This is a genomic window from Streptomyces sp. NPDC005820 (assembly GCF_040630255.1).
Classification (GTDB): Bacteria; Actinomycetota; Actinomycetes; order Streptomycetales; family Streptomycetaceae; genus Streptomyces.
On sequence record NZ_JBEXXE010000065.1, the window covers coordinates 1 to 47815 of the forward strand.

The window sequence follows — 47815 nt, forward strand, 5'->3', positions numbered from 1 at the left end:
CCTCCGCCTTGCAGCTGGACGCACCGGGCCCCGCTCACCTGCGCTTACAAGGCGCCGCTGCTTTCCTGCGACTTGATCCGCCGGACAGGCCCTAGCTTCCGCGCTCGTGCGGGCCGCCCGGACCCGGCAGGCCCGCCTCGACCCGGGAGAGCTGGGCCCGCAGGCTCATCAGCCAGGCCTCCAGGTCGACGAGGGTCGGCAGGGGCGGTGTCGACGCGGGCGCGGCCGCGGGTCGCGACGCCTTCGGCGGCGGCCGCTCCCCGTCGCACAGCGCCGCGAGCCGGTCGACCGTCCCGGCCGCCGCCCGGGCATCGGCCCACGCCCGTGCCACGGCGTCCGGGGGCAGACCGGTCGCGGGCAGGTCGAAGCGGGGCAGCCAGTGGGCGCCGAGCAGGATCTGATGCGTCGCGATGAGGACGCCGTGCCAGTCGGCGCCTGCGGCCGCCCGGGCGGCCGGTTCGCTGCGGAACTGCGCGTACGCGGACTCGGCCAGCCGCATCCGGTGCAGGGCGTGCAGCGTCGACGGGGGCGGCGCCGAGCCCGGCGGCACCGCCGCCAGCGCCGCGACGGTGGCCCTGATCAACGACGCGCAGTCACGCAGCAGCTCCGCCATGGTCCGCCGCACCTCGCGGTGGGCACCGGACGGCCAGGCCAGCAGCGCGCAAAGCAGACCGATGAGGCTGCCCGTCACCACGTCCACGATCCGCGCCTCCGCGAGCCGCCAGGTGGCCGGGGTGATCTGGGCGAACGCGGTGGCCACGACCAGGGTGAACAGCGCCTGCGCCCAGGCGATGCCGAGCAGCGGCCCGACCGAGAAGGCGACCAGCATGCCCGGCGCCAGGATCGCCGCGTAGGCGTCGGTGTGCTCGCCCAGACCGATGAGCAGGGCGCCCGCCGCCACCGCCCCCGCCAGATTGCCCGCCACCGCCTGCCGCATGGCCGCCCAGGTCTCCCCGACGGTGGTCCTGCTCAGCGTCAGCACCGCCAGCAGCACCCAGAACCCGTGGGTCAGATCGAGCGACCCGGCCACCAGCCGTGCCGCGCCGAGGGCGAGGGCGATCCGCAGCGCGTTGTGGAACTGCACCGAGCGGACCGTCAGATTGCCGGCGAACCGGCGCAGCCACAGCCGGACCGTCGGCGCGTCGGTGTACCAGAACAGCTCCCGGGGCTCGATCGGCGCGGTGCGCCGCCCGTCGAGGCCGACCCGTACGGAGATCTCCAGCGCGCGCACCGACTCGGCCACGCCCAGCAGCGCGGCCTGCCGGCGCAGCACCGCCACCACCCCCGGCCCCTCGGCGCCGGTCTTCGCCCCCTGCCGCATCCGCATCCGCTGGAAGGCGCCGATCGCCTCGTCCAGCCGCTGCGGGGCCGGCGCCGCCCGTCCCGCGCGCAGCGCCGCGGCACTGTCCGCACACCGGGCCGCCACCTGCGGCAACAGCCACCGCGACGCACGGTCGCTGTGCCGGCCGCCGCCGAGAAGGTTGTGCAGTTGCCCGGTCTCCGTCAGATGGGCCAGCTGTTCGAGCAGCCGGCGGGCCGCCGAACCGGCCTGGGCGAGGCCCCGCACCGCACGGCCCGGGCCCGCGGGGCGTTCGGCGGGCGGGAACACCGACAGCCGCAGCCGCTCGCCCTCGGCGCGCAGCGCCCCCGGCGGCAGACGGGTCCGGCCGGCGAGGGTGTCGCCCGCGACCACCACGGCCCGCGCGACGGCCGAGCGGTACGTGGCGCCCCCGGGCTGCGGCAACAGGACCACCTCGCACAGCGCCAGCAGCACCACGCCGGTGCTGAGCCCGGCCAGCCGCAGCCCCAGCGTCTGCGGTGCGTACGGCGGGAAGCAGGCCAGGATGTAGAAGAGCTGGAGCCCCGGCGCCGCCCCGGCCGGCCGCGGTCCGGCGACGGCCGCGAAGGCCAGGAGGAAGCCGACGACGAGCATCCCGAGCACCGCCGCCCAGGTCCGTACCGCCAGCGCGGTCCCCAGCGCCACCAGCGCCAGGCCCACCGGCAGCGCCTTCAGCATCACCTCGGCGCGCTGCCGCCCGGAGCCGGGGACGGCGGACAGCAGCCCGAGGGCGATGGGCGCGAACAGCGCGTACAGGGCCAGGACCGGCTCGTCGAGGCCGTACAGGAAGACGTAGAAGCCCGTGGCCGAGGCCACCGTCACCCGCACCGACCGGTGCAGGATCCCCGTCCACCCCGCTCCGGCGAGGAAGGCCCCGATCCGTGCGGTCGGCGAAGACTCGGCGCGCATGAGCACGTTCCTCTCGGGCCGACGCCCCCGAGGCATCGCGGGCGGGCCGGACACGCGCCCCGCCACCCCATTGTCGGCCGCCCCCGTGCGGGCCGCAGCCCAGCCGTGCGGGACCATGGGCCCCCGAGCGGGCATGCGGGACCATGGGCCCGAGCAGCCGTCCGGTGACGGGCCGCCCCGGCGGTCCACTCACCCGCTGCCTTACGCGGACGCACAGCAGCAGGAGTGTCTCGGGGAAGACGATCGAGGGGGACCCATGATCTGGTCACGGCTGCTTCACGGGCGGGGGGCGCCCAAGCACAGGCTTCCCCTGCCCGGCACGTGCGGGCACCGCCGGCACACCCTGCGCACCGAACACCTCCTGCTCTACACCCCGGAGAACCATCTGGACCTCGTGGTCTGCCGGGCCGCCGGCGCCGACCCCGAGGCCCAGCGCTGGCTCGGCTGGGACGACCTCGGCGTGTTGTCCGACGCGGGCGTCCGCGAGGCCCTGGTCGGGCTGCGCCCCGCCGACGCCGGCGGGCGGCCCGTGCTCCCGGGCATCCCGGCCCTGCTGGCCCGGCCCTTCGAGCCCCGCCCGGAACAGGCCGACGTCCTGGTCGGCGTCCGCCTCGACGACGGCAGATACGCCGGGTACACGGAACTGGACCCCCGTACCGGCGAGATCGGCGGCTGGCTGGCCCCGCACTCCCGTGGCCTCGGGCTCGGCGCGGAGCTGTTCCGGGCCGCCGCCCTGCTCGGGCACGACCACCTGGGACTCGACTCGGTGCGGGCCGGGTACGAACCGGCGAACACCGCGAGCGCCGAAGCCCTCGGCAGGGCCGGATTCGTCCCGGCCGAGGGGCCGCCCCGGCACCGGCTGGGCAACGGCCGCGTGATCGACGCCCGCTGGCTGCGGCACACCTGCGCGACCCCGCCCCGCCGCTGCTTCGGCGCCCCGCCCGCGGCTACAGCGCCCTAGCCACGAGCAGCGCCACGTCGTCGTGGTCGTCGGGATGGCGCAGGCCGTACAGCAGCAGGTCGCAGATCTCCTCCAGCGGCCGGTCGGGTTCGTCCAGGAAGGTGAGCAGCACGTCCAGACGGTCGTCGATGGAGTGGTGCCGGGTCTCGACCAGGCCGTCCGTGTACAGGACGAGTACGTCGCCGGGCGCGAGGTCGGTCGTGGTGGTCTCGAAGGGGATTCCGCCGACGCCGAGGGGGGCGCCGGCCGGCAGGTCGAGCAGCACGGGGGCATGGCCGGGGGCGGCCAGCGCGGGCGGCATGTGTCCCGCGTTGGCGATCCGGCACCGCCGGGTGCGGGGGTCGTACACCGCGTACAGGCAGGTCACGATGTAGTGCTCCAGATCGCAGGTGATCTTGTCCAGGTGCTGGAGCACTTCGCCGGGATCGAGATCGAGGTCCGCGTAGGCGCAGGTGGCGGTGCGCAGCCGGCCCATCGTGGCGGCCGCGTCGATGCCGTTGCCCATGACGTCCCCGACGACCAGCGCGGTCTTGTCGTCGGTCAGCGGGATGACGTCGTACCAGTCGCCGCCGACCTCGCTGGTGGCCTGGGCGGGCTGGTAGCGGGAGGCCAGGTCGAGCCCCGCGTGGTGCGGCGGATGGTCGGGGAGCAGGCTGCGCTGGAGGGTGAGCGCGGTGTTGCGCACGCTCTCGAACCAGCGGGCGTTGTCGATGGCCACGGCGGCCCGGCCGGCCAGCTCACCGGCCAGGACGACGTCGTCCTCGTCGAAGGGGAGCGGATTGCGGGTGCGCTTGAGGTCGAGGGCGCCCAGCACCTCGCCGTGGGCGATCAGCGGCACCGCGAGATACGAGTGGACACCGGCCCGCGCCAGCAGGGAACCGGCCTCGGCGTCCCGGGCGATGCGGGGGATGTCGGCCGCGCCGACATGGCGCACCAGGACCGGCCGGCCGGTGTGGACGCACAGGGTGACCAGACGGTCGCCGTCGTACGCCGTCACGTCCCCGGGGGCGTCGGCGGCGCGCAGGGCCACGGTCGGATGGGCCGCCTTGAGGGCGAGGGCGCGGAAGAGTTCCGGCCCGTCGTCCGGTCGGCGGGAGCGGCGGCAGGCGAGCGCGGAGTCGAGGACGTCCACGGCGACCACGTCGGCGAGCTGCGGGACGGCGATCTCGGCCAGCTCACGGGCGGTCTGTCCCACCTCCAGCGTGGTGCCGACCCGGGTGGAGGCCTCGGCGATCAGGGCGAGCCGCCGCCGGGCCCGGTCGGCCTCGGCCGCCGCCCGGTGCCGTTCGGTGACGTCGACGACCGAGGCCGCCGCGCCCAGGACCCGCCCGCCGGGGTCCTCCAGCCGGTAGAAGGAGAGCGACCAGGCGTGCTCACGCTCGGGATCGGTCGGCGGGCGGCCCACGTGGTACTGGTCGAGCAGCGGAGTCCCGGTCGTGAGCACCTGCCGCAGCGCGGACTCGATGGTCTCGACGTCGGGCAGCGGCAGGGTCTCCCGCAGCCGGCGGCCGATGTGCTCCTCGGCCGGGATGCCGTCGATGCGCTCCAGCGCCGGATTGACCAGCAGGTACCGCAGATCGGGGTCGAGGAGCGCCAGTCCGATCGGGGACTGGCTGATCAGCCGCTCGCACAGCGCGAGATCGGTCTCCACACGCTGCAGCAGTGTGTGGTCGGCGGCGATCCCGAGGGCGTACACGTCGCCGAGGTCGTCCTGGAGCCGCATGTTGCGGAACTCCATGATCCGGCTGCTGCCGTCCTTGTGCCGGATGGGGAAGGTGCCGGCCCAGCTCCGGCCGGTCTGCAGCACCTCCGTGAACAGCCTGACCACGGCCTTCAGGTGCCGGGAGTGGATGAACAGCCGCGCCGCGTACTTGCCGAGGGCCTCCTCGGCGGTGTAACCGAACAGCTCCTCCGCCTGCGGGGTCCAGAACACGATCCGCCCGTCGGCGTCCAGCACCATCGCGGACACGCTCAGGACATCCAGCAGACCGGTGGGCGGGGGCGCCTGCGCCCACTCGGTGCCGTACACGTCCTCCGCGGACGGGAAGGGTTCGGCTGTCATCGCCAACCTCCTCCCCTCCATGCTGCCCCCGCCGGGGGCGTCCGGAAAGCGCCCGGGGGTTCGCGGCACGCGCCCGTGCGCATCCGTCGGACAAGCAGGACGATGGGTCGTGTAAAGGAAGGCCCGATGGACTCTGCGCGAGAAGCCATGGACGCTGCGCGAGAAGCGTCCGGCGCCGCTCCGGCGCAGCCGTACGACGCCCTCGACGCGTCGACCGACGCGGCGGCGGTCGTGCGGGCGGACGGCGTCGTGGTCGGCTGGACGCGGGGCGCCGCGGCGCTGCTCGGCCGTCCGGCGGCGGATGTGGTGGGCCGCTCCGCCGGGCATCTCGTGGCGACACCGGGGGACCCGGCCCGGGTGGCCGGCGTCGCCGCGCACTGCCGCGCGGGCATGGGGTGGGGCGGTCGGCTGTCGGTACGGCACCACGACGGCCGCGCCCTCGAGGTGGACCTGCGGGTCTCCGCGTCCTTCCGGATCGGCGAGGACGAGTGCTTCCTGATCTCGGCGCGCTCCCGCGGCCCGCTCGGGACGGTCGGCCAGTCCGTCCTCGACGGGTTCCTCACCCGCTCCCCGGTCGGGATGGCGGTGATGGATCTCCAGCTGCGCTATGTGTGGCTGAACGACACGCTGGAACGCTGGGGCGGGGTGCCCCGGGAACAGCGGCTCGGACACCGGCTCAGCGAGCTGCTGCCCGGTCTGCAGGCCACCACCCTCGAAGGGCTGATGCGCAAGGTGCTGGAGTCCGGGGCCCCGGTCACCGACCACGAGTACCTGGGGTGGAGCCGGGCCGATCCGCACCGCCGGCACGCCTACTCCACGTCCTTCTTCCCCCTGGTCGACTCCGAGGGCGCCGTCACCGGCGTCTGCTACATGGTCCAGGACGTCACCGAGCGGTGGACGGCCCGTCGGCTGCTGTCGCTGGTCAACGAGGCCGGCACGCTCGTCGGGACCAGTCTCGACGTGCTGCGCACGGCCCAGGAGCTCGCCGACTTCGCCGTGCCCCGCTTCGCGGACTTCGTCGTCGTGGACCTCCTGGAGCCGGTGCTCAGCTCCGAGGGGCACGGCGCGTGGCTGACGGACGCCGGCCCGGCGCCCGCGAGGCCGGCGATGCGCCGCGCCGGGATGAGTTCGGTCCGTGAAGGCTGCCCGGAGGCCGTGGCACAGGTCGGCGACCCGGTGGACTTCCTGCCCCCGCCGCACGACGCGCGCCTCCTCATCGAGGGCGAGCCGATCCTCATCCCCGTCCTCGACCCCTCCGACGAGCTGTGGACCACCCAGCAGCCCGCGCGGGCGGCGACCATCCGCGAGTTCGGACTGCACTCGCTCATCTCCGTGCCGATGCGGGCCCGGTACACCGCGCTCGGCCTCACCACGTTCATCCGCTCGGTCAACCCCGTGTCGTTCGGGCCCGACGACGTCCTGCTCGCCCGGGAACTGGTCGCGCGAGCGGCGCTGTGCGTCGACAACGCCCGCCGCTACACCCGGGAGCACACCGCGGCCGTCACCCTGCAGCGCAGTCTGCTGCCCGACGCCCTCTCCGGCGGCACCGCGCTGGAGGTGGCCTCCTCCTATCTGCCCGCGGACCCCAGCGACGGGGTGGGCGGCGACTGGTTCGACGTGATCCCGCTGTCCGGGGCCCGGGTGGGCCTCGTCGTCGGCGACGTGGTCGGGCACGGCATCGCCGCCGCCGCGACCATGGGCCGGCTGCGCACGGCGGTACAGACCCTCGCCGACATGGACATGCCCCCCGAGGAGCTGCTGGCCCACCTGGACGACCTGGTGCTGCGGCTGAGCGCGGACGGGACCGACGACACGGCGGTGGCGCAGGGCACGACCGCGTTCCTCGGCGCCACCTGCCTCTACGCCGTCTACGACCCGGTCACCCGGCGCTGCCGGATGGCCCGCGCCGGGCATCCGCCCCCCGTCGTCGTCACCCCCGACGGTCAGGTGTCCTTCCCGGAGCCCCCGGCCGGGCCCCCGCTCGGTCTCGGCGGAATGGCGTTCGAGGCGACCGAGATCGAACTCGCCGAGAACAGCCTGATCGGCCTGTACACCGACGGCCTCGTGGAAGGCTCCGACCAGGACATGGAGCGCGGGATGGACCGGCTCGGCGCCCTGCTCGCCCGGTCCGGCAGCGACCTCGCGACCCTGTGCACCTCGGCGGTACGGCGCCTGGTGCCCGTGCCGCAGCCCGACGACATCGCGCTGCTCCTCGCCCGCACCCACGCCCTGGGCCCCGACCGGGTCGTCTCCTTCGACGTGCCCGCGGACCCGGCCGCCGTCGCCGACATCCGGGCCGGCGCGACCCGCCAGGTCGAGGCCTGGGGGCTGGCGGAGCTGGCGATGACCTCGGAACTGATCGTCAGCGAGCTGGTCACCAACGCCGTGCGCCACGCGACGCCGCCCATCCGGCTGCGGCTGCTCCGCGACACCCGGCTGACCTGCGAGGTCTCCGACGCCAGCAGCACGGCCCCCAGGCTCCGGCACGCCCGGAGCCTGGACGAGGGGGGCCGCGGTCTGTTCCTGGTGGCCCAGCTGGCCCATCGGTGGGGAGCCCGCTACACCCCCGAGGGGAAGATCATCTGGGCCGAGCAGGAGATCAGCCGCTGAGCAGCCCGTCCATCTGGCCGACGGCCGCCCGCAGGCCCTCCTCCATGCCCATCTCCACCAGCTGGTCCAGCTGCTCGCGGGTCTCGAACGCGGACCGGATCTCCATACGCGTGCCGTCCCCGTGCGGGGTCAGCCGCACCCGCACGCTCATGGTCGGCAGGGCGGGGTTCGGCTTCCCCTCCTCGTCGGCGAAGCCGTCGGTGAAGTCCAGGGACGTGGGCGGGGCGACCGAGGCGACACGCCACCAGCCGCGGTGCTTGTCTCCCTCGGGGCCCGTCATGAAGTAGGCGACCTCGCCGCCGGGGGTCAGCTCGTGGTGCTCGACGGTCGCCGGGTAGGTCGGGGGTCCCCACCAGCGCTCCAGCCGGCGGGGGTCGGCCCACAGCTCCCACACCTGCTCGACGGGGGCGGCGAAGTCGGCGACGAGGGTGAGGGTGAGGCGGTCGAAGTCCTTGTCCATGCTGGTCACGGTCATCGGTCCGGTCCTTCCTTCGGACGGTGTGCCTGCCGTTCTCCGGTCTCTTCCGTACGGGGGGCGCGCGCCAGCAGGCCGGACATCCGCTCCACCCTGCCGCGCCACAGCGCCTCCAGGTCGTCGAGGGCCTGCCGGGCCCGGGCCAGGGCGTCGGGCTCGGTGCGCACGAGCTGCTCCCGCCCGCGCCGCCGCTTGCCGACCAGCCCGGCCCGCTCCAGCACCGCCACGTGCTTCTGCACCGCGGCGAAGCTCATCGGGTAACCGGCGGCCAGCCGCGACACCGACAGACCCTCGTCGGCGCAGCGGCGGAGTATGTCCCTGCGGGTCGGGTCCGCCAGGGCGTGGAAGAGCCGGTCCAGGTTTTCGGCAGCACCTTCATCTACAACCATTTGGTTGTACGTTAACCCCTCCCACGGAGCCCCGCAAGCGCAACGGCACCGCTCCGACCTGCTGTGACATCCCCCACCTGCTCTTGCCCGAGCGAGGAACGCTTCCCTACGTTCGAAGACATGTCCCACCACGGCCCCACCCCTTCCGGCGAACCGTTCGACTGGTCCGTCGACCTGGGCGCGCACGAAATGCTCCGGCGGGCCCACGTCATGGACGCGCTCGGCGCCGACTGGGACCCCGTCGAGGCGCTGCGCGGTGAGGAGGCGGCGTACGGACTGCTCTACTCCGGCCTCAGCCCCGAGCAGCAGCGCATCCACGACGAACTCGTCGCGGCGGGGGTGCTCCCGCCCAGGGGAGACGGGCATGCTGCCGCTTGACCCGCAGGCCGACCCCGGCCGCCGCGCCTGGGTGGCCTGCCCGCGCTGCAACGACCACCAGGGCTGCGCCACCTGCGCGGAGCGCCGCACCTGCTCCTCGCACTGGCGCTATCTGCTCTCCAACGTGGGCAGCCTGCTCCATCTCCAGTGCCCGTCGTGCACCCACGTCTGGGACCACGAGACCCACTTCGGCGCCACCCGCACCCCCTGGCAGCGCATCACCAGCGGCCTGCGCCGCGAGTGAAGCCGGGCGGCCGCCGCCCCGCGCGCTGCCCCGCGCCCCGCATGCCGCCCCGCGCCCCGCACGCCGGCCGTGTGTCGCGTACGGCACCGCGCGCCGCCGCGATGCCGGCCGCCGCACCGCCTGCGGCCGTGGACCACGTACGCCGTCCCTGCCCTGCCCTGCCCTGCCCTGCCTTGCCCCGCCCGGACCGTGAGCCCGGACGGCCGAGCCGCGCCCGCTTTCGGATGACCCGGCCGTCTGTCGCCGGGGGCGGCGGACGGACCTGACGGAGGATCGCCCTCGGCGGTCCTCCCCGCCTGCCGCCCGTCCGCCCGGAGGCAGCCGTGCACATCCTGCTCGTAGCCAGCGCGTTCAACAGCCTCACCCAGCGCGTCCACGCCGAGCTGCGCGACCGCGGCCACTCGGTGGCGGTCGAACTCGCCCTGCCGGACGGCTCGTTGCCGGACGCCGTACGACGCCACGCACCGCACCTCGTCCTGGCCCCGATGCTGCGGACGGCGATCCCCGAGGAGGTGTGGACGGCCCGCCCCTGTCTTGTGGTCCACCCCGGCCCCGTCGGGGACCGGGGACCGTCCTCCCTGGACTGGGCGATTCACGAGGGGTACGACCGGTGGGGCGTCACCGTGCTCCAGGCCGACGCGGAGATGGACGCCGGCGACGTGTGGGCCTGCGTGCCCTGCCCCGTCCCCGAGGTGGCCAAGAGCGACCTGTACCGGGGCGAGATCGCCGACGCCGCGCTGCGCGCCGTCCTGCTCGCCGTGGACCGCTTCGCCGACGGAACGTACGTACCGCTCCGGCAGGACCCGGCGGGCGCGGCCGACCCCCGGCTGCGGACGCGACCGTACCTGGACCAGGGCGTCCGGCACATCGACTGGGCCGGGGACTCCACCCGGACCGTGCTGCGCAAGCTGCGGGCGGCCGATTCCCAGCCCGGCGTGCTGGACGTGCTGTTCGGCGAGGAGTGGTACCTGCATGGCGGGCACCCCGAGGACGCGCTGCGCGGCCGCCCCGGCGAACTGCTGGCCACCCGGGCCGGGGCGATCTGCCGGGCCACCGCCGACGGCGCCGTGTGGATCCCCGAGCTGAGGCTCCGGCGGCTGCGTGGGGCGCCGCCCACGTTCAAACTGCCCGCGGTGCGTGCCCTGGGCGACCGGCTGCCGCCGCTGCCCGACCACACCCCGCCCCGGCTGCCCGACGCCCGGGAGCGCCGTTGGACGGACATCCGCTACCGGGAGGACGGAACCGTCGGCTTCCTGTCCTTCTCCTTCCCCGGCGGCGCCATGAGCACCGAGCAGTGCCGGCGCCTGCTCGACGCCTACCGGGGGGCCTGCGAGCGGCCCACCTCGGTGCTGGTGCTGGGCGGCGCGCGCGACTTCTTCTCCAACGGCATCCACCTCAACGTGATCGAGGCCGCCGCCGATCCGGCCGCCGAGTCCTGGGCCAACATCAACGCCATTGACGACCTGGTCGAAGCGGTCCTGACGACCACCGACCGGCTGACCGTCGCGGCCGTCGCGGGCAACGCGGCGGCGGGCGGCGTGATGCTCGCCCTCGCCGCGGACGAGATCTGGTGCCGCTCCGGGGCCGTGCTGAACCCCCACTACCGGCTGATGGGTCTGTACGGCTCGGAGTACTGGACCCACACCCTCCCGCGCCGGGTCGGCCCCGCAGTCGCCGAACGGCTCATGGCCGAGGCCCTCCCCGTGAGCGCGACCGGCGCCCACCGCCTCGGGCTCGTCGACCGGGTCGTCGACCGCGCCCCGGACGCCTTCGCCCAGGAGGTGGGCGAGCTCGCCGCGCGCCTGGCCGCCCTGCCCGCGACAGCGGCCCGGATCACGGCGAAGAAGGCGGAACTGGACCGGCTGCAGAGCCTGACCCCGCTGTCCGTCTTCCGGGAACGCGAGCTCGCCCGGATGCGGGAGACCTTCGACGACCCCGATGCCCCGTACCACGCCCTGCGCCGGGCGTTCGTCCACAAGAAGCGCCCCGCCCGCACCCCGCCCCACCTCGCCCCGGTTGCGCACAGCGGGCCGACCCCCTCTGCCGCCGATGTCACCGGAATGGCCCCCGATGGTGTCTCACTCGGGCCGAACCGCTGATACGAAGAATCCTGATGGCCGAAATGCAGGCCTTCATCCCTTACCTCCCCAGGAGGCGGTCCCCATGAGCCAGGCGACGCCGAACACGGCCGGCGCTGCGGACGCCACAGGCGCGCCCGCCGACGAGACACCCACGATCCACGTCCTGTGGATCAACGCCGGGCTGAGCTGCGACGGCGACTCGGTCGCGCTGACCGCGGCCATGCAGCCGAGCATCGAGGAGATCGTCCTCGGTGTGCTGCCCGGCCTGCCGAAGATCCAGGTGCACTGGCCGCTGATCGACTTCGACTGCGGTCCGGTCGGCGGCGCCGACACGTTCATCGAGTGGTTCTTCAAGGGGGAGCGGGGCGAGCTCGACCCGTTCGTGCTGGTCGTCGAGGGCTCCGTCCCCAACGAGGCGATCAAGCCCGAGGGCTACTGGTGCGGCTTCGGCGACAACCCGGAGACCGGCCAGCCCATCACCACCAGCGAGTGGATCGACCGCCTCGCGCCCAAGGCCCTCGCCGTCGTCGCCATCGGCACCTGCGCCACGTACGGCGGCATCCACGCGATGGCCGGCAACCCGACCGGCGCGATGGGCGTCCCGGACTACCTGGGCTGGAACTGGAAGTCCCACGCCGGCATCCCGATCGTGTGCGTCCCGGGCTGCCCGATCCAGCCCGACAACTTCGCAGAGACCCTCACCTACCTGCTCTACCAGGCGGCCGGCTCCGCCCCGATGATCCCGCTGGACGACAAGCTGCGTCCGACCTGGCTGTTCGGGGCCACCGTCCACGAGGGCTGCGACCGGGCCGGCTACTACGAGCAGGGCGAGTTCGCGGAGTCGTACGACTCGCCGAAGTGCCTGGTGAAGATCGGCTGCTGGGGCCCCGTCGTCAAGTGCAACGTGCCCAAGCGCGGCTGGATGAACGGCGTCGGCGGCTGCCCCAACGTCGGCGGCATCTGCATCGCCTGCACCATGCCCGGCTTCCCCGACAAGTTCATGCCGTTCATGGACGAACCCCCCGGCGCCAAGGTCTCCAGCACGGCCAGCGGCGCGTACGGCGCCGTGATCCGCAAGCTGCGGGACATCACCGCGAAGACGGTGGACAAGGAGCCCAAGTGGCGCCGGAGCGGCGAGAAGATCACCACCGGCTACCGGCCGCCCTGGTGACGCCCTCCCGCACCTGACCCCCGCGTGACCCGCTTCTGCTTCGTGCACCCCCCCCACACCCCGAACCTCCCGCGCAACGAAGGGCACGGCAACGACCATGGCAAGGACGAAGGCGGCCGGAGACGGCACCGGTCTGGTGGAGATGTCCTGGGACCCGATCACCCGGATCGTGGGCAGCCTCGGCATCCACACGAAGATCGACTTCAAGCAGAAGCGGGTCGCGGAGTGCTACAGCACCTCGTCGGTCTTCCGCGGCTACAGCGTCTTCATGCGGGGCAAGGACCCCCGCGACGCCCACTTCATCACCAGCCGCATCTGCGGCATCTGCGGCGACAACCACGCCACCTGCTCGGTGTACACGCAGAACATGGCGTACGGCGTGAAGCCCCCGCACCTCGGTGAGTGGATCATCAACCTCGGCGAGTCCGCGGAGTACATGTTCGACCACAACATCTTCCAGGAGAACCTGGTCGGGGTCGACTACTGCGAGAAGATGGTCAAGGAGACCAACCCCGGGGTCCTCGAACTCGCCGAGCGCACCGAGGCCCCGCACGCCGCCGAGCACGGCTACCGCACCATCGCCGACATCATGCGCTCGCTCAACCCGCTGGAGGGCGAGTTCTACCGCGAGGCCCTCCAGGTCAGCCGGTACACCCGCGAGATGTTCTGCCTGATGGAGGGCCGCCATGTGCACCCCTCCACGCTCTACCCGGGCGGAGTCGGCACGGTCGCCTCCGTGCAGCTCTTCACCGACTACCTGAGCCGCCTCATGCGGTACGTCGAGTTCATGAAGCGGGTCGTCCCGCTCCACGACGACCTCTTCGACTTCTTCTACGAGGCCCTGCCCGGCTACGAGGAGGTCGGCCGCCGGCGTGTCCTGCTCGGCTGCTGGGGCGCCCTCAACGACCCCGAGCACTGCGACTTCACCTACGCCAACATGACGGACTGGGGCCGGCGCATGTTCGTCACCCCCGGCATCGTCGTCGACGGCAAGCTCGTCACCAACGACCTCACCGCGATCAACCTCGGCATCCGCATCCTGCTGGGCAGCTCCTACTACGAGGACTGGCAGGGCCAGGAGCAGTTCGTCACCCACGACCCGCTCGGCAACCCCGTCGACCCGCGCCACCCGTGGAACCAGCACACCATCCCGGCCCCGCAGAAGCGGAACTTCGACGACAAGTACAGCTGGGTGATGTCCCCGCGCTGGTTCGACGGCAAGGACCACCTCGCCCTGGACACCGGCGGCGGCCCCATCGCCCGCCTGTGGTCCACCGCCCTGTCCGGGCTCGTCGACATCGGGTACGTCAAGGCCACCGGCCAGAGCGTGGTCATCAACCTGCCGCGCACCCTGACCAAGCCGGAGACCACCTTCGAGTGGAAGATCCCGAAGTGGTCCAACGCCCTGGAACGCAACCGCGCCCGCACCTACTTCCAGGCCTACGCCGCCGCCGTCGCCCTGCACTGCGCGGAGAAGGGCCTCGAGGAGGTCCGCGCCGGACGCACCCAGACCTGGGAGAAGTTCGAGGTCCCTGACGAGAGCATCGGCTGCGGCTTCACCGAGGCCGTCCGCGGCGTCCTCTCCCACCACATGGTGATCCGCGACGGCAAGATCGCCAACTACCACCCGTACCCGCCCACCCCCTGGAACGCCAGCGTCCGCGACTCCTACGGCACCCCCGGCCCGTACGAGGACGCCGTGCAGAACACCCCGATCTTCGAGGAGAACCCCCCGGAGAACTTCAAGGGCATCGACATCATGCGCGCCGTCCGCAGCTTCGACCCCTGTCTGCCCTGCGGCGTCCACATGTACGTCGGCGGCGGAAAGACCGTGAAGTCGATGCACGTGCCCACCGGCCTGAGCGGACTCGGCGGATGAGCGCGCCGACCACCGCACGCCCGGTGACGGCCGAGCAGACCGGACGCCGGATCGAGGAGGTCCTCGACCGGCTGGCCACGAGCGGCGACGGCGCCGCCGCGGCCGAGGACCTCGTCCGCTCCCTCATGGACCTCTACGGCACCGCCCTCGCCCACGTCGTCGAACTGCTGGGGTCCACCCCCGGCAAAGCCCTGGCGCGGCTGCTCGACGACGACCTCGTGGCGAGCCTGCTCGTCCTGCACGACCTGCACCCCGAGGACCGCGACACCCGGATCGCCCGCGCCCTCGACGGGGTCCGCGACCACCGGCTGGAGGTGGTGGGCTTCGAGGAGCACAGCGGCACCCTGCGGCTGCGCGCCCGGGCGGGCGGCGGCTGCGGCTGCGGCTCCGGCACGGATGCCGCGCGGGCCGCCGAGACTGCGCTCGCCGCCCTCGCCCCCGAGGTCAGGGCCGTGGACGTGGAGACCGCACCCGCCGGACCCACGCTCCTGCAGATCGGCACCGCACCGACGGGGGCGCGATGAGCACGACCACCCCCGGCCTGCGGCGGTTCCTCACCGACCGTCCGCCGCGGCCGGAGCGGTGCGAACTGTGCGCCGCCGTGGTGCCCGAGGACCACCGCCACCTCGTCGACACGGAGCAGCGGTCCCTCGCCTGCGCGTGCACGGCCTGCGCGGTGCTGATGGAACAGCCCGGCGCCGCCGCGGGCCGCTTCCGCGCGGTCCCGGCCCGCTACCTCGCCGACCCCGGCCACCGCCTCGACGAACGGGCCTGGGAAACGCTGCAGATCCCCGTCGGCGTCGCCTTCTTCTTCCGCAACGCCGCCCTCGACCGGCTGGTCGCCCTCTACCCGAGCCCGGCCGGAGCCACCGAGAGCGAACTCGATCCCGACACCTGGACCGCCGTCCTCGGCGGCAGCCGGCTCGCCGACCTCCTCGAACCCGACGTCGAGGCACTGCTGCTGCGCCGCACCGACGACCGCGTCGACTGCCACCTCGTCCCCATCGACGTCTGCTACGAACTCGTCGGCCGGATGCGCCTGTTGTGGCAGGGCTTCGACGGCGGACGGGAGGCGCGCGCCGCACTGGACGCCTTCTTCACGGACGTGGCGCGCCGCGCCCGGCCCCTGGAGGAGGCGGGGCGCCCATGACGGAGTTCTCCTTCTCCTGCACCGGCGTCCGCGCCGACCGGTTCGCCGCCGGGCCCACGCTCGTCTTCCGGCTGCACGTCACCGCGTCCGGCGACACCCCCGTGCACGCCCTCGCGCTCCGCTGCCAGATCCGCATCGAACCCGCCCGGCGCGGCTACGACGACGGCGAAGCCGACGCGCTCAAGGACCTGTTCGGCGAGCGCTCCCGCTGGGGCGGCACGCTCAACCCGGTGCAGTTCGCCCAGGTCCCGCTGATGGTGTCCGGGTTCACCGGGGAGACCGAGGCCGACCTCGTCGTCCCCTGCACCTACGACCTGGACATCGCCGCCACCCGCTATCTCGCCGCCCTCACCGACGGCGAGGTCCCGCTGCTGATGCTGTTCTCCGGCACGGCCTTCACCGGCGCGGGCGGCTTCCGCGTCGAACCCGTCCCCTGGGACCGCGAGGCGGCCTTCAGGATGCCGGTCGCCACCTGGCGGGAGATGGTCGAGCAGCACTTCCCCGGCTGCGGCTGGATCCGGCTGCCCCGCGACACCATGGACGCCCTCCTCGCCTACCGCTCCCGGCACGCCCTGCCGTCCTGGGAGGCGACCGTCGAGGCCCTGCTCGACGGGGGCGCCGCCGACCGGCCCGAGAGCCGCGACCCGCTGCGCGCGCTCACCGCCCTGACCGTGAGGACCGACCCGTGACCGCGACCGCGTTCGCCCCCGGGACCGAGGAGCGGTTCGCCCTAGCCCGGCAGGTGGCCGACGCCGTCCTCTTCGAGGGCTATGTGCTCTACCCGTACCGCGCCTCGGCCGCCAAGAACCGGCTGCGCTGGCAGTTCGGGGTGCTCGTGCCGCCCGCCTGGGGCGCCGGGTGCGAGGAGCACGACTTCCAGCACACCGAATGCCTGATGGAACCGAGGAAGGGCGCCACCCTCTCCGTCGAGGTGCGCTTCCTGCACGCCCGCCGGCGCACCGTGCAGCGGGCGCGCCCGGACGGCGGCCACGACACCGTCCCCGAACTCCGCCTCGACGACCGGATCCTGGTGCCCTGGGACGAGGGCGGCGAGGAACGCGTCGAACTGGTCGTCCCCGTCGAGGAGTTGCTCGGCGACGGCGTCACGCATCCCTTCCGGATCCCGGCCCGCGAGGACACCGAACCGGTCCTGGACGCGGCGGGCCGCACCGTCGGCCGGCTGGTCCGGCGGTGCGAGGAGGTCGTCGGGACCGTCCGGCTCTCCGCGTGCGAACTCGACGGCCCCTACCGGACGTCGCGGCTCACCGCCGTCGTGGAGAACACCAGCGACTGGGTGCCCCCGGAGGGCCGGGCGGCCGACCGGGACGCGGCGCTGCCGCACTCCCTGGTGGCCACCCACCTCCTCATGGCCCTCAGCGCCGGATCGTTCCTGTCGATGACCGATCCCCCGGAATGGGCCAAGGGCGCGGTCGCCGCCTGCCGCAATCTGCACACCTGGCCCGTCCTCGCCGGCGAACCCGGCCGCGCCGACCTCGTGCTGTCCTCCCCGATCATCCTGGAGGACCACCCGGCCATCGCGCCGGAGAGCCCCGGCGCGCTCTACGACGCCACCGAGATCGACGAGATCCTCGCCCTGCGCACCGCCGCCCTCACCGACGAGGAGAAGCGCGAGGCCCGGGGTACCGACCCGCGGGCCGCGGCCGTGATCGACCTGGCGGACTCGATGCCGGCCGAGGTGCTGGAACGCCTGCACGGCGCGGTGCGCGGACTGCGCGAGGTCACCGGGGAGACCGGCGCGCCCGGCTTCCCCGGCTTTCCCGACGAGCACGGGGTGCGGCGCCCCGACACCCCCTGGTGGGACCCGGCGAGCGACGCCGGCTTCGACCCGGACCACGACACCGTCGTGGTCGGCGACCGGTCCGTCGGCAAGGGCAGCCGTGTCGAACTACGGCCCGGTCTACGGCACACCGACGCCCAGGACCTGTTCCTGCGCGGCAGCACCGCCACCGTCGAGGCCGTGCTGCACGACGTCGACGGCGCCGTGCACCTCGCCGTCACCGTGGACGGCGACCCCGGCGCGGACATCCGCCGCGAACAGGGCCGCTATCTCTACTTCCAGCCGGACGAGGTCGTACCGCTGGAGGCCGGACCGTGAACCGCACCCTCGTGGCCGGCATCGGCAACATCTTCCTCGGCGACGACGGCTTCGGCGTCGAGACCGCGCGCCGGCTGGCCGGGTGCCGGCTGCCGGAGCACGTCGAGGTCGCGGACATCGGAGTCCGCGGGGTGCACCTCGCCTACCAGCTCCTCGACGGCTACGACACCCTCGTCCTCGTCGACGCCACGGCACGCGGCGAGACGCCGGGGACGCTCTACGTCATCGAGTACGACGGCCCCGGCGCCGACCCCGGCGCGGTGCCCCCGATCGACGGCCACCGGATGACCCCCGACACCGTCCTGGCCCTGCTGGACACCCTCTGCGCCGGCACCGGCGGACGAGCACCCCGGCGCACCGTGATCGTCGGCTGTGAACCGGCCTCGGTGGAGGAGGGCATCGGACTCAGCCCTCCGGTGTCCGACGCCGTACCCGAGGCCGTACGGCTGATCGAAGAGCTGCTGCGGGACGGCGAGCCGTCCACGGCACCCACCGGGGCCGCCGAGGCTCCGCGAGCGAGATGAGGAGAGACGGATGAAGAAGATCGTCATCGGTGGAGCGGCCTTCGCCGCCATGGCCGCCACCGCCGCCGTCGCGGTCGAGCTGTTTCCCGACTTCCGGCGCTACCTGCGGATCCGCCGTATGTGACCCGGGTGCCCGGACGCCCCGCGCGGCCGTGCGGTTGCGTCGAACGGGCGTAGCCGCCGACCCGTGACGGCGTGCCGGGCCGTGCCACCCGGGTGCCCCCGCCTCTAATGAAGGCCGGCGGGGGGCACGCCCACGCCCGGGAGGTCCGAGACCGATGCACGAGATGTCCGTCGCGCTGGCCGTCGTCGACCAGGTGACCGAGGCCGCCGAGCGCGCCGGGGACGTCACGGCGGTCCGCTCGGTCCGGCTCCAGGTCGGTGAACTGGCCGGGGTCGTCCCCGACGCGCTCTCCTTCTGCTTCGAACTGGCCTGCGCCGGGACCCTGCTGGAGGGCGCCGAACTCGTCACCGAGCCCGTACCGGGCCGGGCCCGCTGCGCCTCCTGCGCACACGAGTGGGCCGTCGGCATGCCGCCCCGGCTGACCTGCCCCGGCTGCGGCGGCACGCGTACCGACCTGTGCGCCGGGCGGGAACTGCAGATCGCCTCCGTCCAGTGGGAGGACGGCGTCCCCGCGCCCACCGGCGAACCGATCCACGAGGAGTGCTGAACCATGTGCCGTGTCGTCGACCTGCGGCAGGCCGTACTCGCGAAGAACGACGCGAGTGCCCACACCCTGCGCGACCGTCTCACCGCCGGCGGCACCACCGTCGTCAACCTGCTCTCCAGCCCCGGCAGCGGCAAGACCGCGCTGCTGGAGCAGGAACTGCTGCGGGCCCGCGAGCGGTCCGTGTCCGTCGCCGCGCTGACCGCCGACCTCGCCACCGAGAACGACGCGGCCCGCCTGGCCCGCTCGGGCGTGCCCGTCAAGCAGGTGCTCACCGACGGACTGTGCCACCTGGAGGCGGGCATGCTCGCCGGACACCTGGACGGCTGGCTGCCCGAGGGCACCCGGCTGCTGTTCGTGGAGAACGTCGGCAACCTGGTCTGCCCGGCCTCCTACGACCTGGGGGAGACCCTCCGGGTCGTCCTCGCCTCCGTGACCGAGGGCGAGGACAAGCCGCTCAAGTACCCCACCGCCTTCGGGCTCGCCCAGCTGGTCGTGGTCACCAAGACCGACCTCGCCGAAGCCGTCGAGTTCGACGAGCTCGCGTTCCGCGCGAACGTGGAGCAGGTCAACCCCGGCGTCGAGATCGTCCTGACCTCGGCCCGCCGGGGCAGGGGCGTCGGCGCGCTGCTCGACCGGGCGCTGGCCGCGGCGGAGGGCGCACCCGTCCATACGCCGGTCATGGCCCGCCAGACGCACACCCACGGCCACCCGCATTCCCACTCCCACTCCCATGCGCACGCGGACGCGGACGCGGCCGACGCTCTGGCGCACACCCACCCGTGAGCGCTCCCCCGTCCCCGGCCGTCGTCACCGGCGACCGGCCGCTGCGCCGCCGGATCGTCGTCCGGGGGGTGGTGCAGGGCGTGGGCTTCCGGCCGTACGTCTACGCTCTCGCCACCGAACTGGCCCTGGTCGGACACGTCACCAACACCCCGGAGGGCGTCGTCGCCGAGGTCGAGGGCAGCGGCGCGGCCGTGGCCCGGTTCTGCGAACGCCTCGCGGTCCAGGCGCCCCCGCTGGCCGTGGTGGAGTCCGTCCACCACCAGGAGGTGCCCCTCACGGGGGGCGAGGCGTTCACCATCCTCGCCTCCCGCACCGACGGCCCGGCCCGCACCCTCGTCTCCCCGGACACGGCCACCTGCGCCGACTGTCTCGCCGAGCTGGCCGACCCCGCAGACCGGCGCCACCGCCACCCCTTCGTCAACTGCACCCACTGCGGCCCCCGGTTCACCATCGTCACCGGCGTCCCCTACGACCGGGCCCACACCACCATGGCCGGCTTCCCGATGTGCGCCGACTGCGCCCGGGAGTACGGCGATCCGGCCGACCGGCGCTTCCACGCCCAGCCCGTCGCCTGCCCGGCCTGCGGACCGAGGCTGCGGCTGATCGCCCCGGGAGCCGTCGACGATCCGGTCGCCGGGGCCCGCGCCCTGCTCACGCGCGGCGCGATCCTCGCCGTGAAGGGCCTCGGCGGCTACCACCTGGCCTGCGACGCCACGAACGAGAACGCGGTCGCCCTGCTGCGCCGGCGCAAGGCGCGCGGCGACAAGCCCTTCGCCGTCATGGCCCGCTCCACGGCCGACGCCGAGCACCTCGTGCACCTCGGCCCGGAGGAACGGCGCCTGCTCGAAGGGGGCGCCCGGCCCGTCGTCCTGCTGCGGCGACGCCCGGACCCGTCGTACACGGCCGGGGGCCCGCGGCCCGCCGATTCGGTCGCGCCCGGCAGTCCCGACCTCGGAGTGATGCTGCCGTACACCCCCGTGCACCATCTGCTGCTGGGCCTGCCCGGTGATCCGGACGGTCCCCGGCTGCTCGTCATGACCAGCGGCAATGTGTCCGGGGAGCCGATCGTCACCGATGACACCGAGGCCCTGGAGCGGCTCGCGCACCTGGCCGACGCCTGGCTCGTCCACGACCGGCCGATCCAGGGGCCCTGCGACGACTCCGTGGTCCGGGTCTGCGACGGCGAGCCCCTGATGATCCGTCGCTCGCGCGGCTACGCGCCCCTGCCGGTCGCGCTGCCCCTGCCCGTCCGCCCCGCCCTCGCCGTCGGCGGGGACCTGAAGAACGCCTTCTGTCTCGGGTCGGGCCGCAAGGCCTGGCTGTCGGCGCACATCGGCGACATGGACGACCTCGGCACCCAGGGCGTGTTCGAGCGCGCGGTGGGGCAGCTGGAGTCGATCACGGGCGTACGGCCCGAGAGCCTGGCCGCCGACCGGCACCCCGGCTACCGCTCCACCGGCTGGGCCGACCGCACCGCCGGCGGGCGGCCCGTGACCCGGGTGCAGCACCATCACGCCCATGTCGCCTCCGTGATGGCCGAGCACGGCCTCGACGGCAGCCGCCCGGTGATCGGCGTGGCTTTCGACGGCACCGGCCACGGCGACGACGGGGCGGTGTGGGGCGGGGAGTTCCTGCTCGCGGACTACGACGGCTTCACCCGGTTCGGACACCTCGCCTACGTCCCGCTGCCCGGCGGCGACGCCGCGGTGCGCCGGCCGTACCGCATGGCGCTGTCCCATCTGCGGGCCGCCGGCCTCGGGAGGTCGGCCGACCTGCCCTGTACGGCGGCCTGCCCGCCGGAGGAACTCGTCGTCCTGGAACGGCAGCTGGAGCGCGGACTGGCCTGCGTCCCCACCTCCAGCATGGGCCGCCTCTTCGACGCCGTCTCCTCCCTGGCCGGGGTGTGCCACCTGGCCGGATACGAGGCACAGGCCGCCGTGGAGCTGGAGGCGGCCGCTCTGCACGCGCCCGCCGGGGACACCACCGCGTACGACTTCGCCCTGCGCGTACCGGAGGAGGGCGAGCGCGCTGCCGTACGGGCCGATCCCGCCCCCGTCCTGGCGGCCGTCGTCCGCGACCTGCGCGACGGGCTCCCGGCGGCCCCGGTCGCGGCCCGCTTCCATCGGGGCGTGACCGCGATGGTGCGCCGGATGTGCGCGCTGGCCCGGGAGCGGCACGGGCTGGGCACGGTCGCCCTCACGGGCGGCGTGTTCGCCAACACGCTGCTCTCGACGGCCTGTTGCGCCGCACTGCGCGAGGACGGCTTCACGGTCCTGCGGCACCGCTCGGTACCGCCGGGCGACGGCGGGCTGGCGCTGGGCCAGCTGATGGTGGCCGCGCGGACGACCGACACCGACTGACCACATCCACAGCGAGGAGAGGCCCATGTGCCTGGCGGTACCCGGCAGAGTGCTCGACATCGAGGAACGCGACGGCACCCGGATGGCCACCGTCGACTTCGGCGGCGTGGTCAAGGAGGTGTGCCTGGAGTACCTGCCCGATCTCCGGGTTGGCGAGTACGCCATCGTCCACGTCGGGTTCGCCCTGCAGCGGCTGGACGAGGAGTCGGCGAAACAGACGCTCGAACTCTTCGCCGAACTCGGCATGCTGCAGGAGGAGTTCGGCGACGCCTGGGAGATGGCTGCGGCCGAGGCGGGCCAGGACGTCGTACGGGAGGCGGGGCAGTGAAGTACATCGACGAGTTCCAGGACCCCGACCTGGCCCGCCGGCTCCTCGACGACATCCACGCCACCGTCACCCGGCCCTGGGCGCTGATGGAGGTCTGCGGCGGCCAGACGCACAGCATCATCCGGCATGGCATCGACCAACTCCTCCCCGACGAGGTCGAGTTGATCCACGGGCCGGGCTGTCCCGTCTGTGTGACCCCGCTGGAGGTCATCGACAAGGCGCTGGAGATCGCCTCCCGGCCGGGGGTGATCTTCTGCTCCTTCGGCGACATGCTGCGGGTGCCGGGCACCGGCCGGGACCTGTTCCAGGTGCGCGGCGAGGGCGGGGACGTACGCGTCGTCTACTCGCCGCTCGACGCCCTGCGGATCGCCCGGCAGAACCCGGACCGCGAGGTGGTGTTCTTCGGCATCGGCTTCGAGACGACCGCACCGCCCAACGCCATGACGGTCCATCAGGCCCGCGAGCAGGGCATCCGCAACTTCAGCATGCTGGTCTCGCACGTCCGGGTGCCCCCCGCCATCGAGGCGATCATGTCCTCGCCGACCTGCCGGGTGCAGGGCTTCCTCGCGGCCGGGCACGTGTGCAGTGTGATGGGCATGGGGGAGTACCCGGAGCTGGCGGAGCGCTTCCGGGTGCCGATCGTCGTGACGGGCTTCGAACCGCTCGACATCCTCGAGGGCGTACGCCGGACCGTACGGCAGCTGGAGCGCGGCGAGCACACCGTCGACAACGCCTACGCCCGGGCCGTCCGCCCGGACGGCAACCCGGCCGCACGGGCCATGCTGGAGGACGTCTTCGAGGTCACCGACCGGGCCTGGCGGGGCATCGGGGTGATCCCCGGCAGCGGCTGGCGGCTGTCCCCGAAGTACCGGGACCACGACGCCGAGCACCGCTTCTCCGTCGAGGACATCCGCACGGAGGAACCGGCCGAGTGCCGCAGCGGAGAGGTCCTGCAAGGCCTGCTCAAACCGCACGAGTGCGCCGCCTTCGGCACCCTGTGCACCCCGCGGACCCCGCTGGGCGCCACGATGGTCTCCAGCGAGGGCGCCTGCGCCGCGTACTACCTCTACCGACGGCTGGACCTGCCGGCCGGCCCGACGGCCCGGGAGGCGACCCCCGTTGTCTGACACGACCGGTCTCCCCACCCTCGACGTCGAGGCGTGGACCTGCCCGGCGCCCCTGCGCGAGAGGCCCCGGGTCGTCATGGGCCACGGCGGCGGCGGGGTCCTCTCCGCCGAGCTGGTCCAGCAGATCTTCGCCCCGGCCTTCGGCGGCGAGGCCCTCGCCCAGCTCGGCGACTCCGCCGTCCTCTCCCTCGGCGGCGCCCGGCTGGCGTTCTCCACCGACTCCTACGTGGTGCGCCCGCTGTTCTTCCCGGGCGGCAGCATCGGCGACCTGGCGGTCAACGGCACCGTCAACGACCTCGCCATGAGCGGCGCCCGCGCCGCCTATCTCTCCTGCGGGTTCATCCTGGAGGAGGGCGTCGAACTCGACACCGTCACCCGGGTCGCCCGGGCGATGGGCGCCGCCGCGCGCACCGCCGGCGTGGAGGTGGCCACCGGGGACACCAAGGTGGTGGAGGCCGGCCACGGCGACGGGATCTTCGTCAACACGGCCGGCATCGGGGTCGTCCCGCCGGGCGTCGACCTGCGTCCGCAGCGGGTCGTCCCCGGGGACGTCGTGATCGTCAGCGGCGCCATCGGCGTCCACGGGGTGGCGATCATGAGCGTCCGCGAGGGCCTGGAGTTCGGGGTGGAGATCGCCAGCGACTGCGCTCCGCTCGGCGGCCTGGTCGAGGCCATGCTCGCCGTCACCCCGGATCTGCACGTGCTGCGCGACCCCACCCGGGGCGGTCTGGCCGCCGCGCTCAACGAGATCGCGAGCGCCTCCGGCACGGGCGTCGTCCTCCAGGAGCGCGCCGTCCCCGTCCCGCCGTCCGTGGCCAACGCCTGCGCCATCCTCGGACTGGACCCCATGTACATCGCCAACGAGGGCAAGCTGGTGGCCTTCGTCCCGCGCGAGCACGCCGACGCGGTCCTCGGGGCGATGCGGGCCCACCCGCTCGGCGCGGACGCCGTGATCATCGGCGAGGCCGTCGAGGCCCACCCCGGCATGGTCGTGGCGCGCACCGGGCTGGGCGGCACCCGCGTGGTGGACCTGCCGATCGGGGAGCAACTGCCGCGCATCTGCTGAGCCGGCACGACGTGGATCGGACGAGGGACATACGAGCCCTCGCCCGATCCACCGTGTTAAAAACAGATATGACCGGATGACTGTCCTATGGTGATTCCGTGCGCGGAATCCTGTTGGCCGGAGGAACCGGCTCGCGACTGTGGCCGTTGACCCGCTCGGTGTCGAAACAACTCCTGCCGGTCTTCGACAAACCCATGGTCTATTACCCGCTGTCCACCCTGGTGATGGCCGGTGTCCGGGAGGTTCTCGTCGTCACCACGCCCGAACACCAGGACCAGTTCCGGCGGTTGCTCGGCGACGGAAGCCAACTGGGGCTGCGGCTGGAATACCTGGCGCAGAAACGCCCGGAGGGAATCGCCCAGGCATTCGTGCTGGGCGCCGAATTCATCGGCGGGGAATCCGTCGCCCTGATTCTGGGCGACAACATCTTCCACGGCAGCGGGCTCGGCACCCGGCTGGCCCGGCACGAGGACCCGGCGGGCGGCCGGGTGTTCGCCTATCAGGTCGCGAACCCCTCGGCGTACGGCGTGGTGGAGTTCGACGCACACGGCCGGGCGGTCTCCATCGAGGAGAAACCGGCCCGCCCCCGATCCCGCTACGCCGTCCCCGGGCTGTACTTCTACGACCACCGCGCCGTCGACATCGCCCGGGCCCTGCGGCCCAGCGCCCGGGGCGAGCTGGAGATCACGGACCTCAACCGCGTCTATCTGGAGGCGGGGGAACTCCAGGTCACCCGGCTCGACCGGGGCACCGCCTGGCTGGACACCGGGACCTTCACCTCCATGGTCCAGGCCTCGGAGTTCGTCCGGGTCATCGAGGAGCGCCAGGGCTTCAAGGTCGGCTGCGTCGAGGAGGCGGTCTGGCGGGCCGGCCTGATCGACGACGACCGGCTGCGTGAACTGGCCCGGCCGCTGCTGAAGAGCGGATACGGCCACTACCTGCTGGGGCTGCTGGAGGACGCGCGGCAGGGCGTCCTGTCCCCGGGTCTCTCCGGCGCGAGAAAGGTGAGCACGTGAAACCGCTCGGGATCGAAGGGGCGTGGGTGGACACGCCCCGGGTGTTCATGGACGACCGGGGCCGCTTCCACGAGTGGTTCAGGAGCGAGACCTTCCGCACGGCCGTCGGACACGGGTTCGACTTCGAGCAGGCGAATTGCTCCCGCTCGGTGCGCGGCACGCTCCGCGGCATCCACGCCGCGGCCGTCCCGCCCGGACAGGCGAAGTACGTCACCTGCGTCAGCGGGGCCGTCCTCGACGTCGTCGTCGACATCCGGCTCGGCTCCCCGGGCTTCGGCACCTGGGAGGCGGTGCGTCTCGACGACACGACCCATCGCTGCGTCTATCTCTCGGAGGGACTCGGCCACGCCTTCATGGCGCTGGAGGACAATTCCACCGTCGTCTACCTCTGTTCGCGGGGCTACGCGCCGGAGCGCGAATTCGGGATCAACCCGCTCGACCCGGCCCTCGCCATCGCCTGGCCCGACGGTCTCACGCCCGTCCTCTCCGACAAGGACGCCGCGGCGCCCACGCTGGCGGAGGCCGAGCGGCGGGGTCTGCTGCCGTCCTTCGAGGAATGCCTGGCCTATCGCGAAAGCCTCGGCGGTGAAGCCTGACGGTGACGCCGCTCGGGTGATCCTCATGGTCGAGACGGGTCGTCTGATAATCATTTTTTCATTGTGGTGGAAGGGATGAGGTCGTTCATGGCCGAAGGAGTCATGACGGCCCAGCGGACCGATGTATGCGGAGTGCGCGCCGCCGTCTGATCCCTGCCCGATCTGAGGAAGGTTCTCTTGAACCGTAGAACGATCCGAATTGCGCGCCTGAAATCCGTCACGATGGTCACGACGGGCGCGGCGACGGTGGCGCTGAGCGTGCTTCCGAGCACGGTGGCGATCGCCGACGCGATGCAGCGGCCGGACGCCGGTCGCCTGGTCCTGCAGAAAGTCCCGGAGGGTGTCTCCGAGGCGGCCGTGGCCGACGCGATCCGACGCGCCGGTTCCGACGGCCGGGCGACGGTGCAGTCGTACGGCGAGACCTCCGCCGACAAGGACCGCGACACCCATCACCACGCTCAGGGCCCCCGAGGCCCCCGCGGCCCGCAGGGCCCCAGGGGCCCCAAGGGCCACGACGGCAGGCCCGGCAAGCCGGGCCCGCAGGGTGCTCAGGGTGCTCAGGGTGCCCAGGGTGCCCAGGGAGCTCAGGGAGCTCAGGGAGCCCAAGGAGCTCAGGGAGCCCAAGGAGCTCAGGGAGCTCAGGGAGCCCAGGGAGCCCAAGGAGCTCAGGGAGCTCAGGGAGCTCAGGGAGCTCAGGGAGCCCAGGGAGCCCAAGGAGCTCAGGGTGCCCAGGGAGCTCAGGGAGCTCAGGGTGAGACCGGCGGCACCGGTGTGCAAGGTGCTCAGGGAGCTCAGGGAGCTCAGGGAGCTCAGGGTGCCCAGGGAGCTCAGGGTGCTCAGGGTGCCCAGGGAGCTCAGGGAGCTCAGGGAGCTCAGGGAGCTCAGGGAGCTCAGGGTGCCCAGGGAGCTCAGGGAGCTCAGGGAGCCCAGGGAGCTCAGGGAGCTCAGGGTGCCCAGGGTGCCCAGGGTGCCCAGGGTGCTCAGGGAGCGCAGGGTGCTCAAGGCGCTCAGGGTGCCACCGGTGCGGGTCTCAGCACCTACGTCGTGACCGTGTTCTCGGGAGCACCCGGTACCACGGCGAACGCCAACTGCGATCCGGGCGACATTGTCACCGGTGGTGGATTCATCGCGGGCAACGGTTCCCAACTGTCGAGCCGCCCGGTCATCGGGGTCGGCGTGCAGGGGTGGCAGGCCACCCAGAACGGCGCCGGCAACGGCATCACGGCCTTCGCGGTCTGCGCTGACGTGACGCCGTGACCTATGTGTGACCCGACGGTGTCCCGCGGACTTGTTCACGGGGCACCGTCGACGTAGAGCCACTGGAGGATCCGTGAGACCAACGGTCTGCCTGAACATGATCGTCAAGGATGAAGCCCCGGTGATCCGGCGATGCCTCGAATCCGTACGGCCCCTGATCGACACCTGGGTCATCGTGGACACCGGCTCGACCGACGGCACGCAGGACGTCATCCGAGAGGTCTACGGTGACCTGCCCGGGGAACTGTACGAGCGGCCCTGGAAGGGATACGACGGGAGTCGCACCGAGGCGATCGAGCTCGCCCGCGCCCGCGCGGACTACCTGTTCTTCATCGACGCCGACGACGTGATGGAGCTGGAGCCTGGCTTCCGCATGCCGGAGCTGAACCGGGACGCCTACCGGATCGACATCCATTCCGGCGGCTTCCACTACTGGCGCCCCGCCCTGGTGTCCACGCGACTGCCCTGGCGGTACGTCGGCGTTCTGCACGAGCACATCCACTGCGGCTCGCCGTTCAGCCTCGGCAGGCTCGAGGGCGTCCGGATGGTCATCGTGGGCGGTGGGGCACGCCTCAGGAAAGAAGGCATGCGGGCCAAATACCTGCGCGACGCCGAAATCCTCCAGAAGGGCCTGACCACAGAGCCCGACAACACCCGCTACGCCTTCTACCTCGCCCAGAGCTGGCGCGACGCCGGCGAGACGGAGAAGGCGCTCGAGGCCTACGACCGCCGGGCGGACATGGGCGGTTGGGAGGAGGAGGTCTACTGCGCCCGCCTGTGGGCCGCTCGGCTCGCGGAGAGCCTCGAACGGCCGTCTGCCGAGGTGATGGACCGCTACCTGCGCGCGTACGAGACCCGGCCCTCGCGTGCCGAGGCCATCGGCGATCTCGCGCGCCTGTGCCGTACGAGCGGACCCCGATGGCCCCTCGCCCACATGTTCGCCCGCCAGGCGGCCCGCATCCCGTTCCCGCAGGACGACCTCCTCGTCGAGGCCGGCTGGTACGAGTGGCAGGCGCTCGACGAACTCGCCGTGGCCGCCTACTGGATGGGCGAGTACGAGGAGTGCAAGGACTGCTGTGAACGCCTGCTGGAGAGTGGCAGGCTGCCCGCCGAACACCGGGAGCGGGTGACGCAGAACCTGGAGCTGGCCCGGGAGCACCTCGGCCTGACACGGCTCGTGGGGGTCTGAGCACCGCGCTCACGGGCCCGGGAGATCTACACCAGCAGCTTTCCGCCGCAGCGGGCCGCGCCCTCCTTCATCGCGATGAGGTTGGCGACCACGTACGAGATGTCCTTCTCGGTGTGCCACTCGCTGGGGAAGTAGGTGACCAGGCGGGAGGACTGGAAGCGGGCCTCGATGTCCGGGACGAAGGTGCGGTACTGGTCGTCCGTGTAGTACCAGAACGAGTTCTCGTTGTAGTACGCGACGTGCGTCGGGTCCTGGTACGCGCCGCGGCCGTCGGAGCTGGCCGTCATGGTGAGGAGCATGCCGCCGGGCGCCAGCAGCCGGTACAGCTCGTTGATCAGCGGCACCTTCGCGGGGACGTACTCGAGGAAGTTCACCGCCCGCACCAGGCCGACGGAGTCGTCCGGCAGGTCGAGTCCGCCGGGCAGGGTCGCGACGATGTCCACGCCCTCGCCCTCCCGCCGGTCGACGCCCGTGTACCCCGGCGGTTTGGCGTGTGCCGAGCCGAGGTCCAGGGCGAGCAGTCCGCGCCGATGCGTCCAGGCGAGTGCGTTGGCCTCGATGTACTTGTCGTACAGGGTGACGGTCTCGCGCTGGATGTGCGCGTTGATCTCCGGCTCGCACTGGGTGTTCGCGGAGTGCACCCGCTGGAGATACAGACACCGGCTGACATGGTGGAAGTCGCCCAGGTGGAAGAGCCGGCACATCAGGTCCTGGTCGTCCAGCACCGTCCGCGAGGCGTCGTACCCGCCGGCCTTCTCGTAGCTCTCCTTGCGGAAGGCCCGTACGTGGTTCGGCGCGTACCAGATGTACGCGACGTTGTGCGGCGTCGGCGCCAGGGAGACGACCTGGAGGAGCCTGCGGCCGTCGACGTCCACGTCCTCGTACTGCCAGCCGAAGGTCTCGTCGAAGCGGGTCTCGTCCCGCCCGCCGTCCTCGGTGATCTGCGCGGTGTTGCTGTAGACGAAGACGGCCTCGGGATGCGCGTCGAAGGCCTTGCCGACCTCCGCCAGGCACGCCTTCGCCAGCAGGTCGTCGTGGTCGAGTTCCACGAGGATCTCGCCACGGGCCAGCTCGCAGGCCCGGCGTTTGGCGGCGCCGACGCCGACCGCGTCGTCCGCGATCACTACCCGGATCCGCTCGTCGGGGTACTCCGGCCGCCAACGGGCGCCGTTGTTGAGCAGGACGATCCACTCCCAGTCCGGACACGTCTGCGCCTGGAGCGTGGCCAGGCACTCGTCGAGGAAACGGGGCCGGTGGCTGGGGGTGAAGACGGAGAACCTCGGGGTGGCGGTCGACGCCGTCATCTGCTGCTCCCTGCGTGGCTCGGGGCGGATGGGGGCGAGGTTACGAGTCGGCCCGGACGACAGCGCCGTACGGCAGGCGCCGGGAGGTGCGGACCACCCGAATGCACGCACGAAGGCACCTACGAGGGCGCGCCCGCCGTCCCGTCCCCGAGTGCCGTCGTCAGCGCGTGCGCGCCGAAGCGGACGGGTCAGGCCGGGGCCGTGATCTCGCGCTTGAGGATCTTGCCGCTCGGGCCGGTGGGAAGCCTGTCCATCAGCCAGATCTCGCGCGGGTACTTGTACGCCGCCACCCGGTCCTTGACGAACTCGCGCAGTTCGTCCGGGGTGGCCGCCGCGCCCGGTCGCAGGACGACCGCCGCCGCGATCTCCTCGCCCAGATGAGGGTGGCCGACACCGACCACGGCGGCCAGGGCGACGGCCGGGTGCTCGTGCAGGACCTCCTCGATCTCCCGCGGGTAGACGTTGTAGCCACCCCGGATGATCATGTCCTTCTTGCGGTCGACGATGTAGAAGTAGCCGTCCTCGTCCCTCCGGGCCAGGTCGCCGCTGCGCAGCCAGCCGTCGGGGACGGCCGCCGCCGTCTCCTCGGGACGGTTCCAGTAGCCCTTCATCACGTTCGGCCCCCGGACGGCCAGCTCGCCGACCTCGCCCGCCGGGACGTCCTGCCCCTTCTCGTCCAGCAGCCGCACCTCCACGTCCTGGATCGGGGTGCCGATGGATCCCGCCTTGCGCGGCCGGTCGGGGTGGTTGAACGTCACCACCGGGCTCGTCTCCGACATGCCGAAGCCCTCCAGGACCGCGCAGCCGAACCGCCGCTCGAAGCCGTGCAGGACCTCCACGGGCAGCGAGGCGCCGCCCGAGACGCACATCCGCAGCGTCGACACGTCCGCCTCCGAGGGGTGCTGGAGCAGCGCGGCGTACATGGTGGGCACCCCCTCGAAGACCGTGGCCCGGTCACGTGCGATCGCGTCCAGCACGGCCTGCGGCTCGAAACGGGGGACCAGTGTGAGCGAGGCCCCGGCGCGGACGGCGACGCTCATGGTGCAGATCTGCCCGAAGATGTGGAACAGCGGCAGACAGCCCACCACCACGTCGTCCGGGGTCATCCGCTGCACCTGGACCGTGTTGACCTCGGTGTTGTGCCGCAGCCCGCCATGGGTGAGCGCGGCCCCCTTGGGGCGGCCCGTGGTGCCGGACGTGTACAGCAGTACGGCCACGTCCGCGTCGTCCGTCTCCGCCACACCGGGCAGCGGCTCGTACCCGCTCAGCAGCCCGGCGAAGGCGGCGGGCTCCACGGCCAGCTGCCGCACCCCGGCGGCCGCCGCGCCCTGCGCGCCCTCGCCCGGCGCCTGGTGCCACTCGAACAGCAGGCTCGCCCCGGAGTCCGTGAGGTGGTACTCGGTCTCCCGCGCCTTCAGCAGCGGGTTCATCGGGACGACGACGGCCCCGGCGCGCAGCACGCCGTAGTACAGGACGACGAACTCCGGGACGTTGGGCAGCATCAGCGCCACCCGGTCGCCCGGCCGCACCCCCTCGGCCCGCAGCAGGGCGGCGACGCGGGCGCTGCGCTCCTCCAGCTCCGCGTAGGCGATGACCCGCTCGCCCAGACGCAGTGCCGGACGGGCCGGCTGCCGCGCCGCCGTGTCCACCAGAAACCCCGCCAGATTGGCCATGCCCGCCTCCACGCATCTCACCGCTGAAATCCGCCGTTCACGTGCACGACATGGTGCTGGCGCTTCCGGCGACGACCTATGGCCGGCGGGACAGCGTCTGCGCACCCCGTTTGTTCCCGCGACCAAGAAGGTGTGTCTAAGCTGCGGCAATGGACCTCTCGGGTGTGACGTCGGCGCTCCACGCGCGGCTGCCGGAACTCGGCGAGCGGATGGCACAGCGCATCCGCTCCGCCGTCCCCGCCTACCAGGACGAGTCACTGATCCCCTTCGACTCGCTGCGCCGCTCCTGCACCGCCAACGCCGACCTCGTGCTCAGCCACTTCCACCGCACCGACACCCCCGACCCCCGCCCGGCCCGGGACACCGGCCGGGTCCGGGCCGAGCAGGGCATGCCGCTGGCCGACACCCTGCACGCCTACCGGATCGGCTTCGAACTCCTGTGGTCGGAGATCATCGAGGAGTCCCGCACCCACCCCGAGGTCTCCGACGCCCAGCTGGTCACCCGGTCGGCGGAGATCTGGGCGCTGTTCGGCCGTTACGCGGAGGCCGTCGCGGCGGCCCACCGGGAGACCGCCGCCGAGCTGACCCTGCAGCGCGAGGCCCGCCGCTCGGCGCTGGTGGAAGCCCTGTTCACCGGCGTCCTCGCCGACCGCACCACGCTGTGGGAGGCCGCCCGTGAGCTGGGCCTGCCCGAACAGGGCCCCTTCGCGGTCGTGGCGGCCGCCGCGGGCGCCCCCGGCGAGGAGCCCCTCGCCGGCATCGAGGCCGCACTGCGCCAGGCGCATCTGCCCTCCGCCTGGCGGCTGCTGCCCCACCAGCAGATCGGCGTGGTCGCCCTGTCCGCCCCAGGGGCCGAGCACAGTTGTCTGCGCGCCCTGCGCCGCGCCCGCGCCCGGGTCGGCGTCAGCCCCGGCTTCCCCTCGCTGCGCGACACCCCGCAGGCCCTGCGCTTCGCCCGGCTCGCCCTCGCCGGACTGCCCGGGACCGGACCCGGCGTCGCACGCTTCGACGACAACCCGCTGGCCATGCTCGTCGCCGCCGCGCCGGCCGAGGCGGCACACCTGACGGAGGTGGTCCTCGAGCCGGTGCTCGCGCTGCCCGCCGCGGAACGGGCCCGGCTGCTGACCACCCTGGAGCACTGGTTCGCCGCCGCCGGCTCCGCCGCGGACACGGCCCGCACCCTCTTCGTCCACCCCAACACCGTCCGCTACCGGCTGCGCCGCGTCGAGGAACTGACCGGCCGCTCCCTCTCCGACCCCCGTACGACGGCGGACCTCGGCGCCGCGCTGCTCGCCGTACGCAGAACGCAGGACTGATCAGGACTGAGACCTCAGATGTGCCGGACGCCCGTGAAGTCGATCCGGCGGGCCCAGTCGGGGTGGTCTATGAGCGGGTTGCGGTTGCCCTGGATCTCCGCGACGGCCGCGTTGCGGTGCTGCTCGTACTCGCTCACCGGCTCGCTGTCGTGCCAGGTCAGCAGGGTGGGCACACGTTCCGCGGGGAACTCGCGCGGCGCGTCGCCGACCAGCCCCGGATAGCGCAGCAGGAAGTACAGGGTGGCCCGGGCCACCGTCCCCTTGCCCTGCTGCGGCTCGAACCCCTCCTGCTCGCGCATCCCGCAGGCGTCCCGGACCGCCTCCTGGAAACCGGGGAAGTCGATGTAGGGGAAGTTGCCGCGGAAGCTGTTGCAGCCGGACTCGCACGCGAACAGATGGTGCAGATCGCCCCGCATGGGCTCCAGTTTGGCGAACCACGACTGCGGCACCACGTGTTCGCAGTTGAACGGCATCGAGTCCTCCAGGGCGTCGAACTCGGCCTCGAACTCGGCCGGGCCCGCCGTGCTCTCGTGCAGCAGCAGCTCCCGGACGCGGGTCAGCCGGCTCTCCGCGACGGCGGCGTCGGCCCGTATGAACTCCTCCGGCGAGAAGTCCCGGCCGGAGTAGATGCTGTGCAGCCGGCCGTCCTGGTGCAGGTCGACCCACGGATACACCAGGCGGATCGGCTTGTACCTCGGCCGGGGCGCGTGGGTCCGCTCCAGCAGGTCGGTGAGCGCGCGGCGCAGCGCGTCGCCGCTCAGGTCACCGACGCCCGCGTAGTAGGCCTCGCGGGCGGCCTGGTCGGCGGTCCGGTCGTAGTAGGGCCGGTCCTGGGCGAGCCGGAGGTTGACCAGGGCCGCGGTCACGTCCTTCTCGACCGCCGAGGCCGCTTCCGCCGGGGCGGTGGTGGGGGCACCGGCGGCCGCTGCCGGCCCGGGAGGCGGCGGCCCGGCCGGGGGCGCGAGCGGCGGGGGAGGGGGCGGGGGGACGGGCTGCGCGCCGGTGACGCCGGCGGCCACCGCCGGGGGCCCCGACGGGCCGAGGCCGACGGTGACCCAGAGGGGGACGGTCAGCCGCGCGGTGCCGTCGGCGACGTACGCCGCGCGGGAACCGTTGGTCCCGGCCGCGACCCCGTTGGCGGAGGCCGGGGGCGTGGGCGCGCTCTCGGGCGGCGCCGGAGTCGTGGGTGGGGATGCTGCGGCGGGCCCCGCGGTGAACACATCGTCCCGCAGCCGGGCCGCCTCGCCGCCCGGGGTCATCGCGTGCAGGGCGCCCAGCACCCGGCTGATCCGCACCCCCTCGTTGGCCTTCCACGCCAGCCGCGCCTCGCCCATGTCCGGCTCCCAGACCGTGCCGTCCACGCTGAGCGGCCGGCCCTGCTCGTCGGTCTTCGGCACAGCCGAGTGGTGCAGCGCCACGACCTCCCACTGGTCGTTGAAGACCGGAGAACCCGACGATCCGGGCTGGGTGTCGCACTCGTAGTGCAGGAAGTCGTCCAGCACGTCCACGACTTGGTTGTCGCGCAGCGCCAACTGCTTGGGCTCGCCCCGTGGATGCTGGACGATGTTGACGAACTCCCCGATGACGACCTTGCCCTGCGCCTCGCTGAGCGTCAGCCGCCCGAACGACGACAACGCCTCGCCCCGGGTGCCGCGCGGGGCCACCGCGACCAGGCTGAAGTCGAGCGTCCCGTCGGTGACGAAGAACCGCTGCGGCTCCAGCGGGAACACCGCCGGCACGAGCGGGCCGCCGCCGACCCCGTCCTGGAAGGCGAACGCGACCTCGCTGCGGGCCGCCTCCTCCGGGTCGCCCAGGACATGGTGGTTGGTCATCAGCAGCGCGGGGGAGACCAGGAAGCCGGTGCCGTGGCCACCGCCCGGCCCGCTGACGGTGATCCGGCCGACCGGGCGCGCGGCGAGCACACCCTCCTCCAGGAACGCCACGGGAGTGAGGTTGTTGCGCCCGATGAGACGCTCCAGGCCCAGCACATCGCGGCCGAAGCTGTCCGGCGGCAGCAGCAGGGTGCTCCCCGCCGTGGCCGCCGGATCCGACGGCGTGCGCTCGATCGCCCGGGCCAGCGACCAGTCGGCGCCGAGCCGGGCCAGCCGCTTCTCGACCCGCTCGGGATCGTCGGCGTACAGCACTCCGTTCGTGGCGAGCACCGCCTTGTTGCGGTCGCGCCGCTCGGTCCGGTCCGCGTAGCGCCGGGCGGCCTTCGTCAGCTGGGACAGATAGTCCGAGGCGCGCTCGGTGCGGAATTCCGTCGTCGTCATGGTCGGCCTCCTCGGCCTTCCCGGGCCGAAAGTCCGCTACGGCGGGAGCTGAGGCGTGCGCAGGGCGTGCCGGTCGCGCCGCGGGCGCGAACTACGACGGGTGTGTGGGGGGTGGTGGTGACTTCCTTGTAATCATCGCCTTTTGGGGTGGTTTACGCCAATCGGGGGCCTCAGTCGCTGCCGCGCAGCGCGACCCAGGTGTCGTGGGCCACGACACCGTCGGCCGACAGGCCCTTGGCGTTCTGGAAGGCCTGCACCGCGCTCGTCGTCTCGGGGCCGAACTCGCCGTTCACACCGGCGCTTCCGACGCCGTACCCGCGTTTCGTCAGCATGCACTGCACCTGGAACACCTTCTTGCCGCTGTCCCCTTCGCCGGTGCGGCCGTTGCCGTTGTAGTACGTGCAGTCGGTGTTCCACGGCTGGGAGGCGGGCGGCTCGGCCGACGGGGTCGTGGGGGCCGCACTCGGAGTGGCGGAGCCGCCGGTGCCCGCGCCGGTGTCCGTGCCCGTACCGGCGGTGGTGGAGGTGGAGCCGCCGGGCGTGCCGCCGACGGTCGTTGAACCGGATACGTCCGGCTGCGCCGGGTCGCGGCTGCCGTCGACGTCGGCCCGCCCGTCGGAGGAGCCCGCCGCCGAGGCCCGGTCGGGCCCGCCGGCCGTGCCCGGCAGAGCGACGTTGTCGGGCAGTCCGCCGGGCACCGCGCCGGTCGCCGTCTCCACGTCCCCGGGAGGGGCCGCGGTCGCCCCACCGTCCGGCCGCATGAGAACGAGCCCACCGGCGGCGACCGCACACAGCGCGATCCCCGCCGCCACGACCATCCCCCGCTGACGACGACTCCACCGCCGGGATCCCGTGGGCAGTAAGCCTTCTGACACGGGCTCACTGGACGGGGACGGGGATTTGGACAGGGATGGGGACGGTTGCTCGGCCGCAGCCGCGTGAGCGGCGGACACGGGGCCGAAACCGGTCCACGCGGCGGCGATGCCGGATGCCGGGGCCTGCCCGTACGCGGCGAACGGGGTCGGCTGAGCGGGCGGCTGCGCCGGGCCGACCGGGCCGACTGCTTCGGATGGTGCCGATGGAGGCAGAGAGGCGGCGTCGACTTCGGACGGGGACGGTGAGTTGGGCGGCACGGCGGCCGGCGGTGCCGTGGTGACGGCGGGGGGAGCCGGGCGGCTCATCGGGGGCGGGGCGGGGGTGCGGGGGGTCGAGGCGGGGCGGCCCGTGGGGCGCAGGTGGACCGCTCGCTCGACGGGGATCCGGTGCAGCGTCTCGTACGCCCCCTGCCGGGCCAGCACCTCGCCGTGGAGCGGCTCGGGCCAGTCGGCCGCCCAGGCGGTGTGCGCCGCGGCGAGCCCGACCAGTTGCCCGGCGGTCGGGCGCGGACCCGGCTCCTTGGCCAGACAGCGCACCAGCAGCGCGGCGAGCTCGGGGTCGGCCGCGGCGACGGCGGAGGTCACCTGCGGATCGGGCTCCTCGAACGCCACCCGGTGCATCACGTCGACCCCGGTGCCGTCCCCGAACGGGGCACGCCCGGTCACCGCGTACACCAGCGTCCCGGCCAGCGAGAACACGTCCGAGGAGGCGTCGCACTGGCCCGTCCTGAGGTACTCCGGCGACATGTAGGCCGGGGTGCCCACCCGGTTTCCCGTGCCGGTGAGCGCACTGGCGTCCGCGGCCTTGGAGATCCCGAAGTCGATCAGATGCGCGCCCTGGACGGACAGCAGCACGTTGGACGGCTTCAGATCCCGGTGGACGACCCCGGCGGCGGACAGGGCGGCCAGTGCCCGCCCCAGATCCGCGACCAGCCGCCACACGGTGGCCGCGGGCAGGGCCCCGCCCCCGCGCACGGCCTCCGTCAGATCGAGCCCCGGGATGTACTCGGTGGCCATCCACAGCAGCTCGTCCTCGAACCCCGTACCGCACAGACCGGGCGCGTACGGCGGACCCAGCCGGGCGTGCACCGCAGCCTCGCGCTCGAAACGGCGCTGGAAACGGACGTCCTCGGCATACTCCGGCCGGATCACCTTCACCGCGAACAGCCCCGGGCCGTCGTCGGCGGCCCGGGCCAGATAGACCCGCCCCATCCCGCCGCTGCCCAGCAGCGCCAGCGGAACATAGGGGCCGACACGGTCCGGATCCCCGACCCGCAGGGGGGATGCGCCGGTCTGCCGCAGTGCGGCGGCCTCGGCCGCCGTGGCCGTCGGTGGGGTCGGCCGCTGGTGAGTCACGGAACTCCCGAAGTGATGTTCGCCGTACGTCAGTTCGTTCTATGGCGGGAGCAACGAGGCTAGCCCAGTCGCAGCGTGTGCTCAGGCTTTCAATCACTTCCGTAGTCGCCCGGTCACCCGAGCCCGGCGCCGGTCGACGTTCAAGTCGCGGCAGCCGGGGCACCCGGGGCGTGGCGGATCCGACCGGAGCCGCCGGATCCGGCTGGAGGTGGACGACATGGGTCATGGCGGAAACGTCATCGACGAGCTGGTGACCGATCACCGCGAGGTGGAGGAGTTCTTCGGGAAGATCGAGGCGCTGCCCTCGGGACACAAGGACCGCAAGAAGTACGCGGACCAGGCGACCATCGAGCTGGTCCGGCACTCGGTGGCCGAGGAGGCCTACCTCTACCCGGCGGTGCGCAAGCACATCCCCGGCGGGGACGCGCTGGCCGACAGGGAACTGAAGGACCACGCCGAGGCGGAGCGGATCATGAAGGATCTGGAGGGCTGCGCCGCCGAGGACGCGGACTTCGACCGCCTCGTCGGGAAGCTGATGCGGGAGATCCGCGAACACGTCGCCGACGAGGAGGAGAACCTCTTCCCGAGGCTGCGCGCCTCGTGTCCGCCGGACGCGCTGGACAAGCTGGGCGAGAAGGTCCGTATGGCCAAGAAGACCGCGCCGACCCGCCCGCACCCGGCCGCCCCGGACAAGCCCCCGGCGAACAAGATGCTGGCCCCGGGCGTCGGCACGATCGACCGCCTCCGCGACGCCCTGTCGGGCCGCGGGAAGGGCTGATCCGGCCCGGGGGGAGCGAGGCGCGCAGTCCGGGGGAGTGAGGCGCGCAGTTCGGTGGAGCGAGGCGAGCAGTTCGGTGGAGCGAGGCGAGCAGTAGGGGGAGGTGAGCAGTAGGCGGGGAGCAGCGGGGGAGCAGTAGAGGGTGGGGGTGGCGGCGGTGTCCAGGCCTCACGGCCTGCCCCACCCCCGGCCCCCGCTCCTTGCCCTGCCACGTGCCTTCCGCTCGCGCCGCCGGCTGCGCTTCCGCCCGCCCCTCCGCCCTCCGCCCAACGCTCAGCCCACCGCCGAGCCCGCTCCTCCGCTGAGCCCGCCGTTGGCCCCGCTCCTCCGCCCAACGCTCAGCCCACCGCCGAGCCCGCTCCTCCGCTCAGCCCGCCGTTGGCCCCGCTCCTCCGCCCAACGCTCAGCCCGCCGCCGAGCCGGCTCGTCCGCTGAGCCCGCCGTTGGCCCCGCTCCTCCGCCCAACGCTCAGCCCGCCGCCGAGCCGGCTCGTCCGCTCAGCCCGCCGTTGGCCCCGCTCCTCCGCCCAACGCCGAGCCCCCTCCTCCGCTCAGCCCACCGCTGACCCCGCCCCTCCGCTCAGCCCCACCCTCCGCGCGGCCTGTCCCTCAGGCCACCAACCCCTGCCCCAACCCCAGCCGTTCCAGCAGCCGCTCGCGGTGGAGGACGGCCACGGGGCCGATCAGGTCGGGGTGGCGCAGCAGGGCCGCCGCTCGGCGGTCGTGGTCGTCCGGGGCGAGCAGGCGCCGGAACTCCACCGGCGTACCGTTCGTATGCGTACCGCCGGTGAGGCCGGCCACCGCACGCGCGGCCAGTTCCGGATCGGTGAGGAGACCGGCCGCCCAACTCGCCACGACCTCGTCGACCCAGCTGCGCCAGGCCGCGTCGTCCGGGTCCTCCCCGGCCCCGCTCAGCCGGTCGAGCCCGGCAGAGCCGCCCGGCCCCGCGATCCCGACCAGCGCCGAGTCCGTCGCCGTCGGATAGCGCAGCCAGGCCGCGACGGTGACCGCCTGACGTGCCTGCGCCTCGCAGAGGGCGACGGCGAGCGCGCCACCGGAGGCGGGATACGCGCGCGTCAGCCATTGCGTGGTAGCGGCGATGAGAGGGGCGAGATCTGCGAGCACTGGGGACCGTCCGTGCGGGTGCGGGGCGCCGGGAGGAAAGCGGTGCGGGGAACAAGGGTCCTTCGAAACGGTAGCGGAGCCCTGCGCGGTCCCTTGACGTGTACTTGGCACAGTGGCTTTATGGGAGCGCTCCCACACTCCGAACCGCCCCCGCCTTCTTGGCCTCACTCCTGGAGTCGCAGTGAGAACGACAAGGAGCACGACGAGAAACACGACAGGAATCACGGCAAGAAACACGACAAGAAGCACCCCCGGCAGCCCGTCGCGGAAGGGCCGGAAAAGCCCCCTCGCCACCCTGCTGACCAGGCTGGCCGTCCTCCTCGGCATGGTCGCCCTCGGAGTCCTCGCGCCCGCCCCGGCCCAGGCCCGCCCCGACGACCTCGCCGCCACCGGCCTGCACATCGCCAACGGCCGGCTGCTCGAGGCCAACGGGAACGATTTCGTCATGCGTGGCGTCAATCACGCCCACACCTGGTACCCCGGCGAGCTCCAGTCCCTGGCCGACATCAAGGCGCTGGGCGCCAACACCGTCCGCGTGGTCCTCGCCGACGGCCACCGCTGGAGCGCGAACAGCGCCTCGGACGTGGCGAACGTGATCGCCCAGTGCAAGGCCAACCGTCTCATCTGCGTCCTGGAGGTGCACGACACCACCGGCTACGGCGAGGACTCCGCGGCCGGCACCCTCGACCAGGCCGCCGACTACTGGATCGGCCTCAAGGACGTGCTGGCCGGCCAGGAGAACCACGTCGTCATCAACATCGGCAACGAGCCCTGGGGCAACACCGACCCCGAAGGCTGGACCGCCCCCACGATCGCCGCGGTCAAGAAGCTGCGCGCCGCCGGATTCCAGCACACGATCATGGTGGACGCGCCCAACTGGGGCCAGGACTGGCAGGGCGTCATGCGCGCCAACGCCCAGTCCGTGTACGCCGCCGACACCACCGGCAACCTGATCTTCTCGATCCACATGTACAGCGTCTTCGACACGGCGGCGGAGATCACCGACTACCTCAACGCCTTCGTCAGCGCCAAACTGCCTCTCCTGATCGGGGAGTTCGGCGGCCCGGCCGACCAGTGGGGCGACCCGGACGAGGACACCATGATGGCCACCGCCCAGCAGCTGAACCTGGGCTATCTGGCCTGGTCGTGGAGCGGCAACACCGATCCGATCCTCGACCTGGCGACCGCCTTCGACCCCACGCGGCTCAGCTCCTGGGGCCGGCGCGTCTTCAACGGCGTCAACGGCATCGCCCAGACCGCGAAGGAGGCCACGGTGTACGGCGGCGGCACCCCGGCCGACACCCAGGCGCCGACCACCCCCGGCACCCCGGCCGCCTCCGCCGTGACGGCCACGTCCGCGACGCTCACCTGGACCGCCGCGACCGACAACGTCGGCGTCACCGGCTACGACGTCGTCCGGGTCGGCGGCGGCACCGAGTCGGCCGTCGCCGCCTCCACCACCAACGCGGTGACGGTGACCGGCCTCAGCGCCAGTACGGCGTACACCTTCGCGGTCTACGCCCGGGACGCGGCCGGCAACCGCTCGGCCCGCTCGGGCACGGTCGCCGTCACGACGAGCAGTGCACCCGCCACCCCCTGCTCCGTGCGCTACCGCGTGGTGGGCGAATGGCCGGGCGGCTTCCAGGGCGAGATCGTGCTGGGCAACCCCGGCACCGCCGCGATCAACGGCTGGAAGCTCGCCTTCGCCTTCGCCGACGGGCAGACGGTGACCAACATGTGGGGCGGGACCCCCACCCAGAGCGGCGGCACGGTGACCGTCCTCCCCGCCTCGTACACCACCACCATCCCCGTCGGCGGCTCGGTCACCGTCGGCTTCATCGGCGCCAAGGGCACCACCAACACCGCTCCGACCGCCTTCACCCTGAACGGCAGCGCCTGCACGACCACATGACACGCCGCTCCGCCGGTCGGCCGACCGCTCCCGTCGGCCGGCCGACGGGGCCTCCGCGGCCCGCCCGCCGGACAGGCCGAACACCTGTATTTGATATTTCAAACAAAAGATGATCCGGGTAAAGTGTGACCATGTCCACGACGCCGCGCTGGCTCAACGCCGAAGAACGACGGGCCTGGCTCGCCTACGTCCGCTTCTCCACCCTGCTCGCCGACTACCTCAACCGGCAGCTGCGGCGCGACGCCGGCATGACGCACTCCGACTACAGCCTGCTCGCCTACCTCTCCATGACCCCCGACGGCGTCCTCGGGATGTCCGAACTCGCCCAGGAGCTGAAGATCACGCGCAGCCGGCTCACCCACGCGGTGAACCGGCTGCGCGAGGTCGGCCTCGTCGACCGCCGGGAGGACCCCGCCGACGGCCGCGGCCAGCTCGCCTTCCTCACCGAGGAGGGCAAGGCGCTGCTCGTCGAGGTCGCCCCCGGCCATGTCGAGGCCGTCCGCCGCGCGGTGTTCGACGTCCTCACCCCCGAACAGGTGCGCCAGCTCGCGGAGATCGGCGAGGCCATCAGCGACGCCCTGCACCGGGCCGAGAGCACCGAGGCCGACCCGGCGGTGCTGCCCTGGCGACGCCGCTGAACCAGGACCTCACCCCACCCGCGACACCCGTCCCGGCAGTTCGTTCGGCCCGGTATCGAGAAGAACCGGCCCGGCGCGCGTACCTGGAGGTACGGGGCTGCCCGCCCCCCTTCGAAACACGCCAACGATCCAAGGGACGTACCTCGTGAACGCAACCGCCGCCATCGGCGTCACCGGCCTCGGCGTGATGGGACGCAACCTCGCGCGCAACTTCGCCCGCAACGGTTACACCGTCGCCGTCCACAACCGCACCGCCGGCCGCACCCGCGCGCTCGTCGAGGAGTTCGGCCACGAGGGCGCCTTCGTCCCCGCCGAGTCGGCCGAGGAGTTCGTGGCCGCGCTCGAACGTCCCCGCCGACTGATGATCATGGTGCAGGCGGGCGCTGTCACCGACGCCGTCATCGACGAGTTCGCCCCGCTCCTGGAGCCCGGCGACATGATCATCGACGGGGGCAACGCCCACTTCGCCGACACCCGCCGCCGCGAGGCCGCCCTGCGCGAGAAGGGCCTCCACTTCGTCGGCACCGGAGTCTCCGGCGGCGAGGAGGGCGCCCTGCACGGGCCGTCGATCATGGTCGGCGGGTCCGGTGAGTCGTACGACGTCCTCGGCCCGATGTTCGAGTCCATCAGCGCGAAGATCGACGGCGAGCCCTGCGCCGCCCATGTCGGCACCGACGGCGCCGGACACTTCGTCAAGATGGTCCACAACGGCATCGAGTACGCCGACATGCAGCTCATCGCCGAGGCGTACGACCTGCTGCGCCAGGTCGCCGGCTACACCCCCGCCGAGATCGCCGACGTCTTCCGCACCTGGAACGAGGGCCGCCTCGGCTCCTACCTGATCGAGATCACCGCCGAGGTCCTCGCCCACACCGACGCCACCACCGGCCTCGCGTTCGTCGACATCGTCACCGACGCGGCCGGCCAGAAGGGCACCGGCCGCTGGACCGTGCAGACCGCCCTGGACCTGGGCTCCCCGGTCACCGCCATCGCCCAGGCCACCTTCGCCCGCGCCGCCTCCGGCCAGCGCGAGCTGCGCGCCGCCTACGCCGGGCTGCCCGGCGGCACCACCCCCGCGCTCAGCCGCACCGAGGCCGCCCGCTTCACCTCCCAGGTCGAACACGCCCTGTACGCCAGCAAGGTCATCGCCTACGACCAGGGCTGGAAGATGATCCAGGACGCGGCCGCCGAGTACGGCTGGAAGATCGACCTGGGCGCGGTCGCCAAGATCTGGCGCGGCGGCTGCATCATCCGCGCCTCCTTCCTCGACCGCATCCGCGCCGCGTACGCCGCCGACTCCGAACTGGTCAGCCTCCTCGGCGAGATGGAGTTCGCCATGGAGATCACCGACGCGCAGGTGCCGTGGCGCGAGACGGTCGCCTCCGCCGCCCGCCGGGGCATCCCCGTCCCCGCCTTCTCCGCGGCGCTCGCCCACTACGACACCCTGCGCGCCGGCCGGCTCCCCGCCGCCCTGCTCCAGGGCCAGCGCGACTACTTCGGCGCCCACACCTACGGCCGTACCGACCGCCCCGGCGCCTTCCACACCCACTGGGCGCAGCCCGGCCGCCCGGAGACCTCGGCCTGAGGGGCCCTATCCGGCCGCGGTGACCGGCATCCAGACCCGCATGCCGCCCGCACCCCGGTTCGCCCAGGCGTAGTACGGCACCGCCGTCAGCTCGACGGCCGCCCCCACCGGGGCCGGTGCCGCGTCCGCCGGTCCGTACGGCCACCAGCCGTCCGGGCCGGCCGGGTCGGCCGAATGCCGGTGGCCCGCCGCCGTCAGGGTGACCACCCCGCCCAGCAGGTCGGGCCGCTCCCGCTCGGTCACCGGTCCGGACGGATCCAGGGTGAGCCCGTCGAGGTCGGCACGGTCCGGCTGGTCGGTCTGCTCCAGGCAGTACACCAGCGGCCCCCGCTCCAGGGCGACACAGCCGCGCACCGCGTCGACCCGCGGATGCGGCCGGGTCAGCCGGGGCACGAGGGGGAGGTCCAGCCGTACGGTGTCACCCGGTTCGAAGGCCCTCGTGACCTCGAGCCATCCCTGCCGTGCGGGGGTCTCGGCGGAGGTGCCGTTCACCGTCAGGGCGTGGTCCGCGCACCAGGCCGGCAGCCGCAGCGACAGCGTGCGCTCGGCCTTGGGCGCCGCCACGACCGTCACCGTCACCGCGCCCTGCCACGGATAGGCGCTCTCCACCCGGACGACGAGGCCCTCACCGCCGTACTCCCCGGTGGCGTACTGGTGGAGCTGGAGCCCGCCGCCCCCGTCGGTGGAGGCGACGTAGTGCGGCAGCGACGCCAGCAGCCGCATCGCGTTCGGCGGGCAGCAGGCGCAGCGGAACCACCGGGTGCGCTCCGCCGCCTGGTCGCCCGGCCGCTCGTGCGCACGGGAGCGCCGGTGCAGCGGATTGACGTACAGCCAGGTCAGTCCGTCCAGGCCGACTCCGCCGAGGAAACCGTTGAACAGGGTCCGCTCCACGAGGTCCGAGTAGCGCGCCTCGCCCGTCAGCAGCGCCATCCGCCAGGAGAAGTGGATCGAGGCGATGGCGGCACAGGTCTCGGTGTAGGCGCGGTCGGCGGGCAGTTCGTGTCCGTCGCCGAAGGCCTCCCAGTCGTGCCGGGAACCCACGCCCCCCGTGAGGTACGTCTTGCCCGCCACCATGTCCGCCCAGAGCCGCTCCAGGGCCGCGCGCAGTCCCGCGTCGCCCGTCTCGGCCGCGAGGTCGGCGGCCCCGGCCAGCAGATAGAGCTGCCGTACGGCATGACCGGTCACCTCGTCCGCCTCGCGCACCGGTGTGTGGTCCTGCCAGTACTCCGGCCCGGGGTCGCGGTCGTGGCCCCGGTCGGCGCCCGCCGACAGGGTGCCGTGCCCGCGCCGGTCCAGGAAGTGGCCGGCCAGCTCCAGATGGCGCCGCTCGCCGGTCGTCCGGTACAGCTCGACCAGCGCGGTCTCCACCTCCGGGTGGCCGCACACCCCGTCCAGCCGCCGGCCCGGCCCGAACACCGAGCCGATGTGGTCGGCGAGCCGGCGGGCCACGTCGAGGAGCCGCCGCGAACCGGTCACCCGATGGTGGGCCACCGCCGCCTGCATCAGATGGCCCGCGCAGTACAGCTCGTGGCCCCAGCCCAGCTCGGTCCACGGCTCACCGCCGCCGAGCTGGTAGTACGTCTGCAGATAGCCGTCCTCGCGCTGGGCGGCGGCGACCAGGCCCACGATCCGCTCCACCTCGGCGGCGAGCCCGTCGTCGGGCGTGTCCGCCAGCTGCCAGCAGGCGGCCTCCAGCCACTTGTGGACATCGGAGTCCTGGAACTGGAAGTCGCCCGCGAAGCCCGGCGGGACGGCCCCCTCCCGATCGGACCCTTCCCGGCCGGCCCCTTCCCGATCGGCGGCCGCCCGCAGATTGGCCAGGTTCCCGGCCTCCTCCAGCCGCCGCGGCCCCTCGGGCACGGAGACCTCCGCGTTGGTCGCCCGGCGCCGCGCCCAGAATCCGCCCTCGATACGGGCCCGGGGGACCGGAGACAGAACGGTGACCGACTCCGGCCCCGGACCGACCGGCCCGGTGATGTGTCGGGTGCTCAGCGGACCCACCTCCGTACTCTTGCGCGGCAGGGCGCAGAAAACGTTTACTGTTGACTCGGCTCCGCACATTACGGCGTGAAAAAGCGGCCCGCAAGGCGCGGGCCGCTCGGAAGGCTCGGGAACGGTCGGTCCGGCAGGCGCGGGGGCCGCCGCCGGGTCAGCCCCGGGCGGCCGCCGACTGCCGGATCACCAGCTGGGTGCTCAGCACCACATGGTCGTCCCCGGAGACCCGCTCCTCCCGCTCCAGCGCCAGCCGCACGGCCGACCGGCCGAGATCCTCGTACGGGACGCGGACGGTGGTCAGGGCGGGGGTGAGGTCCGCCGCGAAGGGCACGTCGTCGTAGCCGACCAGGGAGATGTCGCCCGGGACGCTCAGCCCGGCCTCGCGCAGCGCGGCCAGCGCCCCGAGGGCCACCATGTCGGTGCCGGCGAAGACGGCCGTGAACTCCAGCCCCGCGCGCAGGGCGTCACGGGTGCGCAGATAGCCGGAGGTGCGGGTGTACGGACCCGGGACGTCCAGTTCCTCCTCGTACGGCACCCCGTGCGCACGCAGCGCGTCCAGGTGCCCGGCCCGGCGCTGCTGGGCGGTGGCGAACCGGGTCTCGCCGCCGAGGAACAGCACGCGCCGGTGTCCGGCGGTGAGCAGATGGGTGGCGGCCTGGAAGGCGCCGCCGCGGTTGTCGTACTCGATCACGGTGGCCGGCACGTCGCCGGGCAGCGGCGGCCGGCCGACCAGGACCAGCCGCGACCCCGCCGAGGCGAGGCCGTGCGCGTAGCCGGCCATGCGCTCGTGGTACGCGTCGTCGACCTCCGCGCCGCCGACGAGCACCACCGCGGCGGCGTGCTGCTCGCGCATCAGCTGCACGAGGTCGTTCTCGCGGGCCGGATCGCCGTGCGTGGCGCAGACCAGGCTCAGCCGGCCGCGCGTCGCCGCCTCCTGCTCCACGCCGGCCGCCACATGGGCGAGGGACGGGCCGGTGATGTCGTGGAGGACCAGCGCGACCGGGCCGGGAACCCTGCCGGAGAGCGCCTTGGCGTGCACGTTCACCACGTAGTGGAGCGCGTCGACCGCCGCCGTCACCCGGGCCCGGGTCTCCTCGGAGACCGGGTAGTTCCCGGCCAGCGTCCGGGACACGGTGGCCACCGACACGCCCGCCCTGGCGGCGACCTCGCGGATGGTGGCGGGCTTGTCCCGGCCCGCGACGCCGCGCCGCCGCCTGCCCCCGCCCGCGGGCCCTCGGCCCGCGCTCTCTCCGGTGGTGTGATCCGTCACGGCTTGACGTTACTGCATCCGGGGTCGTCCGATCCCCCCACCTACTATTCAAGTTTGACTAGACTGGGGGCATGGGTGAAACGACGATTCCGATCCTGCCGTGCCGAACCCTCCAGCCCGTCCTCGACTTCTACACCGCGCTCGGGTTCGAGGTGACGTTCCGCCAGAGCAGCCCCAATCCGTACGCCGTCGTCGAGCGCGGTGGCATTCAGCTGCACTTCTTCGCGATGAAGCGGTACGAGCCGACCACGTCGTACAGCACGTGCCTCATCCGCACCGACGACGTCGACGGGCTGTACGAGGCCTTCCGGGCCGGGCTCGGGGCGGCGTACGGGCGCGTCCCGACCCGGGGACTGCCGCGCATCGGGACGCCGAGGGACACCTCCCACGGTGTGCGCCAGTTCCTCGTCACCGATCCCGGCGGCAACTGTCTGCGCATCGGCCAGGAGACGAGCCCGGACCCTCACCACCGGCCCGCCCCCACGGAGACCTTCGCCCGGGCCCTGCATCACGCGTACCTGTTCGCGGACTCGAAGGAGGACCCGCTGGCCGCCGCGCGGACCATCGACCGTGTGCTGCGGATCGAGGACGAGCGGCCCACGCCCGTGCAGCTGTTCCGTCTGCTGGTGCTGCGGGCGGAGGTGGCCGGGCGGCTCGGGGACGAGGCGACGGCGGCGTCCACGCTCGACCGGGCCACCGCCGTCCGCCTCACCGCGGGGGAGCGGGAGTCGGTGCGCGACGACCTGGCGCGGCTGACGGAGCTGCGCAGCTGACCCCGAGTACGGGAGTTCGGCGTCGGATCCCCGCGGCACCGTCTGTTCGGAGCGCCGCGGAGGCGATGGGGCTCGGCCTCCGGCGTCCAGGACCGCGAGGTGATCGACCGCTGGCAGGTAACGGCCGGTCGGTGAACCGTCGGTGCTCGGTCGGTCCCGACGGGCTTAGGGCCTGCCGGGAAACAAGTCGTGGCTTCCAGCTGTGGGGCTCGTTGTTCTGGTATGGGGAGACCGGAGGGGATCGAGGACGTCCTGGCTGCGA

The 47815-nt window shown here is 73.1% G+C and carries 40 protein-coding genes; 29 read left to right on the plus strand and 11 right to left on the minus strand.

The features are described 5' to 3' along the window. Positions 1–91 precede the first annotated feature (91 nt). Positions 92–2248, minus strand: a complete 2157-nt coding sequence (locus ABZ464_RS47040; RefSeq protein ID WP_359288139.1) for an FUSC family protein — start codon at positions 2246–2248, stop codon at positions 92–94. 256 nt (positions 2249–2504) lie between these two features. Here ABZ464_RS47040 and ABZ464_RS47045 point away from each other — a divergent pair, with 256 nt between their 5' ends. Next, positions 2505–3209: a GNAT family protein gene (locus tag ABZ464_RS47045; RefSeq protein ID WP_359288141.1), complete on the plus strand. Its 705-nt coding sequence runs from the start codon at positions 2505–2507 to the stop codon at positions 3207–3209. Here ABZ464_RS47045 and ABZ464_RS47050 read toward each other — a convergent pair. After that, complete coding sequence (locus tag ABZ464_RS47050; protein ID WP_359288143.1) at positions 3196–5271, minus strand: SpoIIE family protein phosphatase; 2076 nt, start codon at positions 5269–5271, stop codon at positions 3196–3198. The two genes, ABZ464_RS47045 and ABZ464_RS47050, sit on opposite strands and share 14 nt — an antisense overlap. A 126-nt stretch (positions 5272–5397) precedes the next feature. On the opposite strand from ABZ464_RS47050, the gene ABZ464_RS47055 reads away from it, so the two are divergent. Further along, positions 5398–7881: a SpoIIE family protein phosphatase gene (locus ABZ464_RS47055; protein WP_359288145.1), complete on the plus strand. Its 2484-nt coding sequence runs from the start codon at positions 5398–5400 to the stop codon at positions 7879–7881. Here the strand turns inward: ABZ464_RS47055 and ABZ464_RS47060 are convergent. Together ABZ464_RS47060 and ABZ464_RS47065 are read right to left on the minus strand one after the other, a co-directional pair. After that, entirely contained in the window at positions 7871–8356 is a 486-nt protein-coding gene (locus ABZ464_RS47060; protein WP_359288147.1) for an SRPBCC domain-containing protein, read from the minus strand. The two genes, ABZ464_RS47055 and ABZ464_RS47060, sit on opposite strands and share 11 nt — an antisense overlap. Continuing rightward, entirely contained in the window at positions 8353–8745 is a 393-nt protein-coding gene (locus ABZ464_RS47065; protein WP_359288149.1) for a metalloregulator ArsR/SmtB family transcription factor, read from the minus strand. Before ABZ464_RS47065 ends, ABZ464_RS47060 begins: the two co-directional genes overlap by 4 nt. A 120-nt stretch (positions 8746–8865) precedes the next feature. Between ABZ464_RS47065 and ABZ464_RS47070 the strand changes: the two genes are divergently transcribed. The 21 genes from ABZ464_RS47070 to ABZ464_RS47170 all read left to right on the plus strand — a co-directional run bounded on the left by ABZ464_RS47070 (position 8866) and on the right by ABZ464_RS47170 (position 28681). Then, positions 8866–9123 (plus strand): DUF6400 family protein, encoded by a 258-nt coding sequence (locus ABZ464_RS47070; RefSeq protein ID WP_359288151.1) that lies wholly within the window; start codon positions 8866–8868, stop codon positions 9121–9123. Continuing rightward, the gene (locus ABZ464_RS47075; RefSeq protein WP_359288153.1) at positions 9110–9367 is read left to right on the plus strand and encodes a hypothetical protein; all 258 of its coding nucleotides are present in this window, start codon (positions 9110–9112) and stop codon (positions 9365–9367) included. Before ABZ464_RS47070 ends, ABZ464_RS47075 begins: the two co-directional genes overlap by 14 nt. A gap of 323 nt (positions 9368–9690) precedes the next feature. Beyond that, positions 9691–11466, plus strand: a complete 1776-nt coding sequence (locus ABZ464_RS47080) for an enoyl-CoA hydratase-related protein (RefSeq protein WP_359288155.1) — start codon at positions 9691–9693, stop codon at positions 11464–11466. Between the two features lie 64 nt (positions 11467–11530). Beyond that, positions 11531–12619: a hydrogenase expression protein HypE gene (locus ABZ464_RS47085; RefSeq protein ID WP_359288157.1), complete on the plus strand. Its 1089-nt coding sequence runs from the start codon at positions 11531–11533 to the stop codon at positions 12617–12619. Positions 12620–12716: 97 nt separating this feature from the next. Further along, a complete protein-coding gene (locus tag ABZ464_RS47090; protein WP_359288159.1) occupies positions 12717–14498 on the plus strand; it encodes a nickel-dependent hydrogenase large subunit in 1782 nt (593 codons plus the stop codon). Further along, positions 14495–15022: a hypothetical protein gene (locus ABZ464_RS47095; protein ID WP_359288161.1), complete on the plus strand. Its 528-nt coding sequence runs from the start codon at positions 14495–14497 to the stop codon at positions 15020–15022. Before ABZ464_RS47090 ends, ABZ464_RS47095 begins: the two co-directional genes overlap by 4 nt. After that, complete coding sequence (locus tag ABZ464_RS47100; RefSeq protein WP_359288163.1) at positions 15019–15648, plus strand: DUF5947 family protein; 630 nt, start codon at positions 15019–15021, stop codon at positions 15646–15648. Before ABZ464_RS47095 ends, ABZ464_RS47100 begins: the two co-directional genes overlap by 4 nt. Beyond that, positions 15645–16337, plus strand: a complete 693-nt coding sequence (locus ABZ464_RS47105; protein WP_359288165.1) for a DUF6084 family protein — start codon at positions 15645–15647, stop codon at positions 16335–16337. The genes ABZ464_RS47100 and ABZ464_RS47105 overlap by 4 nt, the downstream gene beginning before the upstream one ends. Beyond that, on the plus strand, positions 16334–17764 hold the full coding sequence (locus ABZ464_RS47110) for a hypothetical protein (RefSeq protein WP_359288167.1): 1431 nt from the start codon (positions 16334–16336) through the stop codon (positions 17762–17764). Before ABZ464_RS47105 ends, ABZ464_RS47110 begins: the two co-directional genes overlap by 4 nt. After that, the gene (locus tag ABZ464_RS47115) at positions 17761–18288 is read left to right on the plus strand and encodes a hydrogenase maturation protease (protein ID WP_359288168.1); all 528 of its coding nucleotides are present in this window, start codon (positions 17761–17763) and stop codon (positions 18286–18288) included. Before ABZ464_RS47110 ends, ABZ464_RS47115 begins: the two co-directional genes overlap by 4 nt. A gap of 278 nt (positions 18289–18566) precedes the next feature. Further along, the gene (hypA, locus tag ABZ464_RS47120; protein WP_359288170.1) at positions 18567–18959 is read left to right on the plus strand and encodes a hydrogenase maturation nickel metallochaperone HypA; all 393 of its coding nucleotides are present in this window, start codon (positions 18567–18569) and stop codon (positions 18957–18959) included. A gap of 3 nt (positions 18960–18962) precedes the next feature. Further along, positions 18963–19742: a hydrogenase nickel incorporation protein HypB gene (hypB, locus tag ABZ464_RS47125; protein ID WP_359288172.1), complete on the plus strand. Its 780-nt coding sequence runs from the start codon at positions 18963–18965 to the stop codon at positions 19740–19742. Then, on the plus strand, positions 19739–22102 hold the full coding sequence (gene hypF, locus ABZ464_RS47130) for a carbamoyltransferase HypF (protein WP_359288174.1): 2364 nt from the start codon (positions 19739–19741) through the stop codon (positions 22100–22102). Before hypB ends, hypF begins: the two co-directional genes overlap by 4 nt. 25 nt (positions 22103–22127) lie before the next feature. Then, complete coding sequence (locus ABZ464_RS47135) at positions 22128–22430, plus strand: HypC/HybG/HupF family hydrogenase formation chaperone (protein ID WP_359288176.1); 303 nt, start codon at positions 22128–22130, stop codon at positions 22428–22430. Further along, a complete protein-coding gene (hypD, locus tag ABZ464_RS47140; protein ID WP_359288178.1) occupies positions 22427–23557 on the plus strand; it encodes a hydrogenase formation protein HypD in 1131 nt (376 codons plus the stop codon). The genes ABZ464_RS47135 and hypD overlap by 4 nt, the downstream gene beginning before the upstream one ends. Further along, entirely contained in the window at positions 23550–24623 is a 1074-nt protein-coding gene (gene hypE / locus ABZ464_RS47145; protein WP_359288180.1) for a hydrogenase expression/formation protein HypE, read from the plus strand. Before hypD ends, hypE begins: the two co-directional genes overlap by 8 nt. Before the next feature lie 98 nt (positions 24624–24721). Then, the gene (gene rfbA / locus ABZ464_RS47150; protein ID WP_359288182.1) at positions 24722–25639 is read left to right on the plus strand and encodes a glucose-1-phosphate thymidylyltransferase RfbA; all 918 of its coding nucleotides are present in this window, start codon (positions 24722–24724) and stop codon (positions 25637–25639) included. Then, positions 25636–26235 (plus strand): dTDP-4-dehydrorhamnose 3,5-epimerase, encoded by a 600-nt coding sequence (gene rfbC / locus ABZ464_RS47155; protein ID WP_359288184.1) that lies wholly within the window; start codon positions 25636–25638, stop codon positions 26233–26235. Before rfbA ends, rfbC begins: the two co-directional genes overlap by 4 nt. A gap of 562 nt (positions 26236–26797) precedes the next feature. Continuing rightward, a complete protein-coding gene (locus ABZ464_RS47160; protein WP_359288186.1) occupies positions 26798–27283 on the plus strand; it encodes a hypothetical protein in 486 nt (161 codons plus the stop codon). Beyond that, on the plus strand, positions 27280–27492 hold the full coding sequence (locus ABZ464_RS47165) for a hypothetical protein (protein WP_359288188.1): 213 nt from the start codon (positions 27280–27282) through the stop codon (positions 27490–27492). The genes ABZ464_RS47160 and ABZ464_RS47165 overlap by 4 nt, the downstream gene beginning before the upstream one ends. 97 nt (positions 27493–27589) lie before the next feature. Then, positions 27590–28681, plus strand: a complete 1092-nt coding sequence (locus ABZ464_RS47170) for a glycosyltransferase (RefSeq protein WP_359288190.1) — start codon at positions 27590–27592, stop codon at positions 28679–28681. A gap of 26 nt (positions 28682–28707) precedes the next feature. Here the strand turns inward: ABZ464_RS47170 and ABZ464_RS47175 are convergent, their stop codons facing one another. Together ABZ464_RS47175 and ABZ464_RS47180 are read right to left on the minus strand one after the other, a co-directional pair. Further along, positions 28708–29985, minus strand: a complete 1278-nt coding sequence (locus ABZ464_RS47175; protein ID WP_359288192.1) for a glycosyltransferase — start codon at positions 29983–29985, stop codon at positions 28708–28710. A gap of 188 nt (positions 29986–30173) precedes the next feature. Continuing rightward, positions 30174–31658: a long-chain fatty acid--CoA ligase gene (locus ABZ464_RS47180; protein WP_359288194.1), complete on the minus strand. Its 1485-nt coding sequence runs from the start codon at positions 31656–31658 to the stop codon at positions 30174–30176. Positions 31659–31807: 149 nt separating this feature from the next. Here ABZ464_RS47180 and ABZ464_RS47185 point away from each other — a divergent pair, with 149 nt between their 5' ends. Continuing rightward, positions 31808–32974: a helix-turn-helix domain-containing protein gene (locus tag ABZ464_RS47185; RefSeq protein WP_359288196.1), complete on the plus strand. Its 1167-nt coding sequence runs from the start codon at positions 31808–31810 to the stop codon at positions 32972–32974. A gap of 14 nt (positions 32975–32988) precedes the next feature. On the opposite strand, the gene ABZ464_RS47190 is transcribed toward ABZ464_RS47185, so the two are convergent. Continuing rightward, positions 32989–35247: an endonuclease gene (locus tag ABZ464_RS47190; RefSeq protein WP_359288198.1), complete on the minus strand. Its 2259-nt coding sequence runs from the start codon at positions 35245–35247 to the stop codon at positions 32989–32991. A 170-nt stretch (positions 35248–35417) separates the two neighbouring features. Then, on the minus strand, positions 35418–37478 hold the full coding sequence (locus ABZ464_RS47195; RefSeq protein ID WP_359288200.1) for a serine/threonine-protein kinase: 2061 nt from the start codon (positions 37476–37478) through the stop codon (positions 35418–35420). A gap of 217 nt (positions 37479–37695) precedes the next feature. Between ABZ464_RS47195 and ABZ464_RS47200 the strand changes: the two genes are divergently transcribed. Further along, a complete protein-coding gene (locus tag ABZ464_RS47200; protein WP_359288202.1) occupies positions 37696–38256 on the plus strand; it encodes a hemerythrin domain-containing protein in 561 nt (186 codons plus the stop codon). Positions 38257–38864: 608 nt separating this feature from the next. Here ABZ464_RS47200 and ABZ464_RS47205 read toward each other — a convergent pair. Next, positions 38865–39380, minus strand: coding sequence for a hypothetical protein (locus ABZ464_RS47205; RefSeq protein WP_359288204.1), 516 nt, complete (start codon positions 39378–39380; stop codon positions 38865–38867). 325 nt (positions 39381–39705) lie between these two features. Between ABZ464_RS47205 and ABZ464_RS47210 the strand changes: the two genes are divergently transcribed. The 3 genes from ABZ464_RS47210 (at position 39706) to gndA (ending at position 43515) form a co-directional block, all read left to right on the plus strand. After that, complete coding sequence (locus tag ABZ464_RS47210) at positions 39706–41292, plus strand: cellulase family glycosylhydrolase (protein ID WP_359288206.1); 1587 nt, start codon at positions 39706–39708, stop codon at positions 41290–41292. 131 nt (positions 41293–41423) lie between these two features. Further along, a complete protein-coding gene (locus tag ABZ464_RS47215) occupies positions 41424–41930 on the plus strand; it encodes a MarR family winged helix-turn-helix transcriptional regulator (protein ID WP_359288208.1) in 507 nt (168 codons plus the stop codon). A 145-nt stretch (positions 41931–42075) separates the two neighbouring features. Next, positions 42076–43515, plus strand: a complete 1440-nt coding sequence (gndA, locus tag ABZ464_RS47220) for an NADP-dependent phosphogluconate dehydrogenase (protein WP_359288210.1) — start codon at positions 42076–42078, stop codon at positions 43513–43515. A gap of 6 nt (positions 43516–43521) precedes the next feature. Here gndA and ABZ464_RS47225 read toward each other — a convergent pair whose 3' ends face one another. After that, positions 43522–45516, minus strand: a complete 1995-nt coding sequence (locus ABZ464_RS47225) for a beta-L-arabinofuranosidase domain-containing protein (protein ID WP_359288212.1) — start codon at positions 45514–45516, stop codon at positions 43522–43524. A gap of 148 nt (positions 45517–45664) precedes the next feature. Continuing rightward, positions 45665–46684: a LacI family DNA-binding transcriptional regulator gene (locus tag ABZ464_RS47230; RefSeq protein WP_359288216.1), complete on the minus strand. Its 1020-nt coding sequence runs from the start codon at positions 46682–46684 to the stop codon at positions 45665–45667. A 167-nt stretch (positions 46685–46851) separates the two neighbouring features. On the opposite strand from ABZ464_RS47230, the gene ABZ464_RS47235 reads away from it, so the two are divergent. Continuing rightward, positions 46852–47553 (plus strand): VOC family protein, encoded by a 702-nt coding sequence (locus ABZ464_RS47235; protein WP_359288214.1) that lies wholly within the window; start codon positions 46852–46854, stop codon positions 47551–47553. Positions 47554–47815: the final 262 nt, after the last annotated feature.

Coding starts and splice junctions, on each gene's coding strand:
- ABZ464_RS47040 (WP_359288139.1), bottom strand. CDS start 2,248: ATGCGCGCCGAGTCTTCGCCGACCGCACGGATCGGGGCCTTCCTCGCC.
- ABZ464_RS47045 (WP_359288141.1), top strand. CDS start 2,505: ATGATCTGGTCACGGCTGCTTCACGGGCGGGGGGCGCCCAAGCACAGG.
- ABZ464_RS47050 (WP_359288143.1), bottom strand. CDS start 5,271: ATGACAGCCGAACCCTTCCCGTCCGCGGAGGACGTGTACGGCACCGAG.
- ABZ464_RS47055 (WP_359288145.1), top strand. CDS start 5,398: ATGGACTCTGCGCGAGAAGCCATGGACGCTGCGCGAGAAGCGTCCGGC.
- ABZ464_RS47060 (WP_359288147.1), bottom strand. CDS start 8,356: ATGACCGTGACCAGCATGGACAAGGACTTCGACCGCCTCACCCTCACC.
- ABZ464_RS47065 (WP_359288149.1), bottom strand. CDS start 8,745: ATGGTTGTAGATGAAGGTGCTGCCGAAAACCTGGACCGGCTCTTCCAC.
- ABZ464_RS47070 (WP_359288151.1), top strand. CDS start 8,866: ATGTCCCACCACGGCCCCACCCCTTCCGGCGAACCGTTCGACTGGTCC.
- ABZ464_RS47075 (WP_359288153.1), top strand. CDS start 9,110: ATGCTGCCGCTTGACCCGCAGGCCGACCCCGGCCGCCGCGCCTGGGTG.
- ABZ464_RS47085 (WP_359288157.1), top strand. CDS start 11,531: ATGAGCCAGGCGACGCCGAACACGGCCGGCGCTGCGGACGCCACAGGC.
- ABZ464_RS47090 (WP_359288159.1), top strand. CDS start 12,717: ATGGCAAGGACGAAGGCGGCCGGAGACGGCACCGGTCTGGTGGAGATG.
- ABZ464_RS47095 (WP_359288161.1), top strand. CDS start 14,495: ATGAGCGCGCCGACCACCGCACGCCCGGTGACGGCCGAGCAGACCGGA.
- ABZ464_RS47100 (WP_359288163.1), top strand. CDS start 15,019: ATGAGCACGACCACCCCCGGCCTGCGGCGGTTCCTCACCGACCGTCCG.
- ABZ464_RS47105 (WP_359288165.1), top strand. CDS start 15,645: ATGACGGAGTTCTCCTTCTCCTGCACCGGCGTCCGCGCCGACCGGTTC.
- hypA (WP_359288170.1), top strand. CDS start 18,567: ATGCACGAGATGTCCGTCGCGCTGGCCGTCGTCGACCAGGTGACCGAG.
- hypB (WP_359288172.1), top strand. CDS start 18,963: ATGTGCCGTGTCGTCGACCTGCGGCAGGCCGTACTCGCGAAGAACGAC.
- ABZ464_RS47135 (WP_359288176.1), top strand. CDS start 22,128: ATGTGCCTGGCGGTACCCGGCAGAGTGCTCGACATCGAGGAACGCGAC.
- ABZ464_RS47170 (WP_359288190.1), top strand. CDS start 27,590: ATGATCGTCAAGGATGAAGCCCCGGTGATCCGGCGATGCCTCGAATCC.
- ABZ464_RS47175 (WP_359288192.1), bottom strand. CDS start 29,985: ATGACGGCGTCGACCGCCACCCCGAGGTTCTCCGTCTTCACCCCCAGC.
- ABZ464_RS47180 (WP_359288194.1), bottom strand. CDS start 31,658: ATGGCCAATCTGGCGGGGTTTCTGGTGGACACGGCGGCGCGGCAGCCG.
- ABZ464_RS47185 (WP_359288196.1), top strand. CDS start 31,808: ATGGACCTCTCGGGTGTGACGTCGGCGCTCCACGCGCGGCTGCCGGAA.
- ABZ464_RS47190 (WP_359288198.1), bottom strand. CDS start 35,247: ATGACGACGACGGAATTCCGCACCGAGCGCGCCTCGGACTATCTGTCC.
- ABZ464_RS47200 (WP_359288202.1), top strand. CDS start 37,696: ATGGGTCATGGCGGAAACGTCATCGACGAGCTGGTGACCGATCACCGC.
- ABZ464_RS47210 (WP_359288206.1), top strand. CDS start 39,706: ATGGTCGCCCTCGGAGTCCTCGCGCCCGCCCCGGCCCAGGCCCGCCCC.
- ABZ464_RS47215 (WP_359288208.1), top strand. CDS start 41,424: ATGTCCACGACGCCGCGCTGGCTCAACGCCGAAGAACGACGGGCCTGG.
- ABZ464_RS47235 (WP_359288214.1), top strand. CDS start 46,852: ATGGGTGAAACGACGATTCCGATCCTGCCGTGCCGAACCCTCCAGCCC.